Source organism: Nocardiopsis sp. FIRDI 009, from assembly GCF_003386285.1.
Lineage (GTDB): Bacteria > Actinomycetota > Actinomycetes > Streptosporangiales > Streptosporangiaceae > Nocardiopsis.
On sequence record NZ_QPNC01000019.1, the window covers coordinates 285,364 to 343,034 of the forward strand.

At 72.3% G+C, this 57,671-nt stretch carries 42 protein-coding genes (1 of these 42 running past the window's edge); 13 read left to right on the forward strand and 29 right to left on the reverse strand.

Translation table 11 applies throughout. From position 1 onward, the window contains the following. The first annotated feature begins 877 nt into the window (after positions 1–877). The 5 genes from DVR05_RS17475 to DVR05_RS17495 all read left to right on the forward strand — a co-directional run bounded on the left by DVR05_RS17475 (position 878) and on the right by DVR05_RS17495 (position 7,151). Positions 878–3,229, forward strand: coding sequence for a phosphoketolase (locus tag DVR05_RS17475; protein WP_116246949.1), 2,352 nt, complete (start codon positions 878–880; stop codon positions 3,227–3,229). Beyond that, positions 3,229–4,299, forward strand: coding sequence for an acetate/propionate family kinase (locus DVR05_RS17480; RefSeq protein ID WP_116247073.1), 1,071 nt, complete (start codon positions 3,229–3,231; stop codon positions 4,297–4,299). The genes DVR05_RS17475 and DVR05_RS17480 overlap by 1 nt, the downstream gene beginning before the upstream one ends. A 239-nt stretch (positions 4,300–4,538) precedes the next feature. Next, on the forward strand, positions 4,539–5,534 hold the full coding sequence (locus DVR05_RS17485) for a tyrosine-type recombinase/integrase (protein WP_116247075.1): 996 nt from the start codon (positions 4,539–4,541) through the stop codon (positions 5,532–5,534). After that, complete coding sequence (locus tag DVR05_RS17490; protein WP_232832192.1) at positions 5,515–6,375, forward strand: exodeoxyribonuclease III; 861 nt, start codon at positions 5,515–5,517, stop codon at positions 6,373–6,375. The genes DVR05_RS17485 and DVR05_RS17490 overlap by 20 nt, the downstream gene beginning before the upstream one ends. An 11-nt stretch (positions 6,376–6,386) precedes the next feature. Beyond that, positions 6,387–7,151 carry an alpha/beta fold hydrolase gene (locus DVR05_RS17495; protein ID WP_116246950.1) on the forward strand — a complete coding sequence of 255 codons (765 nt, stop codon included), beginning with the start codon at positions 6,387–6,389 and terminating at the stop codon, positions 7,149–7,151. Between the two features lie 93 nt (positions 7,152–7,244). Here DVR05_RS17495 and DVR05_RS17500 read toward each other — a convergent pair whose 3' ends face one another. Further along, positions 7,245–8,015: a class I SAM-dependent methyltransferase gene (locus DVR05_RS17500; RefSeq protein ID WP_116246951.1), complete on the reverse strand. Its 771-nt coding sequence runs from the start codon at positions 8,013–8,015 to the stop codon at positions 7,245–7,247. Between the two features lie 480 nt (positions 8,016–8,495). Here DVR05_RS17500 and DVR05_RS17505 point away from each other — a divergent pair, with 480 nt between their 5' ends. Beyond that, positions 8,496–9,947: an amino acid permease gene (locus DVR05_RS17505; protein ID WP_116246952.1), complete on the forward strand. Its 1,452-nt coding sequence runs from the start codon at positions 8,496–8,498 to the stop codon at positions 9,945–9,947. A gap of 66 nt (positions 9,948–10,013) precedes the next feature. Here DVR05_RS17505 and DVR05_RS17510 read toward each other — a convergent pair whose 3' ends face one another. Then, positions 10,014–10,415, reverse strand: coding sequence for an ankyrin repeat domain-containing protein (locus tag DVR05_RS17510; protein ID WP_116246953.1), 402 nt, complete (start codon positions 10,413–10,415; stop codon positions 10,014–10,016). 141 nt (positions 10,416–10,556) lie between these two features. Here DVR05_RS17510 and DVR05_RS17515 point away from each other — a divergent pair, with 141 nt between their 5' ends. Then, positions 10,557–11,102: a hypothetical protein gene (locus DVR05_RS17515; RefSeq protein WP_116246954.1), complete on the forward strand. Its 546-nt coding sequence runs from the start codon at positions 10,557–10,559 to the stop codon at positions 11,100–11,102. Between the two features lie 64 nt (positions 11,103–11,166). Here the strand turns inward: DVR05_RS17515 and DVR05_RS17520 are convergent, their stop codons facing one another. From DVR05_RS17520 to DVR05_RS27765, 13 genes are all read right to left on the reverse strand, one after another. Then, positions 11,167–12,645, reverse strand: coding sequence for a hypothetical protein (locus DVR05_RS17520; protein WP_116246955.1), 1,479 nt, complete (start codon positions 12,643–12,645; stop codon positions 11,167–11,169). Positions 12,646–12,792: 147 nt separating this feature from the next. Continuing rightward, positions 12,793–14,022 carry a tyrosine-type recombinase/integrase gene (locus tag DVR05_RS17525; protein WP_116246956.1) on the reverse strand — a complete coding sequence of 410 codons (1,230 nt, stop codon included), beginning with the start codon at positions 14,020–14,022 and terminating at the stop codon, positions 12,793–12,795. 66 nt (positions 14,023–14,088) lie between these two features. Next, a complete protein-coding gene (locus tag DVR05_RS17530) occupies positions 14,089–14,583 on the reverse strand; it encodes a hypothetical protein (protein WP_116246957.1) in 495 nt (164 codons plus the stop codon). A 158-nt stretch (positions 14,584–14,741) separates the two neighbouring features. Beyond that, positions 14,742–15,065: a hypothetical protein gene (locus tag DVR05_RS17535; RefSeq protein WP_116246958.1), complete on the reverse strand. Its 324-nt coding sequence runs from the start codon at positions 15,063–15,065 to the stop codon at positions 14,742–14,744. A gap of 160 nt (positions 15,066–15,225) precedes the next feature. Beyond that, entirely contained in the window at positions 15,226–18,813 is a 3,588-nt protein-coding gene (locus DVR05_RS17540) for a TM0106 family RecB-like putative nuclease (RefSeq protein WP_116246959.1), read from the reverse strand. Between the two features lie 359 nt (positions 18,814–19,172). Beyond that, on the reverse strand, positions 19,173–19,889 hold the full coding sequence (locus DVR05_RS17545; RefSeq protein ID WP_232832193.1) for a septal ring lytic transglycosylase RlpA family protein: 717 nt from the start codon (positions 19,887–19,889) through the stop codon (positions 19,173–19,175). 652 nt (positions 19,890–20,541) lie between these two features. Then, positions 20,542–21,234 carry a sirohydrochlorin chelatase gene (locus tag DVR05_RS17550; protein WP_116246960.1) on the reverse strand — a complete coding sequence of 231 codons (693 nt, stop codon included), beginning with the start codon at positions 21,232–21,234 and terminating at the stop codon, positions 20,542–20,544. Further along, positions 21,231–22,415, reverse strand: a complete 1,185-nt coding sequence (locus tag DVR05_RS17555) for a uroporphyrinogen-III synthase (RefSeq protein WP_116246961.1) — start codon at positions 22,413–22,415, stop codon at positions 21,231–21,233. The genes DVR05_RS17550 and DVR05_RS17555 overlap by 4 nt, the downstream gene beginning before the upstream one ends. Next, the gene (nirD, locus tag DVR05_RS17560; protein WP_116246962.1) at positions 22,412–22,789 is read right to left on the reverse strand and encodes a nitrite reductase small subunit NirD; all 378 of its coding nucleotides are present in this window, start codon (positions 22,787–22,789) and stop codon (positions 22,412–22,414) included. The genes DVR05_RS17555 and nirD overlap by 4 nt, the downstream gene beginning before the upstream one ends. Then, complete coding sequence (nirB, locus tag DVR05_RS17565; RefSeq protein WP_116246963.1) at positions 22,786–25,293, reverse strand: nitrite reductase large subunit NirB; 2,508 nt, start codon at positions 25,291–25,293, stop codon at positions 22,786–22,788. Before nirB ends, nirD begins: the two co-directional genes overlap by 4 nt. Positions 25,294–25,526: 233 nt before the next feature. Then, entirely contained in the window at positions 25,527–27,116 is a 1,590-nt protein-coding gene (locus DVR05_RS17570) for an OmpA family protein (protein WP_116247077.1), read from the reverse strand. Between the two features lie 148 nt (positions 27,117–27,264). Continuing rightward, complete coding sequence (locus DVR05_RS17575; protein WP_116246964.1) at positions 27,265–29,028, reverse strand: S8 family serine peptidase; 1,764 nt, start codon at positions 29,026–29,028, stop codon at positions 27,265–27,267. A 127-nt stretch (positions 29,029–29,155) separates the two neighbouring features. Beyond that, complete coding sequence (locus tag DVR05_RS27765) at positions 29,156–32,029, reverse strand: LuxR family transcriptional regulator (protein ID WP_116246965.1); 2,874 nt, start codon at positions 32,027–32,029, stop codon at positions 29,156–29,158. 196 nt (positions 32,030–32,225) lie between these two features. Between DVR05_RS27765 and DVR05_RS17585 the strand changes: the two genes are divergently transcribed. The 3 genes from DVR05_RS17585 (at position 32,226) to DVR05_RS17595 (ending at position 33,831) form a co-directional block, all read left to right on the forward strand. Then, positions 32,226–32,714 carry a DUF1772 domain-containing protein gene (locus DVR05_RS17585; RefSeq protein WP_116246966.1) on the forward strand — a complete coding sequence of 163 codons (489 nt, stop codon included), beginning with the start codon at positions 32,226–32,228 and terminating at the stop codon, positions 32,712–32,714. A gap of 92 nt (positions 32,715–32,806) precedes the next feature. Next, the gene (locus DVR05_RS17590; protein ID WP_232832194.1) at positions 32,807–33,361 is read left to right on the forward strand and encodes a DinB family protein; all 555 of its coding nucleotides are present in this window, start codon (positions 32,807–32,809) and stop codon (positions 33,359–33,361) included. Positions 33,362–33,603: 242 nt separating this feature from the next. Next, positions 33,604–33,831 (forward strand): hypothetical protein, encoded by a 228-nt coding sequence (locus DVR05_RS17595; protein ID WP_116246967.1) that lies wholly within the window; start codon positions 33,604–33,606, stop codon positions 33,829–33,831. Between the two features lie 48 nt (positions 33,832–33,879). On the opposite strand, the gene DVR05_RS17600 is transcribed toward DVR05_RS17595, so the two are convergent. From DVR05_RS17600 to DVR05_RS17655, 12 genes are all read right to left on the reverse strand, one after another. Further along, positions 33,880–35,337: an FAD-dependent oxidoreductase gene (locus DVR05_RS17600; protein ID WP_116246968.1), complete on the reverse strand. Its 1,458-nt coding sequence runs from the start codon at positions 35,335–35,337 to the stop codon at positions 33,880–33,882. Positions 35,338–35,402: 65 nt separating this feature from the next. Further along, entirely contained in the window at positions 35,403–37,496 is a 2,094-nt protein-coding gene (locus DVR05_RS17605) for a molybdopterin oxidoreductase family protein (protein WP_116246969.1), read from the reverse strand. After that, positions 37,493–38,890, reverse strand: a complete 1,398-nt coding sequence (locus DVR05_RS17610; protein WP_116246970.1) for an MFS transporter — start codon at positions 38,888–38,890, stop codon at positions 37,493–37,495. The genes DVR05_RS17605 and DVR05_RS17610 overlap by 4 nt, the downstream gene beginning before the upstream one ends. Before the next feature lie 341 nt (positions 38,891–39,231). Next, on the reverse strand, positions 39,232–40,035 hold the full coding sequence (locus DVR05_RS17615; protein ID WP_116246971.1) for an aminotransferase class IV: 804 nt from the start codon (positions 40,033–40,035) through the stop codon (positions 39,232–39,234). Positions 40,036–40,037: 2 nt separating this feature from the next. Then, positions 40,038–41,267, reverse strand: coding sequence for an NAD(P)/FAD-dependent oxidoreductase (locus tag DVR05_RS17620; RefSeq protein WP_116246972.1), 1,230 nt, complete (start codon positions 41,265–41,267; stop codon positions 40,038–40,040). Positions 41,268–41,342: 75 nt separating this feature from the next. Beyond that, positions 41,343–42,941, reverse strand: coding sequence for a class I adenylate-forming enzyme family protein (locus DVR05_RS17625; RefSeq protein ID WP_116246973.1), 1,599 nt, complete (start codon positions 42,939–42,941; stop codon positions 41,343–41,345). Between the two features lie 54 nt (positions 42,942–42,995). Next, the gene (locus DVR05_RS17630; RefSeq protein ID WP_116246974.1) at positions 42,996–44,465 is read right to left on the reverse strand and encodes an AMP-binding protein; all 1,470 of its coding nucleotides are present in this window, start codon (positions 44,463–44,465) and stop codon (positions 42,996–42,998) included. Positions 44,466–44,505: 40 nt separating this feature from the next. Beyond that, complete coding sequence (gene pabB / locus DVR05_RS17635; protein ID WP_116246975.1) at positions 44,506–46,608, reverse strand: aminodeoxychorismate synthase component I; 2,103 nt, start codon at positions 46,606–46,608, stop codon at positions 44,506–44,508. 66 nt (positions 46,609–46,674) lie between these two features. Beyond that, positions 46,675–48,078: a 3-deoxy-7-phosphoheptulonate synthase class II gene (locus DVR05_RS17640; protein WP_116246976.1), complete on the reverse strand. Its 1,404-nt coding sequence runs from the start codon at positions 48,076–48,078 to the stop codon at positions 46,675–46,677. A gap of 132 nt (positions 48,079–48,210) precedes the next feature. Further along, complete coding sequence (locus tag DVR05_RS17645; RefSeq protein ID WP_116246977.1) at positions 48,211–49,581, reverse strand: aldehyde dehydrogenase family protein; 1,371 nt, start codon at positions 49,579–49,581, stop codon at positions 48,211–48,213. Next, positions 49,581–50,678, reverse strand: a complete 1,098-nt coding sequence (locus DVR05_RS17650; RefSeq protein WP_232832195.1) for a phenazine biosynthesis protein — start codon at positions 50,676–50,678, stop codon at positions 49,581–49,583. The genes DVR05_RS17645 and DVR05_RS17650 overlap by 1 nt, the downstream gene beginning before the upstream one ends. Further along, complete coding sequence (locus DVR05_RS17655) at positions 50,675–52,081, reverse strand: FAD-binding oxidoreductase (RefSeq protein WP_116246979.1); 1,407 nt, start codon at positions 52,079–52,081, stop codon at positions 50,675–50,677. Before DVR05_RS17655 ends, DVR05_RS17650 begins: the two co-directional genes overlap by 4 nt. A gap of 1,359 nt (positions 52,082–53,440) precedes the next feature. Here DVR05_RS17655 and DVR05_RS17660 point away from each other — a divergent pair. The 3 genes from DVR05_RS17660 to DVR05_RS17670 are packed head-to-tail and all read left to right on the forward strand — an operon-like array spanning position 53,441 to position 56,396. After that, positions 53,441–54,721 carry a LuxR C-terminal-related transcriptional regulator gene (locus DVR05_RS17660; RefSeq protein WP_157982469.1) on the forward strand — a complete coding sequence of 427 codons (1,281 nt, stop codon included), beginning with the start codon at positions 53,441–53,443 and terminating at the stop codon, positions 54,719–54,721. Beyond that, complete coding sequence (locus DVR05_RS17665; protein ID WP_116246981.1) at positions 54,718–55,263, forward strand: hypothetical protein; 546 nt, start codon at positions 54,718–54,720, stop codon at positions 55,261–55,263. Before DVR05_RS17660 ends, DVR05_RS17665 begins: the two co-directional genes overlap by 4 nt. Next, positions 55,260–56,396, forward strand: a complete 1,137-nt coding sequence (locus DVR05_RS17670; RefSeq protein WP_116246982.1) for an FAD-dependent monooxygenase — start codon at positions 55,260–55,262, stop codon at positions 56,394–56,396. Before DVR05_RS17665 ends, DVR05_RS17670 begins: the two co-directional genes overlap by 4 nt. A gap of 59 nt (positions 56,397–56,455) precedes the next feature. Here the strand turns inward: DVR05_RS17670 and DVR05_RS17675 are convergent, their stop codons facing one another. Beyond that, a complete protein-coding gene (locus tag DVR05_RS17675) occupies positions 56,456–56,902 on the reverse strand; it encodes a carboxymuconolactone decarboxylase family protein (RefSeq protein ID WP_116246983.1) in 447 nt (148 codons plus the stop codon). Positions 56,903–57,117: 215 nt separating this feature from the next. Beyond that, positions 57,118–57,671: the 3' portion of a hypothetical protein gene (locus tag DVR05_RS17680; RefSeq protein ID WP_116246984.1), read on the reverse strand. It continues 7 nt past the right edge of the window; only the last 554 of its 561 coding nucleotides appear in the window; its start codon lies off the right edge, out of view; the stop codon is at positions 57,118–57,120.

A 57,671-nucleotide genomic window follows, 5' to 3' on the forward strand; every position in this document is an offset into this window, starting at 1 on the left:
CATTATCGGCGTTGTTGGGATCCCTTGTGGGGTAGGGGTTGTGGGGTGTGTCGTCGGTGGGTGCGGGGCGTTCGGGATGAGGGGCTGGAGGGTGGCGTGCTCGCGTGGGTGGGGTCACCGGCGAGGGCGGGGTGGTCTTCGGGTGTCGGCGTCGGTCTGGGGTTCGTCGGTACGTGCGTGTGCGGTGGAGGTTGGCGGTGTTGGTATGGGCTCGCCGAGGGTGTTGACGGTCTGACGGCGGTGTCCGCGGTGTGGGATGCGGTGTCCGTTCGGGGCCGGTGTCGCGACGGCCTTCGCGCGTCGGTGTCGGGGTGGCCGGTGGGTCGCTGGCGGGTGGTGTCCCCCGGTGGGGTCGGGTGCGGGGTGTTCCGCCTCCTGTCGCGGGGGCTCCCCTTCCGCTCCATGTTTGATGCATAAATGATGTTATGCAGCTTTTTGTGACTCTTTGTAGCTGTGTGCGTGTTTCGTGGTGGTTGGTTGTGTGGGGTTCGCCGCGGCCCCGGGGGTCTTCCGGGGGCGGCGGGGTCGTCCTGGCCCTGGCCGTCCGGGGCGCTGGGGGCGCCTCTCCCCCGCCCCGTGGTGATCGGCCCCCTCTCCCCCGGCGTGCCGGTCCGCCGGCCTCGACCGTGCGCGGTGGTTGGCCGCGCACCCCTCCCCCGTCGAAACGTCCTTTGCTTCGCCGTTCCTTGTCGTGAACGCGAATTGTCATTGAAAAGTCACTCGGGGTGTTTGTCTGGTCGGTCTCCCCCGCTCCGGCACGTCGTCTGGAGCGTGGGGCGGGGCTGCGGCTACGGTGGCCACGGACCCGACTCCCTCCCGCCACCCGGGCCGCCTCCCCCCGCCGAAGCGACGGACGACACCCGCGGGAGGACCGCGCATGGCCATCGATGACGACGAACTCGCCCGTGTGGACGCCTACTGGCGCGCCGCGAACTATCTGTCGGTCGGCCAGATCTACCTGCTCGACAACCCGCTCCTGCGCCAGGATCTGCGCCCCGAGCACGTCAAACCCCGTCTGTTGGGGCACTGGGGCACCACCCCCGGTCTCAACTTCTGCTACGCCCACCTGAACCGGGTGATCACCGCGCGCGACGTGAACATGATGTACGTGCTGGGTCCCGGGCACGGCGGACCGGCGGCGCTGGCCAACGCGTGGTTGGAAGGCACCTACAGCGAGGTGTACCGGCACGTGACCCGGGACGAGGAGGGGATGCGGCGGTTGTTCCGCCAGTTCTCCTTCCCCGGTGGTGTGCCCAGCCACGTGGCTCCCGAGACGCCGGGGTCGATCCACGAGGGTGGTGAGCTGGGATATTCGCTGGCGCACGCGCACGGCGCGGCCTTCGACAACCCCGACCTGGTGGTGGCGTGTGTGGTGGGCGACGGGGAGGCCGAGACCGGCCCGTTGGCGGCCGGTTGGCGCGCCACCTCGTTCCTGGACCCGGTGCGCGATGGCGCGGTGCTGCCGATCCTGCACCTGAACGGGTACAAGATCGCCAATCCGACGGTGTTGGCGCGGGTGTCCGAGGCGGAGCTGGTCGCCTTCCTGGAGGGGTTGGGTTACCGGCCGATGCTGGTGAGCGGTGAGGAGCCGGAGGAGATGCACCGGCGGATGGCCCGGGTGTTGGACGAGGCGATGGACGTGATCGCCGACATCCAGCGCACGGTGCGGTCCGGCGGCGGTGTGCCCGGGCGTCCGGTGTGGCCGGTGGTGGTGTTGCGCTCTCCCAAGGGGTGGACGGGGCCCCGGGAGGTCGACGGGGTTCCGGTGGAGGGGACATGGCGTTCCCATCAGGTGCCGTTGGCCCGGGTGCGTCAGGACGGTGAGCATCTGCGGTTGTTGGAGCGGTGGATGCGGTCGTATCGGCCCGAGGAGTTGTTCGACGACGCGGGGGCGCCGGTGGAGGCGGTGCGGTCGGTGGCGCCGTCGGGTGGGCGGCGGATGAGCGCCAATCCGCACGCCAACGGCGGGGTGTTGCTGCGGGACCTGGTGCTGCCGGATTTTCGTGACTACGCGGTCGACGCCGGTGGGCATGGTGTGCGGGTGAGCGAGGCCACTCGGGTGCTGGGTGGCTATCTGCGTGACGTGGTGCGGGCCAATCCGGACACGTTCCGGTTGATGGGGCCGGACGAGACCGTCTCGAACCGGTTGTCGGCGGTGTTCGAGGCGTCGGATCGGGTGTGGGAGGAGGAGGTGTTGGACACCGACGAGCATCTGGGTCGGCACGGGCGGGTGTTGGAGGTGCTCAGTGAGCATCTGTGCCAGGGGTGGTTGGAGGGGTATCTGCTGACCGGTCGGCACGGGTTGTTCAACTGCTACGAGGCGTTCGTGCACATCGTGGACTCGATGTTCAACCAGCACGCCAAGTGGTTGAAGGTGGCGCGGGAGTTGCCGTGGCGTCGGTCGATCGCGTCGCTGAACTATCTGTTGACGTCGCATGTGTGGCGGCAGGACCACAACGGGTTCACCCATCAGGATCCGGGGTTCTTGGACGTGGTGTTGAACAAGCCGGCGCCGTTGGTGCGGGTGTACCTGCCGCCGGACGCCAACACGCTGTTGTGGGTGGTCGACCGCTGTCTGCGGTCGCGGGACCGGGTGAACGTGGTGGTGGCGGGTAAGCAGCCCGAGCCGGTGTACCTGTCGATGGAGGAGGCGGTCGCGCACTGCGCGCGGGGTGTGGGGATCTGGGAGTGGGCCAGTACCGAGGGGGGTGCGGACCCGGATGTGGTGTTGGCGTGTGCGGGGGACGTGCCGACGTTGGAGACGCTGGCGGCGGTGGATCTGTTGCGGGAGTCGTTTCCCGATCTGCGGGTGCGGGTGGTGAACGTGGTGGATCTGATGCGGTTGATGCCTGAGTACGTGTATTCGCATGGGTTGTCGGACGCTGAGTACGAGGCGTTGTTCACCACCGACCGGCCGGTGATCTTCGCGTTCCACGGCTATCCGTGGCTGGTGCACCGGTTGACCTACCGCAGGCGGGGTCACGAGAACCTGCATGTGCGCGGGTACCGGGAGGAGGGCACCACGACCACGCCGTTCGACATGGTGATGCTCAACGACCTGGACCGGTACCACCTGGTGATCGACGTGATCGACCGGGTTCCGGGGTTGGCGGGGCGCGCGGCGCACGTGCGGCAGCGGATGGTGGACGCGCGGTCGCGGGATCGGGCCCACACGCGCGAGTTCGGGGAGGATCCGGCGCGGATCCGGGATTGGACGTGGCCGTACTGATGCGGGTGTTGGCGGTCAACGCGGGGTCGAGCAGTCTGAAGCTGAGTGTGGTGGAGGGTGCGGCGCCGGTGGCGGAGGTGTCGGTTCCGGCTGATCGTGGTGTGTGGGAGCGGGCCGCGGTGGAGGAGGCGTTGGCCGGGCTGCCCGAGGTCGGGGCGGTGGGGCACCGGGTGGTGCACGGGGGGCGGGAGTTCGTGGCGCCGGTGCGGTTGGAGGCCGGTGTGGTGGAGCGGTTGCGGGCCTTGGCGGGGTTGGCGCCGTTGCACCAGCCCGCGTCGTTGGCGGGGATCGAGGTGGTGGGTCGGGCGCTGCCCGGGGTCGCGGCGGTGGCGTGTTTCGACACGGCCTTCCACGCGGATCTGCCCGAGGAGGCGGCGCGGTACGCGGTGCCGGAGCGGTGGTGGCGGGAGTGGGGGGTGCGCCGGTACGGGTTCCACGGGTTGTCGCACGCCTATGCGTCGCGGCGGGCGGTGGAGTGGACCGGTGGTGAGCGGGTGGTGGTGGCGCATCTGGGGTCGGGGGCGTCGTTGTCGGCGGTGCTGCGGGGGCGGTGTGTGGACACCACGATGGGGTTCACGCCGTTGGAGGGGCTGGTGATGGCGACGCGGTCGGGGACGGTGGATCCGGGGTTGGTGGTGTGGTTGCAGGAGTGGGCGGGGTTGTCGGCGGGGCAGGTGCGTGAGGCGTTGGAGGAGCGGTCGGGGTTGGTGGGGTTGGCTGGGACGGCGGATATGCGTGAGGTGGTGGAGCGGCGGGACGCGGCGGCGGTGTTGGCGTTGGGGGTGTACGTGCATCGGTTGCGCGCGGGGGTGGCGGCGATGGCGGCGGCGATGGGTGGGGTGGACACGCTGGTGTTCACCGGTGGTGTGGGTGAGAACGCGGCGGTGGTGCGTGGGGAGGCCGCGCGGGGGTTGGGTTTTTTGGGGGTGGAGGTGGATCCGGTGGTGAACGCGGGTGTGCGGGGTGAGGGTGAGGTGGGTGTGCCGGGGGCGTCGGTGCGGTCGTTGGTGGTGCGTGCTCGGGAGGATGTGGAGATCGCGCGGGGTGTGCGTGGGGTGCTCGGTGGTTGAGGGGTGGTCTGACCCGTCGTCGGTTCGGGGTGTGGGTGGGGTGTCGGCGGGGCCGTAGGCGGGTGCTCGGGCGTGGGTCGTGGGGAGCCTCGTGCGGTGTTCGGGGGTCGGTGTGGCGGGGCGGTGGCCGGTGGGCCGCCGCCCCGCGGTGTGTGGGTGGCTCCCCTCCCCCGGTGTGGGTGGTGGGTTCGGGTGGGTTGGGGTGTGGGGGTGGGGCGGAGTCGGGGATGCTGTTGTGCATGAGCGGTGAACTGGCGGGTCTGGGGGCCCTGGAGGCGGTGGAGCGGTACCTGGTGGCGCGGGGGGCGGCCAAGCCGTCTCCGCACACGGTGGCGGCCTACCGGCGTGATCTGCGCGGGGTGCTGGGGTGTGTGGCGCGTACGTGTGGGTGTGATGTGGGTGAGGTGGCGTTGGCGGGGTTGGAGGCGGGGGTGTTGCGGGCGGGGTTCGCGGAGTTCGCGGCGGAGCGGGCGGCCTCCAGTGTGGTGCGGGCGTGGTCGACGTGGAACGGGTTCTTCGATTTCTGGGTGGCGGAGGGGGTGGTGGCGGGCAATCCGATGTCGGCGGTGCCGCGGCCGCGGGTGCGGCCCTCGGGGCCCAAGCCGTTGATGGGTGAGGACACCCCGGAGCGGTTGTTGGAGGCGTTGGCGCGGGGGGCGCGTCGGGCGCGGGATCCGTGGCCGGAGCGGGATCTGGCGGTGTTGGCGTTGGCGTTGCTGACGGGGATGCGGTCGGCGGAGATGTTGGCGCTTCGGGTGGAGTCGGTGGGTGGTCGTGCGGGTGAGCGGCGGATCCGGGTGGTGGGCAAGGGGGGTGGTGAGCGGGTGCTGCCGATCGAGGCGCCGTTGGAGGCGTTGTTGGAGGCGTATCTGGCGTCGCGGCGGGAGCGGTTCGGTGCGGTGCGGGGGGCGGATCCGTTGTTGGTGGACAACCGGGGGCGGGGACTGCGTCGGGGTGGGTTGCAGTACCTGGTGCGGCAGTGTTACCGGCACGCGGGGGTGCATGACCGGGTGGCGCGGGGGACGTTGGTGCACGCGCTCAGGCACACGTTCGCGACGCGGTTGGCCGAGGACGGGGCGTCGGTGAGCGAGATCATGCATCTGTTGGGACATGCGTCGGTGGCGTCGTCGCAGGCCTACATCGAGGTGACGGCGCGGGCGCAGCGGGAGGCGGCGGGATCGAACCGGACCTATGGGGTGGTGCGCAGGTTGGTGGGTGAGCGCGGGCAGGGGTGAGTGCGGGGGTGGTTACTCTGTGCCTGTGAAGAACGGTTTCGAGGTGTCCACGGTCAATGTCAACGGTCTGCGTGCCGCGGCGAGGAAGGATCCGGGGTTCCTGGGGTGGTTGTCGGCCACCGGTGCGGACGTGGTGTGTCTTCAGGAGACGCGGGCGGAGAGGGATCAGTTGGCGGCGGAGGTGGTCGCGCCCCCGGGGTGGCATGTGGTGTTGGCTCCGGCGGCGGCGAAGGGCCGTGCGGGGGTGGCGGTGTATTCGCGGGTGGAGCCGGAGGGGACCCGGGTGGGTTTCGGTGCGGCGGAGTTCGAGGACTCGGGTCGGTATGTGGAGGTGGATCTGGGTCCGGTGACGGTGGCGAGTCTGTACCTGCCGTCGGGGGATGTGGGCACGCCTCGGCAGGAGGAGAAGGAGCGGTTCATGGAGGCGTTCCTGCCCTATCTGGTCAAGCGGCGGGAGGAGGTGGAGTCCCGGGGGCGTGAGCTGCTGGTGTGCGGTGACTGGAACATCGCGCATCGGGAGGCGGACCTGAGGAACTGGCGGGCCAACCGGAGGAGTTCGGGGTTCCTGCCGCATGAGCGGGCGTGGATGTCGCGGGTGTTCGACGAGGCGGGGTATGTGGACGTCATGCGGTCGTTGATGCCGGATCGGGAGGGGCCGTACTCGTGGTGGACGTATCGGGGGCGGGCCTTCGACAACGACGCGGGGTGGCGGATCGACTATCAGGTGGCGACGCCGGGGTTGGCGGCGCGGGCGGAGTGGGCGCGTGTGGAGCGGGCGGCTGAGCACGCGCAGCGGTGGTCGGACCACGCGCCGGTGACGGTGCGGTACCGGACGCGATAGGAGGAGGGGTTATGGGTGCGCCGATCGTGCTGGTGCATGGGTTGCGGTTGTCGGGGAGTATGTGGCGTCCGCAGGTGGAGTGGTTGCGTGAGCGTGGGCGGACGGTGGTGGCGCCTGATCTGCCGGGGCACGGGTCGCGGCGGGGTGAGGTGTTCTCGTTGGGGTCGGCTGTGGACACGGTGTTGTCCGCGGTCGACGGGGTGGGTGGTCGTGCCCTGTTGGTGGGGTTGAGTCTGGGGGGGTTCGTGTCGATCGCGGCGGCGGGGGCGGCGCCGGGTCGGGTGGCGGGGTTGGTGGCGGCCAGTTGTACGGCCAAGCCCGCTCAGTCGTTGGCGCAGGTGTATCGGATTCCGGCGTTGTTGATGGATCGGTTGCCGGATCGGGGTGCGGCGGTCAATGAGCGGTTCCACCGGTTGACGTTGCGTGATGGTGCGGCGGATGCGGCGTTGGACGGTGGTCTGGCGGTGGAGGCGGCCACGGCGGTGATCGATGAGATCTCGGAGATGGACGCGTTGGCGGCGTTGGGGGCGTATCCGGGGCCGGTGTGGTTGATCAACGGGTCGCGTGATCATTTCCGGATCCATGAGAAGAAGTTCTTCGATGTGTGTGTGGATGGCCGGTTGGTGAATGTGCCGCGTGCGGGGCACATGGTGAGTTTGGATCAGCCGGAGAATTTTTCACGGATCGTGGCTGATGCGGCCGATGTGGTGTGGGTGCGTGAGCGTGGTCTGTCGGATGGGGGGTCGTCGGGCCAGGTGGAGGCGGGTGGGTCCTAGCGGGTCGGGGCGGGTCCCAGGACGGGTTGCCGGGGTGGTGCGGGTGCGCGCCGCCCCGGTTTTGGTCGTGGTGGGTGGTCGTGGGGGCTCTGTCTAGGGTCGGGTCCGGTGCGGCTGTTGTGTGGTGTGGTCGTCGTGCGGGGGTGTGGTGGGTCGGGGTTGGGCGGGGCGGCGGAAGTAGATCATCGGGTTGCGGTGGCCGGTGCGCACGGGTGTGTGCAGGCCGAGTTCCTTCTTCAGGTCCTGGATGGCCTGGTGGGTGTGGGGTGCGCGGGCGGCGGAGGCGGTGAAGAAGGGGGTGGTGTTGTTGGTGAGCCATTTGAGGACGACGGCGCCTTCGGTGAAGGGCAGGGCGTGGCGTTGGTGGAAGACGTCGTGGACGCTGACGGGGGTGTGGGGGGCGAGGGTGGGCAGGAGGTGGTCGGTGTACCAGCGGGCGAAGCGGCCGTTGTGGGCGGCGTCGATGAACAGGTAGTCGATGTGTGGGGGCAGGTGGTCGGTGCGGGTGCGTACGTCGCCCTTGGTGAAGGTCCATCGGCCGTTGGCCAGGTGGTCGGGGACGTGGCGGGGCGCGTGGTCGACGATGTCGAAGGAGTGCAGGTGTCCGGTGCCGTTGTCGCGCAGGGCGGACAGGATCCAGGTGGTGGACCAGCCGTAGTAGGTGCCGATCTCCACGACGTGGTCGGGGGTGGTCTGGCGTAGGAGGAGGTAGGTGATCTCGGCTTCGATGTCGTCGAGTTGGGGGGTGATGGTGGCCTCGGTGAGGTGGTCGCGTTGTTGGTCGCGTACGCGTGCCAGGTCGTCGCGGTGGGTGCGGTAGAGGTCGCTGATGTGGTCGAGGTCGATGGCGGGCGCGGTCGGCATGGGGCGGTCCCGTGGTCGTGTGTGGGCGGTTGGTGGCTGCCGACCGTAACAGTGTGGTGGGGCGCCGTCACGGGGTTTGTTGGTTTGCGGTGGTGTGGGTGTGTCGTTGTGGCTGAGGGGTTTTGTCGGGTGTGGTGATGGCGGTGCGGGTGGGGTCGTGGGTGCCGGGTCCGGTCGGGGGTCGGTGCGGGTGGGGCGTCTGTCCGTGGTGGTGAGTGGGGTGTTTCTCAGTGGTGGTGGGGATGGGGTGGGGGTGGTGGTGTGTTGCAGGTGTGGTGCCGTTCCGGGGCTGGGGCGGCGAGTCGTCACCGGTGCATGACTCACGTCACATTGTGCGGGTTCGGTGGTGTTTACCGGGTCCGGTGGAAAATGTGATGAACCTTTCGTCCTATGGTGGGGCAAGTGACACGTAGTTCGACGCCGCCACAAGCGGCACACACGACCAAGTCGGGGCTGGCACACTCGCTGCGCCGACGGCACATGGCACTGATCGCGATCGGCGGTTCCGTGGGCGCGGGACTGTTCATCGGGTCGGGGGCGGTCATCCACACCGCCGGTCCGGCCGCGGTGTTCTCCTACGCCCTGGCCGGGGCGCTGGTCTTCCTCACCCTGCGGGCGTTGGGCGAGATGGTGGTGTCCGTCCCCGCGGGCGGATCCTTCTCCGACTACGCCCGGTTGGCCTTCGGGCCGCGCGCCGGGTTCACCATCGGTTGGATCTACTGGTGGCTGTACGCGGTGCTGGTGGCCGCCGAGTCGGTGGCCGGGGCCTCGATCCTGGGCCAGTGGGTGGAGTTGCCCCAGTGGCTGCTGGCTCTGCTGGTGTTGCTGTCGATGACGGCGGCCAACCTGATCTCGGTGCGGGTCTTCGCTGAGACCGAGTCGTTCTTCTCCCTGGTCAAGGTCGGCACGATCGTGGCGTTCCTGCTGATCGGCGGATTGTGGGCGCTGGGGCTGTGGAGCGGCTCGCAGGGCTCGCACGTGGCCAACCTGTGGGAGCACGGCGGGTTCGCCCCCCATGGGTGGATCGCGGTGCTGGCCGCGACCGTGGTGGTGCTCTTCGCCTTCGGTGGCGTGGAGATCATCACCATCGCCGCCGGTGAGAGCGACGAGCCCGAGCGGGGGGTGGCCTCGGCCATCACCAACGTGCTCTGGCGCATCGGCCTGTTCTACCTGGCCTCCATCCTGGTGGTGGTGATGGTGGTGCCCTGGAACACCACCGACCTGGAGCGCAGCCCCTTCGTGGTGGTGATGGAGACCGTGGGGGTGCCCGGCGCCGCCCTGATCATGGAGATCGTGGTGCTGGTGGCGGTGCTGAGCGTGCTCAACGCCGCGATGTACACCACCTCGCGGATGCTGTTCGCGCTCTCGCGCCAGGGTGACGCCCCCCGGGTGCTGAGCCGGACCACCAGGCGGGGGGTGCCCGCGCGCGCGATCGTGCTGGGCACCGTGGTGGGGTACGCGGCCGTGGTGGCCGAGTTCTGGCTGCCGGGCCGGGTGTTCGGGTTCCTGGTCGCCTCGATCGGCGCGATCCTGCTGGTGTTGTTCGTGACCATCTGCGCCTCGCAGCTGGTCGTGGGCTCGCGTGTGCGGCGGCGCGCCCCCCAGCGGTTGACGTTGCGCATGTGGGGGTTCCCGTACCTGACGTGGGTGGTGTTGGCCGGGTTGGTCGCGATCGGGGTGGCGATGGCGGCCTTGCCCGACCAGCGTCAGGCGTTGCTCGCCAGCCTGGGGTCGGTGGCGGTGGCCGCGGTGGTCTTCGAGATCCGCAAGCGGTGGGGGTCGGTCCCGGTCAGCGAGACGGTGCTCGGTGTGGAGGGTCGCACCAGCCCCGAGGAGTTGGCGCGGGTGGCCGGCTCGGCCCGCGTGGCCGAGCGTGCGGCCGCCACCGGTGAGGTGGGGGGAGCCGACGAGCGCGAGCCCGACCCCGTCTGACCCCTGTCCTGTCGCTGTGTTCGTCGTGGCGTCGTCCCCTCGCCCGGGGGCGGCGCCGCCGGTGTGTCAGGGGGTGTCGAACAGGGCGATCAGGTCGTGCTGGTCGAACATCCGGGCGGTCTGGCGGGCGGTGGGGGTGCCGGTGTCGGGGTCGGCGCCGCGGGCGGCCAGCAGGCGGACCACGTCGGTCTCGCCCCTGAACACGGCTCCGGCCAGGGGGGACTGGCCGCGGTCGTTGAGGCGGTCGGGGTCGGCGCCCCGGTCCAGCAGCAGGGTGACGGTGTCGGTGTGGCCGTGGTAGGCGGCCAGCATGAGCAGGGTGTCGCCCTTGTCGTTGGTGAGGTTGACGGGGATTCCGGCGTCCAGGAAGGTGGTCAGCTCCCGGGTGTCGCCCCGGCGGGCGTGGTCGAAGACGCGGCTGGCCAGCGCGACGATCTCGGGGTCGGGTGGGTGGTGTGCGTGGTTCATCTCTGTCCAGCCTAGTCGTCGTGGGTCGTCGGGGCCGGGTGGGCGCACCCGTGGTGTCGGGGTGAGGGCGGTGGGTGGTGTGCGTGCTGTTGTGGGGTTTTGTCGCTAGTGTGCTCCCACACCCCCGAGAGGAGCATTCCCGTGCGACATCTTGTCGGCTTCCTGTCCGGTCTGGTTCTGGGCCCGGTGTTGGTCCTGTCGTGCGGGTGGGTGTGGTCCCACCTGCGCGGCCTGCACTCCTCGGGGGCGGACGTGCTGTCCGGTTCGGGGCCGGTGGCGTTGGCGGTCCTGGTGGCCGTGGGGCTGGTGGTGGCGATGATCGCCGTGTCGCCGCGGTTGACGCCTGTGCTGCCGTTGGGGGTGGCGGTGGTGTTGGGCTCTCTGAGCGCCGTGGCGCTGGTGCGTGAGCGGTGGCTGGAGCGGGTGCCGGATCTGCCCGGGCTCGACGGTGCGCTGGTGCTGTTGCCGCTGGGCGTGTTCGTTCCCCTGGTGGTGGTGTTGACCGGGCCGGTGCTGGTGGGCGGGCGGTGGCGGGGCGTGGACGATGACGCCGTCACGCCCGAGGAGTACTTCGAGGGCCTCTACGACGACGATGACGATGAGGGCGAGGAGGGGGCCGGGCGCGCGAACACCGGTGTGTTCTCCTCCCCCACCGGTCGGCACGCGATGAGCCGTCGGGGTGGTTGAGGGGCGGTGGGCGCCGTCGCCGGGGTTGTCCGGGCAGCCGATCTCGGTTGTGTCGGCCGGGTGCCTAGCGCCAGCTCGGTCCCCAGGAGGAGCTGCGTGAGACCCCCGGCGGCAGCGGGGGCAGCATCGCCGCTCCGGGGGGTCGGCCCGGGTCGGTGGCGTCCTCGGCGCGGGTGTCCTGGTCCGTGTCGGGGGTGATGATCGGGATCAGGGTGGTCTGGGCGACGGCGTCCTCGGGTTCCGCGGTCTCCTCGCGGTCCGGGGACTGCGGGGCGGGGTCGGCGGCCGGGGTTTGTGTCGGCTCCGGGTCCTGCGCGGTGGTGGGTTCGGGTTCGGCGGCCTGGAGCGGCTCCGGTGCCGTGGCGGGGGCCTGGTCGGCGTCCTGGGCCCGGGGTGTGAGGCCGGGGGCGGGCTCGGAGGCGAACTCGTCCTCGGCGGCGGTGAGCACCACGGGTTCGGGGATGGGGGTGGGGTCCTCGTCGTGGGTGGGCAGGGCGGGTTCGGCCGGGGCGATGCGCTTCCACCAGTCGCGGGCTTCCGCGGCGGTCAGTTCGGACTCCACCTCCAGCCAGCCGCGGACGTGGGGGTGGCGGCGTCCGGCGTTCCAGGAACGCGGGTAGGGCTGTTCGTCCAGGACCAGGACGCGTTCGCCGTCCAGGGTGGGGATCTCGGCGGGTACGCCCTCGTTCCACACCCAGGTGCCGTCGTGGGCGACCAGGTTCCACCAGCCGCGGACGGTCTGGGCCTGGGGGTCGGCCTGGCCGCCGAGGTAGGGGGTGACCCAGCGCGGGTCGGGGCGTTCCCCGGCCAGGCCGTGGTGGTCGGGGCCGATGAGGGCGTCGGCGAGCAGGGTGTGGAGTTGGAAGTTGTCGCCGATGCCGTCGAACAGGACGCGGAAGCCACGGCCGGAGTGGCGGTCCATGACCAGGGCGGAGGTGGCCTCGGCCATGCGCAGGAGGGCGTGGATGTCGTCGAACTCGACCAGGTGGGCGCTGAGCTGGTTGGCGATGGCGACGAGTTCGGCGTGCAGGGCGGCGTCGCCGCGGACGTGGGCGCGCACGCTGGTGTGTCCGAGCATGGTGCGGGCGGCCAGGCCGTGGCGGCGGATGGTCCACCAGCACATGGTGGCGCCGGGGGCGTCGGTGCCCAGTTCGGCGGCGACGCGGGTCTCGTCGGCGGCGGTGACGGCTTCGGGGTCGGGGGGTGTGTCCTGGCCGGTGCGTGCCCAGGCGCGGGTGAAGACGATGGCGCCGCGGCCCATGATGCGCATGCGGTGCAGGACCTCGACGCCGGTGGGGCCGGGGTCGGTGCCCATCTCGACGAGGGCTCCGGCGACCACGGCCAGGTCGGCGATGATGCCGGGGGCGGCGTGGCCGCCCGACAGCAGGGGCGCCAGGGCTTCCAGGGCGAGTTCGCGTTCGGCGACGGGTACCTGGGAGGCCAGCACGTACACCTTGTGGACGGCTGGTGGGAAGTGTTGGGCGTCGGTGGCGACGGAGGCGTCGATCAGTTCCTGGAATGCGGCGCGAAACTCGTCGACCATGAGACCGTCCCCTTTCTCACGCAACCAACCTAATGTCTGGTCAGTGATGGATCGAACGTCAACGGGTGCTTTCGGGCGGTATTTAAAGGTTTGTTGACGATTTGAGATGTGGTGGCACCCGGGGTGCCCGTGCGGTGACGGGGCCGGTCACAGTCCCAGGCTGGTCACGGCGTTGTCCTCCAGGGGGTTGGCCGTGCGGATGTAGTCGTGCACGGTGCGCGGGTTGGTCCAGCGGCCCTGGCGCATGATCTCGCGGTCGGTGGCCCCGCCGAGCGCGGCCTGGGTGGCGAACCCGGCGCGCAGGGAGTGCCCGCCGAAGTCGTCGGGGTCGAGCCCGGCACGCTGGGCGTAGCGTTTGACGAGCTCGCCCACGGCGCGCCCGGACATGGCCCGCTCCCCCACCCGCCCGTAACGGGTGACGGTGGGCAGCAGGGGCCGTCCGGTGCCGTCGGCCAGGGGGTTGTGGGTCAGGCCCTGGCAGCGGTGGACGGTGGGCGCCACGGGGGTGGAGACCGTCTCCAGGTGGGCGCGTACGGCCCCGTCGCCGCCCTGGTGGTGGACCTCGAGCAGGTCGCACCAGTCGGCGAAGGCGCACACCGGGCAGGTGGTGCGGTGGCGTCCGCGCGGCAGGGCCACGGTCTGGCCGTGGCGGCCCTCCTGGTCGGTCTTGGTGGCGGCCAGGGTGATGACCAGGGCGGCGGCGCCGCTGGCGGCGTCGGTGCGCACGGCCACGTCGTCCAGGGTCAGGGCGGCCAGTTCGGCGCGGCGCAGCGCCCCGGCGAACCCGGTGAGCAGCAGGACGGCGTCGCGTCTGCGGGCGACGCCGCCGGGGTGGCCGTCGGCGGGGCGCACCGCCAGCAGGGCGTCCAGGGTGGACAGGACGATGGGGTCCTTGCGGCGGGGGCGGGCCCGGCGGGTGCGGCGGATGCCGCGCAGGGTCATGCGCACGACGTCGGCGCGGGTGGGTGAGTCCAGGCCGTGGGCGCCGTGGACGGCGGCGATGGCGGCGGCGCGCCGTTCCAGGGTGGAGGGGGCCAGCGCCCAGGCGGTGCCGTCGGAGGTGCGGGCCTGGGCGCAGGCGGCCAGGTAGACGGCCACGTCGACGGGGTCGGCGGGCAGGGACTGGCGTTCCTCGGCCAGGCACCAGGCGGTGAAGGCGGTCCAGTCGGAGCGGTAGGCGCGCAGGGTGTTGGGGGATTGGGCGTGGGCCAGGTAGCGGCCCAGGGCCTGGGCCTGTTCGGCGTCGAAGCGGGTGCGGACGCGTTCCAGGGCGCGGGTGTCGACCAGGACGCTGTGGGTGGTGCGCTGGAGGCGGTCGCGTACGGGCGCGGGCAGGGCGCCGGGGTCGTCGTGGGAGGCGGGGTCGGGTGTGTTCACGGTGTTCCATGATGGCCCACGGGTGGGTGTGGGCGCGGTAGCCGTCGTGGTGGGTCGCGGGGGCGGTCAGCTGGTGAAGTGGGTGACCAGGGCCCGCCACAGGTCGGCCGGGGGCATGATCACCAGGAGGGGGACGGCGGAGACGACCAGTGCGGCGGTGAAGCCGATCGCGGCGATCCTGCGGCGCAGGAACAACGCGGCCACGGCGGAGGCGGCCGGGACGACCAGTGCCATGACCAGGACCCACACCAGGCCGTTGCCGACGTCGGTGACCACCTGGGCCGGTGGTCCGCCGGTGGTGGGGTCGGGGCCCGCCAGGGCGGCCTCCTGGGCGTCCGTGACGACGAGGACGAGGTTGAGCAGGGCCAGCGGGGTGCCCAGGAGCCAGAGCAGGGTGAGCACGACCCACAGTGCGGTGACGCGGCGGTCGGGTGGGTCGTCCATGACCAGGGGGGTGCGGCTGACGGTGCGTTCGCGCGGGGTGGGGCCCGGGGCGGTGGCGGACGTGCTCCGGGGTGCGGCGCGGTGGGGTTTGCGGCGTCTGCGCTTCTTGGATGACACGGGTGGGTCCTCGGTCGGTGGCGGGCGTCGCCTCTGTCCGGGCGGGGTGACGGGTCGGGGTGCTGTCGTGCGGTCCGGCTCACCTGGAGGGGCCGTCGCCGGGGCGCCGGGGAGGCGTCCTCCCCGAGGGCTGCGGCGCGGGGCCCGGACCGCACGCTCTACCCGTCCCAACCGGCCAGGTGGATGGCGGTGACGAACACCAGGGGCCAGGCCAGCAGGGCCAGTGACCACAGGGCGGCGCGGCGGTCTCCGGCGACGGTGGCCACGGCGGCGGCGAGGAAGGGCAGGCCGACGGCGGCGCCGAAGGCGAGGGTGAACCATTCGGCGGCCGAGCCGTCGTGGGCGAAGGCGCGCACTCCCATGAGGTATCCGGCGGGGCCGAGTATCAGGCTGGCCAGGGCCAGGACGGCCAGGACGACGCGGATGCCGGTGGGGTGGCGGGTGTTGCGGCCACCGGTGGGGGCGGAAGGTCGGTCAGACACGGGGGCCGTGGTGCCTTTCGAAAGCGTGTGGCGGGCCAGGGCGGTGTTGGGGGCGCACCGGGTCGGTGGGTGAGGCGCCGGGGACCGGTGTGCTGTGTAAAACGTACTCCACGTGCGGGGTGTGTGGAACCGTGCGCGGTGGGGCCGGGGGTGGTGCGGGTCAGGGGCGGGGCCAGGGGCGGGCGCCCTCGGTCAGGCGGGTGAAGGAGGCCAGCAGGCGCAGTTCGGCGATGGTGCGCGGTGTGGTGGTGAGCAGGTCGGGTGAGTGGACGACGGCGGCCAGGAGTTGGGCGCGCGACAGGGCCACGTTGAGGCGGTTGCGGTCCAGGACGAAGGCGGGGCCGCGGGTGGTGTCGGCGGCGTCGGAGGTGGTCATGGAGCAGATGACGGCGGCGGCCTCCTGGCCCTGGAACCGGTCGACGGTGCCCACGCGGATGCCGTCGAGGGCGGGGGTGTGGCGGGCGGCGTCGGCCAGGGCGCGGCGCAGGGCGCGCACCTGGAGGTTGTAGGGGGCCACGACGAGGATGTCGGCGCCGGTCAGGGGGCGTGGGGGTCGGCCCGGTCCGGGGGTGAGGTGGTGGCCGACCAGGGTGGTGGCGATGGCCAGGACGGCGTCGACCTCCTCGGGGCTGTGGGTGGTGCGGCCGGTGTGGGTGACCGGGTGGGTGTACACGCCGGGTTCGAGTCCGGTGAGGGTGCGCTGGGTGGTGGTGGGGTGGGCGTGCAGGCGGCCTTGGTAGGACAGTTCGGAGACGGTGCGGCACACGGCCGGGTGCATGCGGCGGGTCTGGTCGAGGAAGTAGCCGCGTTTGGGGTCGATGACGGGGTCGGTGCCCATGAGGTGTTGCAGGGCCGAGGCGTCGGCGCCTTCGCCGTGGGTGCCCTGGACGACCTGGGGCAGTTGTTGGGGGTCGCCGAGCAGGACGAGGTTGTGGGCGGCGGCGGAGACGGCCAGGGTGTCGGCCAGGGCGAACTGTCCGGCCTCGTCGATGATGAGGACGTCCAGGGGGTCGGCGACCAGGGCGGCGTTGGTCATGGCCCAGGCGGTGCCGCCGATGAGGACGGGGTGGCCCTGGTCGGTGTGCTGGGTGCGCCAGCGGGCCAGGGCTTGGGGGGTGGTGGGCTGTTCCCAGGGCAGGTCGGGGTCGGTGGTGTCCTTGCCGCGGCCTTTGGCGCGTTTGGCGGCCGGCAGGTCGAGGCCGGCGGCCTCGGCGGCGGCCAGGGCCGCGCTCATGACGTTCTCGACGGCTTTGTGGCTGGTGGAGCACACGCCGATGGTGCGGCCGCCGCGGGCCAGGTGGGTGATGAGTTGGGCGGCCAGGTAGGTCTTTCCGGCGCCGGGTGGGCCCTGGACGGCCAGGTAGGAGTGGTCGAGGGCGTCCACGGCGGCGATGGTGGCGGCGATCGGGTCGCCGCCGGTGGCGTGGGGGTCGGGCAGGGGGCCGCCGTGGGTGAGGCGGGGTGGGCGGCGGCGCAGCACGTCCAGGCCGGGGTGGTGGGGCCAGTCGGGGAGGTCGTCGACCGCGGTGCGGGCGACGAGTTCCAGGGCGCCGTCCTTGGGTTGGGGGTTGACGGGGGCGCCGGGCAGGACGGCCACGGGGGCGCGTGTGTGGGTGGCGTCGGGGTCGCAGGTCTCGGTGAGGGTGAGCCGGTCGGGTTCGGCGTGGGTGATGGTGGCCGTGGTGGTGGTCGCCGCCTGGCCGGGGGCGCCGGGGTAGAGCAGGTGGGCGTCCTGTCCGGTGGTGAAGGGGTGGGGGTGGGCGGTGTCCAGGCGCAGGGTGAGTTCGCGGCGGGACTTGCGCTGTCGGCCGGTGGGTTCGATCCACTCCCCCGCCTGGACGCGCCAGGGCACGGCGCAGTCGGTGTCGGTCTCCAGGTCGGTCAGGGGCGCGTTGGTGCGGCGGTAGTGCTCGCGCCAGGGCGGGAGGGCCTCGCGCTGGTAGTAGCCGACCAGGGCGGCCAGGGTGGCGCGGGCGTGGTGGTGGTCGTCGCGGTCTGGGGGCGCGGTGGGGACGGTGTCGAGCAGGGGTGTGGTCAGGGCGGCCTGGCGGGCCTGTTTCTCGGCGCGTTTGCGGGCGCGTTCGGCGTCGGTGGCGGACAGTTCGGTCTGGATGAGGGGGCGAGCGGTGATGCCTTGGGCGGCGCGGTGTTCTTCGAGCCAGTCGCGTAGGCGTGCGGTGGAGCGGCAGTCGTCGCGGTTGTAGGCGGCGATGTCGGCGAGGATGCGTTCGGCCTGGTCGGTGCGGCCGGCCTCGCGGGCGGCCAGGTGGGCGGCGTAGGCGTCGATGCTGGAGGTGGCGGTGGTGACGTCGCCGGTGCGGGCGGCGGGCAGGTAGAGGGGTTCGAGGTACTTGATGGAGTAGGAGCGCTGGGACACGCGCAGGCTCTTGCGGACCACGGTGTACAGGTCGACCAGGCGGTTCTCGCGGAGGAGGCGGTTGACCTCCTCCTCGCGGGTGGCGTACTCGCTGGACAGGTGTTTGAGGCGGTCGACCTCGTAGGAGGCGTAGTGGTAGATGTGCGCGGCCTCGTCGGCGTCGATGCGGGCGGTGACGAAGTCGACGAAGTCCTCCAGGGCCTTCTTCTCCTGGGCGCGGTCGTGGGCCCAGAAGGCGTGGAAGGTTTCGGTGCCCTGGTCCTCGGTGGTGGCGCCGAAGAGGTATTCCAGGCCGCGGCCGCCGTCGTCGGAGTGGTAGGGGTAGCCCTCCATGTCGAAGAAGACGTCGCCGGGGCTGGGGGCGGGCAGGCTGGCCAGGCCGTCGGGGGCGTAGACCTGGGCGGTGACGGTGCCCTGGGGGTTGTGGGGGGTGCGGGTGGTGTCCTGGGTGACCTGGAGGGCGGCTTGGGCGCGCAGGTGTTCGAAGGTGCGGCGGGGCAGGGTCTGGGGGCGTTGGTCGTCGTCGGCGCTGGCCAGGGCGTCGATGGTGGTGATGCCGGCGTCGGTGAGTTTGGTGGCCTGGTCGGTGCGCAGACCGGCGACGAGGGTGAGGTGGCGGGCGGCGGTGCGGCCGGTCGAGCACCAGGTCTGGTAGCCGCACCCCTCGCAGGCGGGGCGAGGTTCGCCCCAGGTGGGGGTGGGCAGTGTGGGGGGTTGGGTCAGGCGGTCCAGGAGGCGGGCGGTGGTGGTGGTCAGGATGGGGGTGAAGTCGGCGGTGGCCAGGGTGTGGGTGGTGCCGTCGCCGGTGAGCAGGTGCATGTGCTGGGGGGTGGTGCCGGTGGCGGTGCCGACGGCGTGGGCGTAGGCGGTGAGTTGGAGGACGGCGCCGGGGCCGGGGCGGCGGGCGAGTTTGGTGTCCCAGGGTTCGTAGGTGGGGGTGGTGGGTGCGGGGACGCGGGGGTCTCCGGTGGTGGGGTCCAGGTCGGAGCGGATGAGGAAGTCGGCGCGGCCGTGGAAGGCGACGGGGTGGGGGGTGGTGGCCAGGGTGTGGTGGAAGCAGGCCTGGTAGATGACGGGGGCGCCGTCGGTCATGGCCTGGTGGGTGTCGTGGGCGGCGCGGGCCAGGGAGGCGTCGTCGGGTTCGGGTGCCTGGATGTGGGGGATGGGGCCGAACAGGGTGGTGAGGCGGTCGAGTTCGGCCTGTTCGTGGTCGTGGCCGTGGCGGGCGACGAGGGGGTCGATGTCCTGGGGTGCGGGGGCGCCGGGCAGGTGGGCGGCCAGGGCGGTTTTCAGGGCGCTGCGGTGGTCGCACTCCAGGGTGTCGACGAGGTCGGTGGGTGAGACGACCCAGCCGGTGGTGGTGCGGAACAACGCGATGCTCCCTGTGGGTGGTGGTGTCGGTGGGTGGGATTGTGCCACGTGTCGGGCTGTCGCGGGCCCCGAAGGGTCGGGCTCGCCGGTTCGTCGTCGGTCTCACCGGGGGTGCGGTGCGTCCGGGCCGGGTGTGCTGGCCGGTGTGGCCGTGTCGTCACGCACGGCCGGGGTCGGGGTCTGGGCTGTTTCGCCGGTCCGTGGGGGGTGGAGGTGCGCGAGCGCCCCTCCCCCGGGTGGGGGCGGGGCGCTCGGGTGGGGTGGGTGGCACCGGTGCGGTGGCTCCTTCGCCGGGTTCCTTTCCCGGTGCGGTGCGCCTGTGGGGCGTGGCCGTGTGGGGAAGGGCCCGAGACGACGGGTCAGGCCACGACCTCCCACCTGACGTTGGCCACGCCCGCGCTGGTGTTGGCGATCTGTTCGAAGGCCGCGGTGGACAGGTCCAGGCAGCGTCCGTCGATGTAGGGGCCGCGGTCGTTGATGCGCACGGTGACCGAGGAGCCGTTGGCGGTGTTGGTGACCCGGACCATGGTGTTGAAGGGCAGGGTCTTGTGCGCGGCGGTCAGGGCGCTGGGGTCGAAGGTCTCGCCGTTGGCGGTGGCGCTTCCGGCGAGGTCGGCGCCGTAGAAGGAGGCCTGGCAGGTGCCGCCCTGGCCGGTGGGTTGGGCGTCGGAGCCGCTGGAGTCGTCGGCGGAGGTGTCCTCGGGTTCGGTGGTCCGCTCGGGCTCTTCGATGATGTCGGAGCCGGTGGCGGTGGCGCTCTGGCGTGCGCGGGAGGTGGCCTGTTCGGCGCGTTCGGCGGCCGAGGGGTCGGCTGAGGGCGCGGTGTCGTCGGCCACGAGCGGGTCGGGGTCGGCCTCGGGGATCCCGGCGGCGTTGGTGGCCACGGTGGTGTCACCGCCGCTGGTGACCACGACGGCCGCGGTGGCGGTGCCCGCCACGGCCACGGCCAGGACGCAGGAGGCTCCGATGAGCAGGGTGCGTCTTTTGCGGTTGCGGGCCGCCGTGACCCGGGGGCCCACGGTGGTGGGGGTGTCCTGGGGTGCGGCGGGAGTGTTCTGGGGCTGGTGTTGGCCCACGGTGCTGTCCTTTGAACGTCGCGGGTAGGAAGTGGCGGCCGCCTCCTGGCGCGTGTTGCGGGTGCCCCGTTGGGCGTGTGCGTCGGATGTGTGGCGTCCCGGTGGCGGGGGGTGGGGCGCGCACGGGCGGAGCCGGGACCGCCGGCGTATGGCGTCGCACGGGGTCTGGGCGCTGAGCCTAGGGGTAACGCGGGGGTAACGGTACCGGAAAGTGGTGATTTGTGGAACTTATCACGCGTTGACCTGGGGTTTTGGGTGTTCCGTGGCCCGTGACGCCCACCGGCTTCGGGGGTTGTCGTCGGCGTGTGACCAGGGGCCCGGAAGACGGGGCCGCTCCACCTTCCGGGGTCTGTCCGAGTCCGCGCCGATGAGCCCCGGTCCTGGTCGCGGTCTCTGTCCGATGGTTCGAACGGCCCATCCGGTGCGGTGGCCGCGGCCGATGGTGCGGCCATGACCTGACGGTCACCACCGCGGGGGTGCACGCGACGGTGGGGGCCGGGGCGGTGTGCAGGAGCCCCGTCGGGCGGGAGCGCGGTGGTCGGAGCGGGCGGCGCGTCCCAGGTGGCCGGGGGCGGGGCCGGTGGGCCCCGCCACGGCGGTGATGGGGGTGGGTTCTCGCGGTGGTGGCGGGGTCGCCGTGGGTGTGGTGGAGCTAGACCGGTTGCGGGATGGCGGCCTGGCGGTAGCGCTCGGCGACGGCGTGGGCGATGGCGGGGTCCGGGCACAGGGGCGGGGCGACCATGTCGGCGCCGGCGTCGGCCAGGCGGTCGTGGAACAGCCCCGGGGCCAGCAGCCAGGTGGCCACGGCCACGCGCCGGTGTCCCCGGTCGCGCAGGCGGGTGACCTGTTCGGCGACGGTGGGGCCGCCGGTGGCGATGTGGCCCAGGCACACGGGGGCCCGCAGGCGTCGGGCCAGGGCGCGGGCGCTGGCGCGCAGTTCGGCGTGGGCGCGTTCGTCGGAGGTTCCGGCGCAGGCCAGGACGACGGCGTCGCCGGTGCGGTAACCGGTGGTCAGCAGGCGCCGGTGGGCGGTGGCCACGACGGCGGGGTGGGCGCCCAGCGCGGGGGTCAGGACGGCGTCGGCGCGGCCCGCCTTGGCGAGTTGGTGCGGGATGTCGGTGCGGACGTGGTAGCCGCTGGCCAGGAAGGCGGGGACGACCACGAGGGGGCCGGGAACGCGGGCGGCCACGTCGCCGACGGTGGGGGTGAGTACGTCGGCGAAGGCCAGGTGGGTGGGTTGGCGGGTGATCTCGCCCACGCGCAGGGCCAGGGAGTGGGCCACGGCGGTGCCGTGGGGGTCGCGGGTGCCGTGGACGGCGAGGATGAGGGCGGGCTGGCGGTTCATGGCGCGGGGGTGCAGTCGGGGGTGTCCAGGGCCAGGCGGTAGCCGCGTTTGACGACCGTCTGGATGATGCGGGGGTCGCCCAGGGCGGTGCGGAGGCGGGCCACGGCGGTTTCCACGGCGTGGGCGTCGGCGTCCTCGCCCAGGCAGGTGAGCAGGTGGGCGCGGTCGCGGACCTGGCCGGGGCGGCGGGCGAGTTCGCGCATCAGGCGCATGAGGGTGGGTGAGAGGGTGTGGACGGTGCCGTCGACCAGGACGGCGTGGCCGCGCAGGCGCAGGCGGTGTCCGGCCACGTCCAGGGTGGGGAACCGGTTGGGTAGTTCCTCGGTGAGTTTGCGGACCTGGGCGCCGATGCGGGCGCGGTGGGGCCACACGGTGGGGATGTCCTGGGCCATGAGGGGGCGGGCGGTGACGGGGCCCACGCACATGGCCAGGACGTCGCCGCGCAGGGCCGAGACGAGGGCGTCGGCGTGGCCGCTCGCGCGGGCGCGGGCCAGGAGTCCGGCGGCGGCGGGGGCGCTGGTGAAGGTGACGGCGTCCACTCCCCCGGTGGTGACGGCTTCGATGAGTCGGTCCAGGGGGGCGGTGTCCTCGGGCTGGGTCCACCGGTAGACGGGGACCTCGACGACGTCGGCTCCGGCCAGGCGCAGGGCGGCGGTGAAGTCGGGCAGGGGTTCGCCGTGGAGTTGGATGGCCACGCGGAGCCCCTGGACGCCGGTGGACAGCAGGTAGTCCAGGACCTCGGCGGAGGATTCGGAGGGGGGTGACCACTCCTCGGTGAGCCCGGCGGCGCGGATGGCGCCCTTGGCCTTGGGGCCGCGGGCGAGCAGGCGTGAGGCGCGCATGGAGGCCAGGAGGGGTTCGGCCATGCCCCAGGTCTCGCATGCCTCGACCCAGCCGCGGAAGCCGATGCCGGTGGTGGCCACGACGACGTCGGCGGGGCGGCGGGTGAGTTCGCTGGACACGGCGGCCAGGCGTTGGTCGTCGCTGAGGGGGACGATGCGCAGGGCGGGGGCGGCCACGACCTCGGCGCCCTTGCGGCGCAGCATGGCGGCGAGTTCGTCGGCGCGGCGGGCGGCGGTGACGGCGACGGTGAACCCGGCCAGGGGTGCGGTGGTGGCCGGTGTGGGTGGTGTGTGTTCGGACGGCGGTGGGGCCGTCTGTGCCCGGTTCGGGGTGGTCATGGTGTCCCCTCGGTCGCGCTGGTGTGGATCTGGACGGTGGTGCCGTCGACGCGGACGGGCCAGGTGGTCAGGCGGATGTCGGGGTCGTCCAGGCTGTGTCCGGTGCTCAGGGAGAAGACGTGCTTGAGCATGGGTGAGGCGACGGTGGGCTGGCCGTCGCGGTCGCCGACGATGCCGCGGGAGATGACGGCGGCCTGGGTGTAGGGGTCGATGTTGTCCACGGCGTACAGGTGGTCGTCGTGGGTGCGGAACAGGGCGGCCTGGCGTCCGTCGGGGAGCAGGACGGCGACGCCGTCCTCGGGGTAGAGGCGGTGGAGGGGGCAGGCGTTGATCCAGGTGCCGGTGCGGGTGGCGGTGTGGGTGGCGGTGCTCATCTGGTGGCCTCCTGCGGTCGGGGGGTGGGCATTCCGAGGTTGAGGGGGGTGCCGGGGACGGGTTGGTCGCGGGTGGTGGTGAAGCTGATGGTCGGGTCGGGGGTGTCGGGGGCGTTGGCGAAGGACACGAACCGGGCGAGCTTGTCGGGGTCGGCCAGGACGTCGGCCCACTCGTCGGAGTAGGTGGCCACGTGGCGTTGCATGGCCTCCTCCAGTTCGGCGGCGATGCCCAGGGAGTCGTGGACGACGACGTCGCGCAGGTGGTCCAGGCCGCCGTCCATGGCCTCAATCCAGGCGGCGGTGCGCTGGAGGCGGTCGGCGGTGCGGATGTAGAACATCAGGAACCGGTCGATGTAGCGGATGAGGGTGTCCTCATCCAGGTCGGATGCGAGCAGTTCGGCGTGGCGGGGGGTGAAGCCGCCGTTGCCGCCCACGTACAGGTTCCAGCCGTTGTCGGTGGCGATGACGCCGAAGTCCTTGCCGCGGGCTTCTGCGCACTCGCGGGCGCATCCGGAGACGGCGGACTTGAGTTTGTGGGGTGAGCGCAGGCCCCGGTAGCGCTCCTCCAGGCGGATGGCCAGGCCGACCGAGTCCTGGACGCCGTAGCGGCACCAGGTGGTGCCCACGCAGGACTTGACGGTGCGCAGGGCCTTGCCGTAGGCGTGCCCGGACTCGAATCCGGCCTGGACCAGGCGGGACCAGATGGCGGGCAGCTGTTCGAGGCGGGCGCCGAACAGGTCGATGCGTTGGCCGCCGGTGATCTTGGTGTAGAGGTTGAAGTCGCGGGCGACCTCGCCGATCACGATGAGCTTGTCGGGGGTGATCTCACCGCCGGGGATGCGGGGGACGACCGAGTAGGTGCCGTTGCGCTGCATGTTGGCCAGGTACCGGTCGTTGGTGTCCTGGAGGGTGGCCTGTTCGCCCTGGAGGATGTGGCCGCCTCCCAGGGAGGCGAGGATGGAGGCGACGGCGGGCTTGCAGATGTCGCAGCCGCGTCCGGTGCCGTGCCGTTCGATGAGGGCGGAGAACGTGGTGATGCCGGTGGCCTGGACGATCTCGACCAGTTCGGCGCGCGACTGGGTGAAGTGTTCGCACAGGGCGTTGGACTGTTCGATCCCGGCCTGGTCCAGGAGCTGCTTGAGCATGGGCACGCACGAGCCGCAGCTGGTTCCGGCGCGGGTGCAGGACTTCAGGGCGGGCACGTCGGTGGAGCCGGCGTCGATGGCCTCGCAGATGGTGCCCTTGGTGACGGCGTTGCAGGAGCAGATCTGGGCGTCGGCGGGCAGGGCGTCGGCGCCCACGGAGGCGCCGCCGTCGGGGGTGATCAGGGCGAGTGGGTCGCCGGGCAGCGGGGAGCCGACCAGGGGGCGCAGGGTGGCGTAGGCGGAGGCGTCGCCGACCAGGACGCCGCCGAGCAGGGTGGTGGCGTCGTCGGAGACCACGAGCTTGGCGTAGCGGCCGCTGGCGGCGTCGTTGACGACGACGTCGAGGGCGCCGGGGGCGCGGCCGTGGGCGTCGCCGAAGCTGGCCACGTCCACGCCCAGGAGCTTGAGTTTGGTGGAGGTGTCGGCGCCGGTGAAGGTGGCGTCGCCGCCCACGAGCCGGTCGGCGACGACCTCGGCCATGGCGTTGCCGGGGGCGATGAGTCCGTAGACGGTGCCTCGGTGGTTGGCGGCCTCGCCGATGGCCATGATGTGGGGGTCGCTGGTGGTGCAGGTGTCGTCGATGGCGATGCCGCCGCGTTCGCCCAGGTCCAGGCCGCAGGCGCGGGCCAGGTCGTCGCGGGGGCGGATGCCGACGGAGAAGACGACCAGGTCGGTGTCCAGGTGGCCGCCGCCGTCCAGGGTCAGGCGGGCGGCGCGGCCGTCGTCTCCGGGTTCGATGCCGGTGGTGGCGGTGCCGGTGTGCACCTGTACGCCCAGGTCGGTGACGAGGTTCTTGAGCAGGGCTCCGGCGCCCTCGTCGATCTGGGCGGGCATCAGGTGGGGGGCGAGTTCGATCACGTGGGCTTGGAGGCCGAGCAGGCGCAGGGCGTTGGCGGCCTCCAGGCCGAGCAGGCCGCCGCCGATGACGACGCCGGTGCGGGCGTTCTTGGCGGAGCCGGTGATGGCGTCCAGGTCCTCGATGGTGCGGTAGACGTGGCAGCCGGGCAGGTCGTGGCCGGGGATGGGGGGGACGAAGGGGGTGGATCCGGTGGCCAGGACGAGGCGGTCGTAGGGCAGGGTGCGGCCTGAGGCGGTGGTGACGGTGCGGGCGGCGCGGTCGATGCCGGTGGCGCGTTCGCCCACGTGGACGTCGGTGGCCGGGCCGGTGGGGTCGCCCAGGGAGAGGTCTTCGGCGGTGGCGCCGTCGAAGTAGGAGGACAGGGCGACACGGTCGTAGGCGGTGCGGGGTTCCTCTCCGATGACGGTGGTGTGCCAGCGGTGGTCACCGTCGCGGTCGCGCAGGGCCTCGATGAGTCTGTGGCCGACCATGCCGTTGCCGATGACGACGAGTTCTTCCATGGGTGTTCGGCTCCTCCAGGCTGCGGGGCGGTCGTGTTTTCAGGCAACCCGGAGGGTGTTTCCCGAGCGTCAGGTGGTTGTGACGCCGATGTTTCGATGTGCTGTCATCGCAGGTGAGAAATGCGTGATCGGTCACGTTCGGACGGTGTCGCGCCGTGGGAGGGGCGGGTTCACCCCGGCGGAGGGGCCGCCCGGCGGCCCCGCTCCCCTGCCGGGGGCGGGGCCCGCGGGCGTCAGCGGATGGGCACCTCGACCTGACCGAACGCTCCGGCGTGCAGGGTCATCTCGGTGACGTCCAGCGCCGGTGCGGGGAAGACCGCCAGGGCCAGGTACTGCTCTCCGGTGGCCAGCTCGTTGATCCGGTCGGCGAAGTCCTCGTAGGTGTCGTCGCCGGTGCGGATGCGGATGACGTACCGGACCAGGCCGGTGTCGGGGTTGTGGAGGCGGAAGCCGCCCAGGGTGCCCTCGGCGTGCTGGGCGGGGCTGCCGGGGATGACCGACGCGTCGGTGTCCAGGTCCGCCTGCAGGGGGGAGAGCGTGGAGTTTTGGAAGCCCACCATCTGGAACAGGTAGGCGCCGTCGCGCACCATCGGGTAGACGTGCAGGTCCACGTCGTTGTGGATGAGGGTGGTAACGGGTTGCGGGTCGTCGAAGAAGTGGGCGGGGTCGGCGACGTGGCGGCGGGCCGAGGCCAGGCCGTTCTGGGTGTCGGCGTCGGGGGGCACCTGGTAGGTGAACTCCACGCGGCGGTTGCGCGCGCGGGCCTGCTCGTCGTCGGGTCCGCCCTCGGCGGCCAGCGGTTCGGTGCTGCCGCGTCCCTGGGTGGTGAAGGTGAACTCCGTGCCCAGTTCCTCCTCCAGCAGGGCGCGCGCGGCCCGGGCGCGCTCGTGGGACAGGGTCTGGTTGTAGGCGGCCGAGCCGCGGCCGTCGGTGTGGCCGACGACGGTGATCTCCTCGACGTGGGGGCCGACGTTGGCGCGCAGGGTCTGGGCGCAGGCGCGGATGGTTCGTGCGGCCTCGGCGGTGGGTTCGGAGGAGTCGAAGGCGAACATCTCGTCGGTGTGCAGGGCGATGGTCTCCTGGTCGCCGGAGCGGGTGGTGGAGGCGGTGGGGCCGTCCACGAAGCTCTCCATGGTGTGGCGGTCGCCGGAGGTGTCCAGGCCCGGGGGCGGCGGGTTGTCGGGGTACCAGATCCGGTCGGGGAGTTCGGGTTCCTGGGCGAAGGTCTGGGGGTCGATGTAGTCGTGGGCGTTGGGTTCGGGGGCGGGGGTGAACTCGTCGACGTGGGTGAGGGGGATGCCGGGGATGAGGCCGATCCCGGCGCCGGTCAGGGTGAGGTACTCCGCGTCCCGGGTGGGGGCGGGCAGGTAGCGGCGCAGGGTGGTGGGCAGCCCCTCGTGGGTGGGCATGTGGGGGTCGCCGGGCACGAAGTGGGTGCCGTAGGGCTCGTCGTTGTTGGCGGCGTCGCGCAGGAATCGCAGGACCTCCCCGGTGAGGGGGTCGACCAGGCGCACGGGCGGGTTGCGTCCGGTGACGGTGCCAGGCAGGTCCTCCAGGTAGTCGTGGGTCACCTCCAGCATGAGGTATTCGCCGTTGTGCTCCAGTTTGGTGATGGTGAGTTCGAAGGTGACGTCGTTGCCGCCCTCGATCGACATGCGTCCTTGGCGGACGAAGGGGAGCCGGGGGCGTTGTTCCTGGTCGACGCCGGTGCGGGGGGAGGGTTGTGCGGTGGGGGCGGTGTCGGTGCCGGGCGGGTCGTCGACCAGGCCGCAGGAGGTGAGCAGCAGGGCCAGGGCCGCGGCGGCGATGGCTCGCGTGGTCATGGTCTGGGGGTCGTCCTCACGGTGGGCGCGGGTGGGACCGCGGTCGCCGGGTGTTGCGTGTGCTCTGACGCGGGCGCGCCCGGTGGGGTTCACGCGGGGGCGGCCCCTCCCCCGGTGTGGGGAAGGGGCCGCCTGTGGGTGTGGGGGGTCAGGACAGAGTGACCGTCTTGCTGGTCGAGCCGGTGGCGCCGGTCTCGTCGGTGACGGTCAGGGTGATGGTGTAGGTGCCCGGGCCGTCGTAGAAGTGCCAGGTGGTCTGGCCGGTGCCGGTGGTGCCGTCGCCGAAGTCCCAGCTGTAGGAGACGATCGGGGCGTCACCGGCGCTGGAGCCGGACCCGTCCAGGCTGCAGTAGTACCACCAGGTGTAGCAGGACCCGGTGAAGTCGGCGGTGGGCGCGGTGTGGTCGGGGGCGCCCACCGTCACCTCGACGGTGTCGGTGTTGGTGGCGCCGGTGTCGTCGGTGACGGTCAGCTCCACCGTGTAGGTGCCCTCGGTGGCGTAGGTGTGGGAGGCGGTGGCGCCGCTGCCGGTGGCGCCGTCGCCGAAGTCCCAGGCGTAGTCGGTGATCTGGCCGGCGGACCCGGACCCGTCGAAGGAGCAGGTCAGGGTGGCGTCGTCGCAGGAGTGGGAGATGTCGGCCACGGGGCCGTCGGGCGGGGTGGTGTCACCGCCGGGGAAGGTGTTGGGGTCGCCCACGTCCAGCAGCGGCTCCTGGACGCCGTCGCCGGAGGTGTCGTTCCAGTCGTAGTTGCCGGCCTCGGTCAGGGTCTGGTACAGGGCCATGACCCCGGCGCGGTCGGTGGGCTTGGCGTTTCCGGTGGCCAGCAGGGCCAGGCCGCCCGCGGCGTGCGGGGAGGCCATCGAGGTGCCGCTGATGGTGTTGTAGCCGCCGCCGGGCCAGGTGGAGGTGATGCAGGAGCCGGGGGCGGCGATGTCGATGACCTCACCGTAGTTGGAGAAGGTCGACAAGGTGTCGTCGGAGTCGTTACGGCAGCTCAGGGTGCCGCCGTTGCCTCCGGGCTGGCCGTCGGAGTCGGCCATGGAGGAGACGGTGAGCACGTCGGGGTGGTTGGCGGGGAAGAAGTTGCGGCCGTCGACCCCGTCGTTGCCCGCGGCCACGGCCCAGGCCACGCCCGCGTCGACGGCGTTGGTGATGGCCTGGCTCAGGGCCTGGTCGGTGCAGCCGTTGCAGCCCAGGCTCATGTTGGCCACGGCGATCTGGTCGGCGTTGGCGGTGACGTAGTCCACGCCCGCGGTGATGCCGGCCAGGGTGCCGCTGCCGCCGGAGGTCAGCACCTGGACGTTCCAGATGTCGGCGCCGGGGGCCATGCCGACGACGCCCTCGTTGTTGTCGATGGCGGCGGCGCTGCCGGCGACGTGCGTGCCGTGTCCGTTGCCGTCGCTGGCGGTGTTGGACACGCAGGAGCCGCTGGTGCAGTCCACCGAGTCGACGACGTTGAGGTCGGGGTGGGACCCGTCGACGCCGGTGTCCAAAACGGCGATGGCCACGTCGGGGACGTAGTCGGGCTGTCCGTTGATGTCCAGGTTGGGGTTGTCGGGGGCGAAGGTGCGGGAGATGCCGGTGGGGGTCTCCTGCTCGAAGAGTTCGACGACCTGGTCCTCTTGGACGTAGGCGACGTCGGGGTCCGAGAGCAGGTCGGCGGCGTCGGCCGCGGTCATCTCGGCGGCGTAGCCGGTCAGGGCGTGCTCGTAGACGCCCTGGGGGGTGTCGCCGTTGCGGTCGGCGACCTCCTCGGGGTTGGCGCTGTCGTCCAGGACGACGATGTAGGTGCGTTCGGTGGGATCGGACAGATCCAGGAACTCGGGGGTTTGGGGGTCGGCTGCGGCCGGTGACGCCGCCAGGAACGGCAGCATCACGGCGGCCGCGACCGCGGCACCGATCTTGCGCATGTGGGGGAACCCTTCGTGGAGGGATGCAGGGATGCGTGGGTCGGGTGGCCACCCATGTGTCATGGTGTGTGGCTCGGCGTGGTCGAACAATACGTAGTTGCTACGTAGTTCCGTGTGTGGGAGGCGACTACGTAGGGGCCGATGCCGGGGGGTCGGACAGGTCGCGTCGCGAGCGCAGCCCGAGTTTGGCCAGCGCGTTGGCCACGTGGGTCTCCACGGTGCGCGGGGACAGGTGCAGCAGCGCCGCGATCTCCCGGTTGGTGCGCCCCTGGGCGGCCAGTGCCGCGATCTCGCTCTCGCGCGGCGACAGGCGCTGGTCCCCGCGGCCGCGCCCGGTGGCGGGCGCGGTGACCACACCGTGGGCGCGCAGGGCGCGGCGCACCCGGGAGGCGTCCCAGGACGCGCCCAGTTCGGTGTACTCGGCCAGGGCCGAGCGCAGGCCCTCCACCCCGGGGGAGGACTCACCGTGGTGGTCGGCCCGGCCCAGGCGGGTGTGGGCGGCGGCCTCGCGGGCCTGGGCGGCGTCGTAGGGCCGCCCCATGCTCCGGTAGGCGTCCTCGGCGGCGCCGTACAGGCGCAGGGCCCGGTCGTGGTGGCCGCGGTGGTGGGCGATGGCGGCCTCGAACCGGGTCAGCGCGGCCTGGGCCGCGGGGGCGTGGGCGCCGCGCAGTCCGGAGCGGAAGCGGGCGCACAGGTCCCGGGCGACGGCGGTGCGGCCGGTGTCCAGCAGGGCCTCCATGCCGGGTACCAGTTCGGCGGCCCACACCCAGATGCCCTTGCTGGCCACCAGGCCGACCAGTGCCTCGACGTGTTCCCAGGCGGCGGCGTGGTCGCCCTGGGCGGTAGCCAGGCGGGCCAGGAGCCCGGCGGCCAGGGAGCGCACGGGCACGGTGTAGTCGGGGGACGGGTGCGTGGTGGTGTCGGGGTCGGGTTGGACGCGGGCCAGGTGGGTCTGGGCGGTGGCGGGGTCGCCCTGGGCCAGGGCCAGGCCGGCGCGGATGACGGTCAGTTCGGCGGTGACGGCGTGCAGGTGGGCCAGGCGTGGGGAGCCCAGGTTGCGTTCGGTCTCCTCGGCCAGGCCCTGCCATCGGCCGCGTACCCAGTCCAGCAGCAGGCGCAGGGTGTGGGCGCTCTCGTGCACGTAGGGGGCGTCGGCGGCCATGGACCAGCTGGTGGCGTCGTCCAGGTGGCGGTCGGCGCGGTCGTAGTGGCCGAGCATCACGGCGGCGTCGGCGAGGTTGAGGGAGCCGCGGGCGAACTCGCGGCGGCGCGCCAGGATGTCGGGGGTGGGTTGGGCGTGGGCGGGGCCGGGGTCGGGCAGGGCGATGGTCCAGGCGTCGGGGTCGCCGATCTGGGCCAGGAGGGTGGCGTGGTTGACCGCGACGATCTGGGTGACGGCGGGGTCGCGGCTGCGGTCGGCGGCGGCCACGGCCTGTTCCATCCACCGGCGGTGGGCGTCGACCGAGTCGGAGGTGTCGCGGGGCACGGCGAGCGCGCACATGGCGCGGGCGGCCAGGTCGGGGCGGGTGGACAGTTCGGCGGTGGCGCGCACGAGTTCGCCTCGGGCGGTGCGGCCCTGGGCGGCCTGGTTGAGCAGGAGCAGCCCCAGTTCCATCCGGAGTTCGCCGCGTTCGGTGGCGCTGAGGCCGGGGGTGGTGAGCACCTCGCGCAGCAGGGTGATGGTGTGTTCGGCGCTGATGCCGGTCAGGGCGGCGCGGCCGAGTTTGAGGGTGAGTTCGCAGCGGCGGCGCGGGGGCAGGCTCCGGCGGGTCAGGGCGTCGCGCAGCAGGGTGACGGCGGTGGTGTCCTCCCCCTGGGCCAGGGCGAGGTCGGCGGCGTGTTCGGCGTGGTCGGTCCAGGCGTCCAGGAGTCCGGCCTCGCGGGCGTGGTGGGCCAGGCGGGCGTGGTCGGGGTCGGGGGTCTCGCAGAGTACGGCCAGCGCTGCGCGGTGCAGGCGGCGGCGTTTGTCGCGGGGTAGGGCGGTGTAGCAGACCTGGCGCAGCAGGGGGGTGGTGATGGTCAGGGTCGCCGGGTCGGTGGTGTGCAGCAGGCCGCGGCGGCAGGCGCGGGCCAGGGCCTTCTCGGCGCGGTGCGGGGGCAGGTCGGCCACGCGCGTCAGGTGGGTCTCGCTGGAGGGGGTGTCCAGGACGGCCGCGGCGCGCAGGAGTCGGCGGGTGTCGCGGTCCAGGGCGCGCAGGCGGTGCAGCCACCAGTCGCGCAGGGCGGCGGGGACGGGGGGGTGGGCGGGGATGGCGGGTTCGTCGGGGGCGGGGGCGGTCAGGTGGCGCAGGGTTTCGACGGCGGCCAGGGGTTGGCCGCCGGTCCAGGCGTGCAGGCGGTGGGCGTCCTGGGGGGTGGCCGAGGAGGTGGCGGGGAAGCCGTGGGCCAGGGTGAGCAGGTCCTGGGGGGTCAGTGGGGGGAGGGTGATTTCGTCGTGGGTGGTGGTGGCGGGCGCCAGGGCGGCCAGGGCGGCCACGGGGAAGGAGCGGGGCAGTTCCTCGGGCCGGTAGGTCAGGACCAGGGAGAGGGTGGGCGGCAGGCGGGGGGTGAGGTAGTGCAGCAGGTCCCGGGTGGTCTGGTCGATCCACTGCACGTCCTCCACGACCAGGACGGCCGGTCCCAGGGCGCCGAGGAGTTCGGTGAAGGCGCGGTAGGTGCGGTGTTGGTCGTCGGCGGCGCTGGCCGCGGGCGGGAGGGGGTCGGGCAGGCGGTCGCCGTGTTCGGGCATCAGGGCGTGCAGGGCGCCGCACAACGGGCTGAGCCCGTCGGGGATGGGGGCGCCGCGCAGGGCTTCGATGAGGGGGGCCAGGGGGAACGGTTCGGCCCGGGGCGGGCAGTGGCCGGTCAGCACCGTCGTGTCCGTGGCCTCGTGGAGTTCCTGGACCAGTCGGGTCTTTCCCGAACCGGCGGACCCGGCCACGAGGACAAGGTGTCCTGGGTCTGCCGCGGTGCGCAGCTGCCGTCGTTCCCGGGCGCGTCCGACGAGCGGGGGGGAGCACACCTACCGAACGGTATAGCGACACGCCGCTGAGGAAAAGGGGGTGGTGCCATACGGATCCGGTGCGCTGGGCGGCGGGAGTGGACAGTCTGCCAACCCGTGTGGGGCGCCGACCTGGGCTGGGGGCGGTGTGCGGCGGGCGGGGTCGGTAGTCTGCGCTCGGGACGCGGGTGGCCGGTCGACGATGGTGGGGTGATGGATGGTGCAGTCGGTGTTCGTGGTCGTGCCGGTGCTGTCGGTGGTGCTGACCGGGTTGTTCGCCGGGCTGTTCTTCGCGTTCTCGGTGGCGGTGATGCCGGGGTTGCGGGGTGCGGGCGACCGGACGGTGATCGAGGCCATGCAGGGGGTCAACGTCGCGATCCTCAACCCGCTGTTCGCCCTGGTCTTCCTTGGTGCTCCGGTGGCGGCGCTGGCCACGGCCACGCGGGACGCCGCCGTGGGCGCGGGGATGACGACGGTGTGGTCCTCGGTGTCCCTGGCGGCCCTGCTGGCCGTCGTCCTGGTCACGTTCGCCTTCAACGTCCCCAGGAACAACGCGTTGGAGGCGGCGGGGCCGGTGGCGGGCGTGGACGACCCGGCGGCGGTGCGCGGCGCCTTCGAGACGGCGTGGGTGCGGTGGAACCACGTGCGCACGCTGCTGTCGGTGCTGGCCCTGGTGTGTTCGGCGGTGGCGCTGGCGGTGCGCTAGCGGCGCGGACCCGAGGGCGCGCGGAGGCGGACGCCGCCCCGGGCGGGTGGGGGGCTGTCCGCGGCGGGGGCGGATGGGCGAGAATCGCGGTCATGGGCAGACTGAGCAAACGCGCGGACATGTTCCTGGACCCCCGAAACGATCCGCGGATGGACGGGCCGCGGCTGGGCGACGAGCGCACCACCCTGATGCGGTTCCTTCGGGACCAACGGCTGACGCTGCAGATCAAGTGCGAGGGGCTGGACGCCGAGCAGTTGGCGTGCCGGGCGGTGGAGCCCTCCACCATGTCGCTGCTGGGACTGGTGCGTCACATGGCCGAGGTGGAGCGGGCCTGGTTCCGGCTCCGGTTGTCGGGATCGGACCTGCCGCGGCTGTTCTGCACGCCCGAGGAGCCCGACGCCGAGTTCGACGGGGCGGTCGCCGACCCGGCGGTGGTGGAGGAGGCCTGGCGGCTCTGGCGTGAGGAGGTCGCCTTCACCGACGACTTCGTGGCCCGCACGGCGTCGCTGGGCGAGACGTTCGAGATCGACCGGCACGGGCCCATGTCGCTGCGTGAGGTGCTGATGCACATGGTGGAGGAGTACGCGCGCCACAACGGGCACGCCGACCTGCTGCGTGAGCGCATCGACGGCCGGGTCGGCGAGTAGGGGTGTCCGGCTGTGGGCGGGTGCGGTGCGCCCGGCGCTTGGTTGGGGTGCACGACCATGACCTCTGCCTCCCAACACTCCCCCGCGCCCTCGGCGTCCCCTCCCCCTCACCCCGGCCCGGGTGGAGGGCGCGCCGGACGGATCGTCAGGCGGGTTCTTCTGGGTCTGTTGAGCTTTCCCGTCGTGCCCGCCGCCCTGCTCGCGGGCCTGATGCTCGTCGTGGACGCCAGCGAACCGGAGGTGTGCGGGGGTACGTCCCGGGTCCGGGCGGGTGGGCGACCGGGGCGTGTGAGGAGCAGCGGGAGACCTTCGTCGCTCCGGTCCCGGTGCGGCAGATGTTCGGTCTCGCGCTGGCGCCGCTGCCCGCCCTCGTGGCGGGGTGGATCTGGCGGGACCGCTGGTGGGTGGTGGCGCTGGCGGCCGTCGTCGTGCTGGGGGCGGTTCCGCTGTTGGTGTGGTGGGTGGAATGAGCCGCTCCGCTCGCCGCCATGGCCTCGCGGCGAGCGGAGCGGCCCCGGTCAGCCGACGCCCGCGGTGTCGGTGTCGGCGAGCCCGGACAGCAGGGCGTTGACGTCGCGTACGCAACCGCCGCATCCGGTGGTGGCGCGGGTGGTGTCGGCGATGGCCTCGCGGGTGCGGGCCCCGTCCAGCCAGGCCTGTTCGATGGTCTCGCGGGTGACGGCGTTGCACCGGCACACCAGGGCCCGCTGGCCGTTCTCGGAGCCGGTCTCGGGGGCGGCCGTGGGCAGGCCCTGGACCAGGGCGAGTCGGTCTGCGGGTACGGGGGCGCCGGTGTCGAAGAGTTGGGACACGGTGGCGGCGGCCTCGGGGAAGCCCAGCAGGACGGCGCCGACCACGCGTTCGTCGCTGACCACGAGTTTGGCGTAGCGTCCGCCGTGCGGGTCGCTGACGGTCACCGTCTCCAGTCCCTCGGCGTCCTCGTCGTCGTGGACGCGGCCGAAGGCGGTCAGTTCGATGCCGTCGGCCTTCAGGCGGGTCAGCGGGCTGGAGCCGGTGTAGGTGGCCTGGGGCGCGGTCCCGGTGAGCCGCTGGGCGAGCACGGACGCCTGTTCCCATCCGGGTTGGACCAGCCCGGCTCCGCCGCCGGGGTGCTGGGCGCAGTCGCCGATGGCGTGTACGCGCGCCTCGGAGGTGGTCAGGGTGTCGTCGACCAGGATGCCGTGTTCGACCTCGATTCCCGCGTCCTTGGCCAGTTCGATGTTGCCTCGCACCCCGGCGGTGACCACCAGGGCGTCGCCGGACAGGACGCGTCCGTCGTCCAGTTCCAGGCCGGTGCCGGGCACCCAGCGGGAGGCGACCCGCCAGGAGTGTACGGTGACGCCGAGGGCGGCGTACTGGGCGGCCAGGATGCGGGCGGCGGGTTGGTCGATCTGGCGGCGCATGATCCAGGGCGAGGACTCCACGACCGACACGCGCATGCCGCGGCCGACCAGCCCGCGGGCGGCCTCCAGGCCCAGCACGCCGCCGCCCAGGACGACCACGGGAGCTCCGGGGCGGGCCAGGGACAGCAGGCGTTGGCAGTCGGCCAGGTCGCGCAGGGCGGTGACGCCCTCGCCGGGGCGGCCGTCGGGGGCGGCCACCCCGGTGATGGGGGGGAAGGCGGCGCGGGCGCCGGTGGCCAGGACGAGTTCGTCATAGGGCAGGTGGGTGCCGTCGGCCAGGGTCAGGCGGCGCCGTTCGGTGTCCAGGGCGGTGGCGGCCACGCCGGTGCGCACGGTGACGCCCGGGGTGTCGGGGACGGGCAGGCGGATCTGGTCGGTGGTGTAGGAGCCCGCGACCACGCCGGAGAGCAGGACGCGGTTATAGGCGGCCTCGTCCTCGGCGCCGACCACGGTGACGTGGACGCGTTCGCCGGCCGGGTCCAGGCGGGCGACCTCCTCGGCGAAGCGGGCGCCGACCATCCCGTTGCCGACGACCACGATCTGACGCGGGGGCGGTCCCTGCGTGGTGCTCATCTGCGGCCTCCTGGTGGTGGTGTGGGTTCCCGGGCGGCGTGGGCCGGGGTGTGCGGGTGGGGTGGTCACGGGGTGGGTTCGGGGTCCAGGCGCACGGCGCTGACCTTGAACTCGGGCATGCGGCTGGTGGGGTCCAGCGCGGGGTTGGTGATGTTGTTGGCGGCCTGGTCGGCGGCGAAGTGGAAGGGCACGAACACGGTGTCCAGGCGTGCGGTGGGGGTGAGGCGCACGCGGGCGCGGGTGTGGCCGCGGCGGGAGGTCAGGCGGGCCCAGTCGCCGTGGGCGAGGCCGACGCGGGCGGCGGTGTCGGGGTGGACCTCGACGTAGGCCTCGGGTTCGGCGTCGGTGAGTTCGGGGACGCGGCGGGTCTGGGCGCCGGACTGGTAGTGGCCCATGAGCCGTCCGGTGGTGGCGATGAGCGGGTAGTCGGCGTCGGTGGTCTCCGCGGGCGGGCGGTGGGCGACGGGGATCAGGCGGGCGCGGCCGTCGGGGTGGGCGAAGGAGTCCAGGAACAGGCGGGGGGTGGGCGCGCTGTCGGGGCGCACGGGCCAGTGGAGGGCCTCGCCGGCGGCCAGGCGGTCGGGGGTGGCGCCGGAGTAGTCGGCCGCTCCCCCGGCGGAGGCGCGGCCGAGTTCGGCCAGGACGGTGTCGGGGTCGGTGGGGAAGCGTTCGGCGGGCTGGCCCAGGCGGGTGGCCAGGTCGGCCAGGACCTGCAGGTCGGTGCGTACGCCCTGGGGGGGTTCGGTGGCCTTGGCGCGGCGCAGGATACGGCCTTCGAGGTTGGTCATGGTGCCCGACTCCTCGGCCCACTGGGCGACGGGCAGGACGACGTCGGCCATGGCGGCGGTCTCGGACAGGACGAAGTCGGCGGCCACGAGCAGGTCGAGGGAGGCCAGGCGGTCGCGGACGCGGTCGGCGTCGGGGGCGGAGACGACGGGGTTGGAGCCGAACAGGAGCATGGCGCGCGGTCCGCTGTCGGTGCCCAGGGCGTCGAGGAGTTCGAAGGCGCTGCGGCCGGGGCCGGGCAGGGTGGCGGGGTCCACGCCCCACACGGAGGCGACGTGGTCGCGGGCGGCGGGGTCGTCGATTCTGCGGTAGCCGGGGAGTTGGTCGGCCTTTTGGCCGTGTTCGCGGCCGCCCTGGCCGTTGCCCTGGCCGGTGATGCATCCGTATCCGGAGCCGCGGCGGCCGGGCAGGCCCAGGGCGAGGGAGAGGTTGATCCAGGCCGAGACGGTGTCGGTGCCCTTGGCGTGTTGTTCGGTGCCGCGGCCGGTCAGGACGTAGGCGGACCGGTTGCGGGCGGCCCGGCCGAGCAGGTCGGCGGCCCGGCGCAGTTGGGTGGCCGACACGCCGGTGACCTGTTCGGTGCGTTCGGGCCACCAGGCGGCGGCGTGCCGCCAGGCGTCGTCGAAGCCGTGGGTGCGGGCGTGGAGGTAGTCGGTGTCGGTCCAGCCCTGGACGTGGACGGCGTGCAGCAGTCCCAGGGCCAGGGCCAGGTCGGTGCCGGGTCGGGGGGCCAGGTGCATGCCCCCGTTGTCGAGGGCGGCCTGGGCGGTGCCCGACTGGCGTGGGTCGATCACGATGAGCGTGGGCGCGGACAGGTGCCCCATCATCGGTGGCATGGTCTCGGCGGGGTTGGCGCCCGCCAGGAGGACGACCTCGGCCTCGGCCACGTCGGTGAGGGGGAAGGGCATGCCCCGGTCCAGGCCGAAGGCCCTGTTGCCCGCGGCCGCGGCCGCGGACATGCAGAACCGGCCGTTGTAGTCGATCTGTGAGGTGCCCAGCGCCAGTCGGGCGAACTTGCCCAGGGTGTAGGACTTCTCGTTGGTCAGGCCACCGCTGCCGAACACCGCGACCGCGTCGGGGCCGGACTCGGCGCGCAGCGCGTTCAGGCGTGCGGCGACGTGGTCCAGCGCCGTGTCCCAGTCCACCTCGGTGAGTGGGGCGTCCCGGTCCTTGCGCATCAGGGGCCGGGTGAGGCGGTCGGGGACGGTGAGGACCTCGGTGGAGGTCCAGCCCTTGCGGCACAGCCCGCCCCGGTTGGTGGGGAAGGGCGCCGGGCGGGCGGTCAGGTGTCCGTCCGGTCCGGTGTCCAGGTGCATGGCGCACTGGAGCGCGCAGTAGGGGCAGTGGGTCGTGGTGCTCTGGCCTGGGGTCATCGTGCGATGGTCTCCGTGGTGCCGGTGGCCTGGGTCGGGGCGGGGGTCGCGGTGGTGGGTGTGCGCATGTAGACGGTGTAGGTGACCACGGCGCACACGGCGTAGAAGACCAGGAAGGCGACGAGGCCGGGGGCCGCCGACTCGGTGGCGCGGAAGGACTCGCGGAAGACGAGGTTGATGGCGACGCCGCCGAAGGCGCCCATGGCGCCGATGAGGCCGAGCATCGAGCTGGCGATGCGCTTGTTGTAGGAGTGGGCCTCCTCGGCCGGGGTGCCCGCGGAGATGGCGCTTTGGGCCTTGGCCGCGTAGATGGAGGGGATCATCTTGTACACCGAGCCGTTGCCGATGCCGGTCAGGACGAACACGACCGCGAAGACGCCGATGAACAGGATCAGGTTGTCGGTCTGGATGGAGGCGACGGCCAGGCCGGTGGTGATCACCATCGCGATGAAGTTCCACAGGGTGACGCGGGCGCCGCCGAGGCGGTCGGCCATCTTTCCGCCGACGGGGCGGATGAGGGAGCCGATGGCCGGGCCGAGGAAGGTGACCGAGGCCGCCTGGAGGGGGGACAGCCCGAACTGGTTCTGCAGCAGCAGGCCGAAGGCGAACCCGAAGCCGATGAAGGAGCCGAACGTGCCGATGTAGAGGAAGGACATGATCCAGAAGTGCCGGTCGCGGGTGGCGGCGATCTGGGCGGACACGTCGGTGCGGGCGCTGGTGAGGTTGTTCATGCTCCGGATGGCGACCCAGATGGCCAGCAGGATGAACGGGGCGTAGAACAGCGGGATCAGGTGTCCGGAGGTGGCGGTGAACAGGGCGATGACGGCCAGGCCGACGAGTTGGACGGTGGCCACGCCGATGTTGCCGCCGCCCGCGTTCAGGCCGAGCGCCCAGCCCTTCTCCTTCTCGGGGAAGTAGAAGTTGATGTTGGCCATGGAGGAGGAGAAGTTTCCGCCGCCGACGCCCGCGGTGGCGCCCAGGACCAGGAACAGCCAGTAGGGGGTGTCGGGGTTCTGGATGAGGTAGAAGGCCAACGCGGTGGGGATGAGCAGCAGGGACGCGGAGATGATCGTCCAGTTGCGTCCGCCGAAGATCGGCACGGCCAGGGTGTAGGGCACACGCAGGATCGCGCCGACCAGGGCGACGAGCGAGACGAGCAGGAACTTCTGTTCGGGTGCCCAGTCGAAGCCGGCGGCGGGGGTCATGAACAGGGCGAGCACGGACCAGATGCTCCAGATGGAGAATCCGATGTGCTCGGACAGGATCGACGCCCACAGGTTGCGCTTGGCGATGGGTCGGCCGGTCTCCTGCCAGAAGGTGGGGTCCTCGGGTTCCCAGTGGGTGATCCAGGACCGTCCGGTGCGCTGGCTTGGTGAGCTGGTCTCGGGGGCCACGACCAGGCCTTCCTACTCGACGGGTACTGACGAAACCGAAGGTAGGAAGCGCGCGTTGCCTGGAGGTGTCGCGTCGTAACACGCGGGAAACAGTCGGCTCACCCGAGGGGTCTGACCTCGGTGAGAAGCGCGTTCTCCCAGGTGGTTCTGGGTGTGTGTCGCGCTTGTGTGGTGTCGGACACTTTTCGTGGTGGGGGTGGTCCCCGGCCCCTGGCGGGCCGACCGGTCGCGTGGACCGGCACCCGTGATCGCGACGGCGGGGCGTGCGCTGATCATCGCGTCCGTCTGGTTCACCGTGGACCTCCAAATCGATGTGTGCGTGGCGAACGTGCGCGAAGGTGTCACCGGGGGGTGTGGGGATCAGGCCGGCCGGTCAGGGGGAGCCGGAGGGATTCGAGGTGGGCGCGCCAGGCCGGGGCGCGTTCGGCGGCGCCGGGCCGGACGCGGGAGCCGGTCCACTCCGTGACGGCGCGGATGCCGTGCAGGGCGTTGACCAGCCAGGTTTCGCGCCCGTCGAGGGCCTGGAGGCGGGCGTGCCGCTGGCGGACCCGGATGCCCAGTTCGCGTGCCCGTTCCACCAGGAGCGCGGCGGTGACGCTGGGCAGGACCCGCAGCCGTTGGGAGGGCAGGCACAGGGTGTCGCCCTCCCACCACAGCAGGGCGCTGGTGGTCGACTCCATGAGCAGGTCGGAGTCGGTGCACAGCAGGGCCTCGTCGGCTCCGGCGCGCACCGCCCGCTGTCGGACGCCGGCCAGCCGCTCCAGGTCCGGTCCCTTGACCCGGGGCCGGGTTCGCGGGTCGGGTCCGGACCAGACCAGGACGCGCAGGCTGGTGCCGCGTGGCGGGGCGGCCCGCAGCAGGAAGGCGAGCCGCCCGTCGGTGTGCAGTTCGGCGCGGGGGAACCAGTCGCCGTGTGGGGGGATCGCGGCCAGGGCGTCCTGCCAGAAGCACTCGGTGGTCAGCCGGGACACGCCCGCGGCGGCGCAGGCGCGCGCGAAGCGGTCCCGGTGGCGTTCCACGGCCCGGGCCGTTCCGTCGGTCACCAGCCAGGAGTCGGCGGCCAGGAGCCCGGTCCGGGGGGTGTCCCCCGGACGCAGCCCGACGTCGGGGTCCCAGTACAGGCGGGTGGAGGTGGCCTGTGCCATGGTCAGTACCGCCCGCTGGTGTTGGTGAGCGCGCCGGTGCGGGGCCCGTAGGGGGAGTTCTCCAGCCAGGCCCCGCATGCCGGGACGAAGGGGGACAGCCGTGCGGCGGCCGCCTGCCGCAGTCGGACGATCGGGCTGCTCGGACGCAGGTGCGCCAGGGCGGTTCCGGCTGCCCGGCTGTTGAACAGCGCCGCCTCGCGGCGCAGCCGGGCGAAGCGGTCCACGGCCCGTTCGTGGGCGGCCGGGTCGTCCAGCGCGTGGGCGATGGCCGAGGCCGCCTCGACCGCGTCGGCGATCCCGCTGTTGAGGCCGCGTGCCCCGAACGGCGGGAACAGGTGGCAGGACTCGCCGACCAGGAGTACTCGGCGCCGCGGGTCGGTGAAGGTCTCGGCGACCACCTGGAGGAACCGGTAGCGCGAGACCCACAGCAACCGGTCGGCGTAGCGTTCGGGGACGACCCGCGCCGTCCAGCGGCGGGCGGCCTCCTCGGTGGCGTAGTCGTCGGGGTCGTCGCCGTCCTTGCACTGCAGGTCCAGCTGGAATCCTCCGGCGAAGGGGACCCGCATCAGGCTGCGCCCGCCCAGGGCGGGGTGTTCGTAGTGGAAGACCCGTTCCAGGGGGAGGGCGTCGTCCCCGTCGTCGCGGACGTCCACCACCACGTGGAAGGCCTCGGAGCGCTCCCCCTCCAGGCGGATGCCCAGGGCCTTGCGCACCCCCGACCGGGCCCCGTCGGCGGCGATCACGTACCGCGCGGTCCACTCGTGCCCGGAGGTGGTGCGCAGCCGCACCCGCTCGCCGGTGACGTCGACCTCGCTGACCTCGGACTCCCAGGCGAAGTCGACCCCCGCCCGGACGCACTCGCGCATCAGGTGTCGTTCCGTCTCCACCTGCCGGAGGCTGGTGAAGGGGTGCGCTCCTCGCCCGGTGGTCGGCGGGTAGGAGCGGCGGAAGACCTCGCGCCCCCGGTACAGGGTGCGTTTGGTGGTCCAGACGATTCCGTGGCTGGTGAGGGTGTCCCGCAGCCCCGGGCGGATGTTCTCCAACAGCTCCAGGGACTCCCGGTGCAGGAACAACGCCCTGCTTCCGGGGCGCACCCGGTCGGCGGCCTGGGCCTCCAACACGGTGACCGGCAGTCCGGCGCCGCGCAGGGCCAGGGCCGCCGTCAGGCCGACGGGACCGGCTCCGACGACCAGGACCGGGCGGTGGTCGTCCCTGTCTGGCCTACTACTCATCTGTGCCCTTCCTCAGCAACTGGTCGCGGCGGACGAAAGGGACCGCGAGCGGGTTCCGCTCCGGCCCGGGGCGGGTCATCGGGCGGCGGTCCGGGAGTCCACGGTGCGCAGCGAGCCCTCCTCGAGCATGCGGGTGAGCTGGACGCGCTGGACCTTCCACGTCGAGGTGCGGGGCAGGTCGGTGAAGGGGACGTGCAGCGGGTCGGCCATGGGCGGCATGTCCTGGACCGCCTTCCGCCAGCGGTCCTGGTCCAGGGGTGCGTCCTTGCGGGTGCAGACGATGGGGACGGGGGTGTTGTCGGGGCCCTTGACGATCACCACCTCCAGGAGTTCGTCGAGGCTCGACATCAGCACGTCCTCCAGTTCGAGGTTGCTGTCGATGCTGTCGATCTGGTCGATGTCGCGGTCGATGAGGAAGAGCATCCCCCACCGGTTGAGGTAGCCCATGTCCCCCAGGCGCCACCACGATCCGTTCAGTTGGGAGCGGTAGCGTCCGTCCTCGCCCAGGTAGGTCAGGACCCGGCCGCGGCTGCGCACCTCCAGGTGCCCGGCCTCGCCCCGGCGTACCGGTTTGCCGTCCTCGCCCACGGCCCTGACCTTGATGAAGCCCGGCAGGGGGAAGCCCACGCACCGTCCGTCGGTCTCCTGCGCGCTGCGCGGCGTGTACCACCAGCCCGAGATCGGTCCGGTCTCGCTCTGCCCGTACAGCTGCACCATCAGCGGGTTGCGGCGTCGGGAGGCTCCCAGCAGCCGCTGGATGGTCCGCGGGTGGATGGCGTCGAAGGTCGTGCTGTAGTAGCGGACGCTGGCCAGCGGGGCGCCCGGGGCGTCGACCAGGTCCTCCCACTGGATGAAGTTGTTGGGGTGGGTCTCCACCAGCCCGGGGCGGGTGCGGGTGAAGATGGGGCCGATGACGTCGGGGTCGGGGTCGACCAGGATGTCCAGCGGGTTGCCGTAGTTGAGGAACACCCCCAGGGAGTGGAAGAAGCGCGAGTGCACGAAGGACATGCACAGCGCGACCCGTTCGCGCCGCCGGACGGGCCAGGCGATGATCTGCTGGGGCAGCAGGCGGTGGAAGATGGTCTGCGCGGTGTGGACCATCAGCTTGGACACGCCCGTGGTGCCGGAGGTGTGGGTGATCAGCGCGGGCTGGCTCGGGTGCATGCGCACCGGGTCCCGGCGGGGAGCGTCGTCCAGGCCCGCCAGCAGCAGACCGGTGGGGTGCTCGCGGGTCCCGGCCACCAGGACCCGGCGGGTCAGCTTCTCCAGGTTCAGGTCGGCCAGGTCTCCGTCGATCTTGTCGGCGTCGGTGACCAGCCAGGGCTGGTCCAGCCGCCGCAGGAGTTCGTCGATGATCTGGCCGCTGAGCGCGGGTGAGAGGGTGACGGGCACGGCGCCGATCCTGGCGGCGGCGCAGGCGATCAGCGCGATGTCGAAGTTCGCGCTCTTGTGGACGGCGATCCGCTCGGCCGGGCGCACCCCGGCCTCCCACAGTCGGGCGGCGAGGTCGTCGACGACGTCGGCCAGGGCCGCGTAGGTCAGGTCGCGTCCGCGCTCGGGGAAGGTGGCCAGCGGCTGGTCGAGGGTGACCGGGGTGGAGCCGAACTTGGCCGCGGCGTTCTCGAACAGCTGGCCGAGGTAGAAGGCGCGTTCGGGCAGGAGTCGGTTGAGCATGTCCGTCCTTGTGGGGTGTTGGGGGTGGATGGGGGCGTCACCGTCGGGGGCGGGTCACCAGGTGCCCTGGCGGACCCGGAAGCGCTGGATCTTTCCGGTGGCGGTGCGTGGGAGCACGTCGACCAGTTCGACGGTGCGCGGCACCTTGAAGGGGGCCAGGCGGGAGCCGGCCAGGGAGAGCAGCTCGGTGGTGAGGGTCTGGGGTTCGGGCGCGGTGGGGGAGGCGACGACGAAGGCGCGCAGTCGGCTGGCGCCGCGCTCGTCGGGGATGGAGGCGACCGCCACGTCGCGCACGCCGGGGTGTTCGCCCAGGACCTGCTCGACCTCCAGCGGGGACATGGTGATCCCGCCGACCATCTCCAGGTCGTCGGTGCGCCCCAGGTGCGTGTAGGTGCCGTCCGGGTTGCGCACGGCCCGGTCGCGGGTGGCCAGCCAGCCCTCGACCAGGGTTCGTCCGGTCTCCTCGGGCAGGCCGAGGTACCCGGGCATCACGCTGGGTCCGCGGGCCCACAGCTCGCCCTCCTCGCCGACGGCGACCTCGGCGCCGTGCTTGTCGCGCACCTGCAGGGTGAACCCCGGCACCGGGGTGCCGATGGTGCCCGCGACGTTGTCGTCGACGCCGTTGGCGCACATGGCGTGTCCGGCCTCGGTGGAGCCGAGCTGGTCCAGGACGGGGACGCCGAGGAAGTCGGTGAAGCGTTCCCCGAAGGCGGGGGACAGCTTCTCCCCCGCCGAGACGGCCACCCGCAGGCTGGCGAAGTCGGCCGGGTCGGTGTCGCCGACCAGTCGGGCGTAGGAGGAGGGGACGCCGTAGAGGGCGGTGACGCCGTGGCGGCGCACCAGCTCGGCCACCCGGCCGGGGCTGGGGCGCTCGGGGGTGAGCACCGCCGATCCGCCGGAGAACAGGGGGAAGGCCAGCGCGTTGCCGAACCCGTAGGCGAAGAAGAGCTTGGACACCGACAGGGTCACGTCCTGGGGTCCCAGACGCAGCCGGGCGCGCCCGAACGCGGCGTGGTAGAAGGACGGGTCGGTGTGGCGGTGCACCACACCCTTGGGCCGTCCGGTGGTGCCGGAGGTGTACTGGATGTACAGCGGGGTGTCGGCGCCCACCGGGTGGGCCCACCCGGCCGGGGCGCGCCGGGCCGCCGCGACCAGTTCGACGTCGCGCAGGGTCTCCAGGCCCGCGAACCGGTCGGCGGTCTCCTCCCCCGCCACGACGTGGGAGACGCCGGCGTCGGCGACGATGAAGTCGTGGTCGGCGACGGGCAGCGCGGGGTTGGTCAGCACCGCGGTGGCGCCCAGCCGGGCGGTGGCCAGGAACGCCGTCACCCAGGCGATCCCGTCCGGGACCGCGACCAGGACCCGGGCGCCGGGGCGCACACCCCGGTCGGCCAGGACGGTGGCGGCGCGGGCCGCCAGGTCGTGCACCTGGGCGTGGGTCCAGGTCTGGTCCCCCTCGTGGAAGGCCGGGCGGTGCGGCCAGCGCGCCTGGGCGAGTTCCTGCAGTTCGGTGGCGATGTTCACCGGTCCCCTCCCTTCGGGGCGGTGGAGTGGGGTCCGCGCATCACCGCACCACCTCGACGGCCCGGTAGGCGCGCAGCGGAGCGGACGCCTTGAGCAGCATCTCGTCGTACTCGTCGGCGGGGTCGGAGTCCAGGACGATGGCCCCGCCCGCGCCGACCCGCCACCGGTCGCCGATCCGCACGGCGGTGCGGATGACGATGTTGAGGTCGGCGGCTCCGTTGCAGGAGAGGAACCCCACCGAGCCCGAGTAGACGCCGCGGGCCTCGGTCTCCAGTTCGTCGATGATCTCCATGGTCCGCAGCTTGGGTGCGCCGGTCATCGACCCGCCGGGGAAGCAGGCGCGGACGCAGTCGATGGCGTCGGCGCCCGGGCGCAGCCGTCCGCGGATGGTGGACACCAGCTGGTGGACCGTGGCGTAGGACTCGGTGGCCATGAGCCGTGGAACGTGGACGCTGCCCACCTCGCACACCCGGCCCAGGTCGTTGCGGAGCAGGTCGACGATCATGAGGTTCTCGGCGCGGGTCTTGGCGCTGGCGGCCAGTGAGTCGCGCAGTCGCGCGTCCTCTGCGGGGGTGGCGCCGCGGGGGACGGTGCCCTTGATCGGTTTGCTCTCCACCTCGCCGTCGCGGGAGACGGTCAAGAAGCGCTCCGGTGAGGAGCCCGCCATCTCCATGTCCTGGCCCATGCGCAGGTAGGCGCCGTAGGGGGCCGGGTTGGCCGCGCGCAGCCGGGTGTAGAACCGGTAGCCGTCCTCGACCGCGGGCAGCCAGGCCGAGGTGGTCAGGCAGATCTCGTAGCTCTCGCCCTCGTGGAGTTTGCGCTGGCAGGCCGCGACGGCGGCCTCGTAGTCGGCTCGGCCGACGGTCAGGTGGGACTCGATCTCCGCCGGGGACGGGGCGGCCGCGTGGTCGGTGTCGGTGTCGGCGGGTTCGGGTGCGGCGCCGACCAGTGTCTGGATCTCGGCCGCGGTGGCGTCCAGCCACGCCGTGGCCTGGCCGATGAGCTCGGCGGAGCCGTCGCTCATCGCCACCAGGTAGGTCGCGTCCCGCAGGTGGTCGACCGCCACGAAACGGTCGGCGAAGACCCACCAGGAGTCCGGGGTGGGCGCCCGGTGCCGGTTGACCGCCCCGCAGTCGGCCTTGAGTTCGTAGCCGAAGTAGCCGACGTAGCCGCAGGTGAAGTCGAAGGGCAGGTCGTGGCTGTCGACGCGGCGTCGGGCCAGTTCGTTCTTGAGGTAGTCGAAGACGCTGCCGGGCACGCGTCGGGCGGGGGCGCCGGGGCGCTCGACCTCGACCGCCTGCTCCTCGACCCGGTACCGCACCGTCTCCGAGAGCGGTCCGCTGGCGTCCCCGAGGAAGGAGAAGCGCGACAGTCCCGGTTCCACGTGCGCGCTGTCGAGCCAGAAGGCGGGCACGTCGGAGTCGGCGAAGAGGCGGGAGAAGACGGCCTGGGTGTCCACCGCCGACTCGACCACCCGCAGGTGCAGGAGGTGGCGTCGGCTCTCCCTCCGCGCGGTGGCGTCCTCGGCGGGGGCGGGGCGGCGGCCGTGGCGCCGGCCCTCGTGGTGGGTGGCCGTCAGGTCGCGGAAGTTCCTCAGCAGCAGGTGTCCGTGGCTGGTCTCGATCGACTCGGGGTGGAACTGGACACCCCACAGCGGGCGCTGCCGGTGGCGCAGCGCCATCAGCGTGCCGTCCTCGGCCCAGGCGATCGGTTCGAGGGTCGGCGGCAGCGGTTCGGGTACGGCCAGCGAGTGGTAGCGGACCGCCGTGAAGCCCTGGGGGATTCCCGCGAACAGGTCGTCGCCGGTGTGGGTGACCGCGGTCAGGAAGCCGTGGCGGGGCTGTGGGGCGGGTGCCACCTGGGCGCCCTCGCCGACGGCGATGCCCTGGTGGCCCAGGCAGACGCCGAGCACGGGCACGGACGCGTTGGCCAGGATCCGCGCCGAGGCGCCGAAGTCCCGGGGGCGGCCGGGGTGTCCCGGTCCGGGGGAGATGACGATGTTGTCGAAGTCGTCGGTGTCCAGGCGGTCGGCCTCGGGTGAGTCGTTGGTGACGACGACCGGTTCCTCGCCGTTGACCTCGGCGATGAGCTGGAAGAGGTTGTAGGTGTAGGAGTCGTGGTTGTCGATCAGGAGGGTTCGCATCCCAAGCTCTCTAGTCCTGGGCCGCGCGCCGCTCGCGGCGGTGCGACGGGCCGTGGGGTGGGGCGGTCATCCTTGGGCGACCAGCCGGCTGACCGTCTCTGTCACGCGCAGTGCCTGTTTCTCGTTCAGCCGCGGGTCGCACAGGGTCCGGTATCCGTCGTCGGATGTGACTCCGTCGTCGGGCCCGTCGGTGTCGAGGCATTCGGTGACGTCGTCGTCGGTCGCTTCCAGGTGCACGCCGCCCGGCCACTCGCCCGCCTCGCGCAGCACCGCGAAGAAGGACTCGATCTCGTGGAGGACCCGCTCGACCCGGCGGGTCTTGCGTCCGGTCGCGAGTTTTTCGGTGTTGCCGTGCATGGGGTCGCAGACCCACACCAGGTGGTGGCCCGCGTCGCGGACGGCCCGGACCAGCGCGGGCAGGCGGTCACGGACCCGGTCGGCTCCCATCCGGCAGATCAGGGTGAGCCGTCCGGGGCGCCGGTTGGGGTCCAGCGCGGCGCACAGCGCGACGATCTCCTCCGGTGTGGTGTTCGGTCCGATCTTGCAGCCGACCGGGTTGGCGATACCGGCGTGGAACTCCACGTGCGCCCCGTCGACGGCGCGGGTGCGCTCCCCGATCCAGGGCATGTGCGTGGACAGCAGGAACCACTCGCCGGTGCGGGGGTCGCGCCGCACCAGCGGCTCCTCGTAGTCCAGGACCAGGGACTCGTGGCTGGTCCACAGTCCGGTGTGGGCCCACCCGCCGCGGCTGGTGCGCAGGGTCTCGCCGTAGCCGGCGATGACCGACCGCAGCGATCCGTCCCAGGGCCGGTCGACCGGGTGGAGTCCTCGTCCCGGTTCCCGGGGGTCCTGGGCCAGGGGGTGGGGCCAGGTGTCGGCCAGTTCGTGTGTGGCCCGCTCGTGGGCGAGGATGTGCAGTTCGTTGAGCACGGCGCGGGAGACCCGGTAGGCGGCCAGCAGCCGTTGGGGGTCGGGGGTGCGCGACCGTTCGTCGGGGCGCGGATCGTTGATCAGCTGGCCGCGGAAGGCGGGCAGTTCCCGGTCGTCGACGATCTCGGTGGGTTTGGAGCGGGGTTTGGCGAACTGTCCGCCGATCCGGCCGACCGCCACGGTCGGCAGGTCGGCGCGGTCGCTGACCGTCTCGGCCATCCCTCCGATGAGCCGGTGCTTGCCCCGCACCGCCGCCACCCCGGTGGCGTCCATCGGTTCGGCGCAGTCTCCGGCCTGGATGAGGAACGCCTGTCCGGCGGCCACCCGGGCCAGGGACGCCTCCAGGCGGCGGACGTCGTCGACCGCCGTCAGGGCGGGCAGGGTGGCGAGCTGTCCCAGGACGGCGCGCAGTTGCGCCGGGTCCGGCCACGAGGGCTGCTGGTGGATGGGCAGTGCGCGCCAGCGGTCGCGGCGCCAGACCGGGGGGCCGCCGCGCCGCCTGGCGGGCGCTTCGTCGAGTGCTGGTGATGCCGTGTGCATGAGTCGGTGCTCCTCGTGGAAGGGGGGTCCCGCCGCCTCCCGGCGCCCTGTGGGAGGGGCGCCGGGGGTGGGGGTGCGCGGTCGGGCGAAGAGGGTCGGCTCACGGGCCGCGGCCGAGGACGTCGGGTGGCGTCAGCTCGGGGGCAGGGCTCGCACGAGCGCCTTGGGTTCGGTCAGGAAGCCCGCCAGGCTCCCGTCGTGGGGCTGTTCGGGCCGTGAGGTCCAGGGGCGGACGTGGCCCACGACGACCTTGCGGACGGTCGGCTCGCCGAGGAGCCGGCCGATCAGGTCCTCGCGGTCGCTGAGCACGCTCACCACCAGGGAGTCCCGCAGTGGCGCGGTGTCGTCCTTGTCCTCCCAGGGGGCGACCACCACGAACGGGAAGGGCAGCTCCGTGCCGACGAGGTCGCCGTGGGTGTCGGTGGTCGAGACGACCAGGGGGCGCATCAGGGTGTGCCCGTCCTCGGTGCGGGTGACCGGGCCGTCGGGGTAGCGGTGGCTGGAGTGGTCGACGGCGCCGTCGGTCACCCGCTCCAGGTACTCGCGCATGGGTTCGGCGGTGTCCTCGCCGATGGCCGGGAGCGCGGCGTCGGGGTGGGTGGGTGCCAGCGTCGGCAGTTCGGCCAGGCGCTCGGCCAGGCGGTCGGCCAGTGCGACGTGGTCGCCGTGGACCAGGACCGCCGAGATGTTGTTGCAGCGTACGCCTCCGTCGTCGGCGATCCAGTCCACCAGTCGCTCGACGAGCGCGTCCGTGAGGGGGACGTCGACCAGCGCCTTGCTGTTGCCGGGTCCGCGGACCAGGACGTCGTCGCGGCTGCCCCAGCGGGCCACCGCGTCGGGGCCGCCGTAGACCAGTCCCAGGTCGGCCTGGGTGATGAGGTGTTCGCCGATCTCGTGGCCGCCCGGTAGCAGGCTGATCTTGTCGCCGGGCAGTCCGGCGGCCAGGAGCGCGGCGACCAGGCGTCGGGGGGTGAACGGGTCGCGGCTGCCGGGCCGGACCAGGACGCCGTAGCCGAGGGAGAGCGCCCGCACCCAGGACACGTTGGGTTCGGGGTGGTTGTTGGGGACGACCGCGGCCAGCAGGGCGCCGCGCGGCACCCAGCGGGTCTCGAACCCGGGGACGGCGAAGGGGGCGGGCAGTTCGGATCGGTTGAGCAGGTCGACCCGGCCGAGGTTCTCCTCGATGCCCCGGCTCGCCCGTTCGATGGCTCCGATCGGGGCTCCGGTGGCGGCGCTGACCCGCTGTCGGTACTCCTGGGGGCTCTCCCCCTCCAGGTCGGCGTGGGCGAAGAGGCGGCCCGCCTCGGCGAAGACGTCGGGGTCGGGCGCGGTGCGGTCGGCGGCCGAGCGCATCCGGTTGACGGCGGCCTGGGCGAGCAGGCGGGGGGCCAGTCCGACCTGCGCCAGTGTGGTTCCGTCCAGGGCCCGCAGCTGGGTGCGGTCCCGGCTGGGGGTGGGGTCTCCGCAGATGACGGGGTCGATCCGGGTGGGGGCGGTGTCCATCAGTACACTCCCTCGATGACCTTGGCGCCGGTTCCGTCCTGGAAGGGGGCGATGTCGGCGAGGCCGTCCGCGGTGTCGCCGGGCGCCGGGGCGATGCGGATCGCGGTGTCGCGTTCCAGGACGTTGGGCAGGAACATGTCCCGGGCCAGCAGGTGCATCAGGACCCGGCCGCGCTCGCCGTAGGCCACGGGAGCGCCCTCGGCGTCGATGACCTCGACCACGGACTGGGGGAAGAAGGGGACGAACACGCAGGGTTGGGTGTCGTCGTCCAGGCGGGGGCGCTGTGGGGCGATCCCCATGATCGTGTTCCCGTAGATCGCCGCCACCGAGGCGTTGGGGAAGAAGGTGTTCTCGATCTGCCACAGGGTCTCGGGGCTGACACTGGTGCCCGCCCACATCAGCCCCTCCAGGCGTTCGGCGACCCGCTCGTACAGGGAGGCGCGGGAGCACAGGGACTCCAGTACCGGCGGGGTGATGAACAGGACGCGGATGTCCTGGGAGTCGACGATCAGCTCGACCTGGTCGAGCAGGTACTCGCGGTACTCGGCGGCCAGCTCGGTCCGGCCCTGGGCCAGGAGCTTCTTGACCCAACGCGGATCGAAGTCGACGGTGAAGCACAGGCCGCCGCGGGACGCGGCCAGGTGTTTGATGGTGCGGCCGACCACGTGCGGGCCGGTGGGGCCCACGTGCAGCCAGTTGCCCTCCTCGGGGAAGCCGTGTTGGCTCAGCACCCGGCCGACCCAGTCCACGTTGCGTCCCCGGGACAGGCTGTCGACCACCCGTTTGGGGGCGCCGGTGGTGCCGCCCGACTCGAACACCTCGAAGGGGGACCCGTGGGCTCCCGTGGGGACGAGGTCCTCGGCGCGGACCGTGCGCAGGTCGTCGCTCAGGTCGGGGAAGCGGCGCAGGTCGCCCAGTTCCTTGACGTCGGCGATCGGGTCGAAGCCCAGGTGTGGGGCCCGCTCCAGCCAGAAGGGCGACCCCGTGGCCGGGGAGAAGTGCCATTCCAGGATCGCGCGCAGGTAGGCGTCGGGGTCGGCCGCGGCCTGGGAGGCCGTCCAGCCGTCCAGCAGCTCGTGCATGCGTGCCTCCGTCATGAGATCGCCTGGTCGAACCGGAAGAAGCCGTAGGGGTCGTAGTCGCGTTTGACCCGGGACAGGCGCGCGTAGTTGGTCCCGTAGTAGGCGTCGCGCCAGTCGTCGAGGTAGGGGTCCACGAAGTTCTGCAGCGTGTGGCCGTTGGAGTACGGGTCGAACGTGGCGAACCCGTCGTGCAGGGACGCCAGGACGGTGTCCTTCTCCTCCTGGGTGGCCTCGACGTCGTTGACGCCGAAGGTGAAGGAGATGTTGAGGAAGGCTCCCCGGTGCACGAACGCGGTGTCGGCGGGGGCCACCTCGTTGGTCCGGCCGCCCATGATGCGCATGGACAGGATCCGGATCTGACCGGCCTGGCGGTCGGCCTCGAAGGCGCCCAGGACGTCCTCGACGCCCGACCGGGGGATGGGGTCCTCCAGCAGACGGGAGCGGGACAGACGGAAGGCGTCGCGGGGCAGCATGCCCTCGGGGTTGAAGCCGACGCGGTGGCACTGGGCGACCGACTTGTCGGAACAGCCCCACACGCTCATCATGGTCTGGCGGTAGGTCCGGTCCAGTACGTTGCGCTCGGTGGGCTCCCGGCTGACCAGGCCGACCAGCCGGTCGATCTCGGTGGCCAGGGTGTCGGGGTCGGTCAGGGCGGTGCCCACGATCTGGAGCAGGACGGGCTGCCCGGGCGCGCCGTCGGGCATGATCGCCAGCAGGTCCCCCGCGATCTCCCTGGGCAGGTCGGCGACCCACTCCTGCAACCCGGTGATCACCTCGGCCGCGTCGTCCCACGGCCACACGACCCGGAACTGGCCCATCCGCTCGACCGGCACGTGGTCGAGGGTGTATTCGGTGATCACGCCGAAGTTGCCGCCCCCGCCGCCGCTGATGGCCCACAGGAGTTCGGGGTGGCGGTCGGCGTCGCAGGTGACGACGCGTCCGTCCGCCAGGACGACGCGCGCGGCCCGCAGGTTGTCGGGGGCGACCCCGTGCTTGCGGGTGAAGGGGCCGGTGCCTCCGCCCGTGACGAACCCGCCGGCGGCGACGGTGGCGCAGGTGCCGTTGGGGACGGCGACGCCGTGGGGGGTCAGGGCGTCCAGGGCGTCCACGGCCTGGATACCCGCCCCGATCCGGGTGGTGTGGGCGCCGACCGAGACCGCGTTCATCCGGGAGACGTCCAGGACCAGCCCCTCGGTGGTGGAGTAGCCGGCGTTGTTGTGGCCTCCGCTGCGGGGTACGGCCGCGATCCCGTGGTACTGGGCGAAGAGCACTCCGGCCTGCACGTCGCGGTTGCTTTGGCAGTACAGGACGGCCTGGGGCCGGATCTTGTCGTACTCGGCGACCTGGAGTTGGATCGCCCGCTCGTAGTCGTCGTCTCCGGGTAGGACGACGTCCCCGTCCACGAAGCGTTCCAGCATGCTCCACGAGCGCCGTGGGGCGCCCGCGGCGTACAGGGGTCCGGCGGACAGTACGCCGGCACCTCCGGCGACGGTGGCCGCGGCGGCGGTCGCACCTATCCGCAGAAGACTTCTTCTTCCGATGTTATTCACTACTGGTCCTTTTTCGAGGAGGTCACCAGCGACAACAGATGGTCGCCCCGGGGCCGGTGAGGTCCTGATGTTCGTCCTGCCAGTAAACAGGGTCTGCGCGGATGGTTAATTGTTTCCATTCCGGTGGGTTCCATGGTGCTCATCGCATGGCGATTCCACCGTCCGGGGAAGTGTCTTCCGACTCTTCGCTTGTCACTCCCCACGCATGGAGCCAGGGGTCCGCATGCGGAGACGCTTCGGGACGGCGGAGGAGCCTCCCCCTGAGAGGGGGCGGCTCCAAAACGTGAAACTCACAGTCGAGAACGTTAGCCGCAACGGCGTCGGATGAATATGACAAAGGCATGGCTGATGATTGTCATGGCCGAGCGTCCCTCGCGGGCGTCGGGTGTGACAGGTCTTTGTCATCCCCGTCGCGTCGCGTCGGCTCCGGGGCGTGGGACCGGATGGGGCCGTTTTTGCGGACTCAGCGGATCGGACCAATCCTGAACTGCGGTTTTCCTGCGCACGTGCGTGGTTGTGGTCGCCGCCCCGGTGCGGGCCACCCATCCCCGCGGCCGAGGAAAGGGCGGGAGGGGCTCGTCGCCGGACCGGTCGCGCGGTGAGCGGGAGCACACCCCCCGGGGGGCGGCATCTGTTCGTATCTCGCACGCATGTGGCCGTCGCGAACACCGCCTTCGAACGGATCCGCCGCGCCCGCTCCCCCACCGCGACTCGCGCGCCACGACCGCAAGGCCGGTGGGGCGCCCACCCTGACCAGCCGAGTCGAAACCTCTCTGGAGAACAAACCTCTGTGGCCGATGTCGGCCACCTTGAAAAAGGACAAACGGGTACATTCATGCACATATGTTAATATTAACAACATATTAACAAAAACACTCATATTGGACATTGGCTGGTCAATCATGATTTCCGCGAACTCTTCGACTCCCCCGCCTGGGGGTTTCGAATGGCGCAGTCGGCCGGCGATCCGGCGTGATCTTGGTCCAGCCCATGTACAATTTCGCCGGGGTGACGGGTATGCCCCACTTGTGTAGATGCGCTAGGCGATTGAGGCTGCCTTCTTATGTCTGAGAACCACTCAGGTCCTGGCTTCTTATGGCTGAGGGCCACTCGGGTACGAAAGATTTCCTTGAAATTAACCAGAAGCGCCTGATGGAACCCACCTACGCGATACCGCGATCCCGGATGTCAGACCCCCATCTGAACGACGTACTCACCAAACCCCGCATGGTGGGTAGGCACGCAGAGACCGTGGACATATCACGGCTGCTCAGCACGGGCATCCGTCTCCTGGTCGTCACCGGACCGGCCGGGGTCGGCAAAAGCCGCCTGGCGCTCGAAGTGGCCTGCTCGATGAGAGAACTCTTCGAGGGCGGGGTGGAAATATTCGACCGTGCCCAGGAGAACGGTTCCGAGGAGGCGGCGGAGAAACTGGCCCGACTCACCGAGCGGGTTCGCTCCACACCGGCACCGGACGCCGTCCGGCCCCGCTGGCTCCTCGTCGTCGACAACCACGTACCCGGCGACGAGCCGCTCAGAGAACAGTTGCGCAGGAGCCTGGCCCACGATCCGTCCCTGAGCATCCTGTTGACGAGTCGCGAGGCGATCGGGTGGTACGGGGAGAAGCTCTACGAACTCCATCCCCTGCCCCTGCCCTCACCCGCCGCCGAGGCCGAGCGGTTCCTCACCTCACCCTCGGTCCAACTCCTGATGGGAAGGTCCGACGGCTACCTCGGCGACCTGGGGCGCAACGGTCCTGCGCGGTTGGCGGTCCTGGACCTGATCACCGCGCTGGACGGCCTGCCCCTCGCCATCGAACTGGCCGCGCCCTGGCTCAAGGCGCTGTCCCCCCAGGCGCTGCGCGAACGGCTCCGGTTCAGCCTGGAGATGCTCAGCGCCCGCTCCGCGGGGGTCGTCTCGCTCCGGCACAGCAGCATGTCCGAGGCTCTGGCGGAGAGCTACTACACGCTCCCGCCCGAAGCACGCAGCGCCCTGGTCCAGCTGAGCCACCACGACGAGTTCACCTTCGAGGACGCGCACCGGATCATCGGGGGCGACCCGAGCGCCAACGACCGCACCCTGCGCCTGCTGGTGGAGAACCACCTCGTCCGGGTCCACCAGGGCGGCCTCGGGCACCCCCGGCTCTCCCTGCTGAACACCACGCGGATCTTCGCCCAGGAGACCGAGCGCGCCGACCGCTCGGCCGTTCCACGCCGGGAACAGACCTCGGTGGACGAGCGGGTGTACCCGCTCACCCCCCGACAGAGACAGGTGGCCGGCCTCATCGCCGACGGCCTGACCAACCGGGAGATCTCCAAGACCCTGAACATCGCCGAGTGGACGGTGATCAACCACGTCCGCGAGGTGATGCGCCGGCTGGGCTGCTCCTCCCGCGTCCAGGTCGCCAGCTGGTTCGCCGTCCACGGGCGATCCCACGAACCGCTCCCCGCGAGAACGGCCCCCACCACCTGGCGATCCGCAGCCGCGACAAGGAGCTCCACCCCATGACCGGCCAAGCACGGGTCCTCAGGGGGCCGCACCGGGCCCCCTCGGCGCGGGAACGCCACCACGGGAGGCAGAGCGCCCGGCACCTGATCAGCCACCCCGGCTCCACCACCCTGCTGCTGGAGCGGCTCCTGGGCCTGCCCCTGACGGTGCGCGTGCTCGGGCAGGACGTCCGTCCCGCGGAACGGCTGCGTGCCGACCTGCGGGAGTTGCTCGGGCTGACACCGTCCGCCCGGGTGATCGTTCGCCACTCGGAACTCCACACCCCCGACGGCGCCCCGGTCTCCCGCAACACCGTCGTCTCCGACGCCCGGACCCCGGGCGAGGTCGCCCGGGTGCTGACCGATCCGACCACACCGCTGGGGCGCAGCCGACTCCTGCGCGACGGCGACCAGGAACGCCGCCCGGTCTCGTTCGGACGCTCGCCCTGGGACGCCGGGGGTCGACGCCAGGCGATGTGGCGCAGCTACCTCATCCGGCTCCGCGCCGCCCCGGCGATCTACGTCGAGGAGCGTTTCAACCCCGACCTGGTCCCCGACTCATGAGGCGCCTCGTCATCGTCGGGGCCGGCCCCGTGGGACTGACCGCCGCGCTGGCCGCCCACCACCGTGGCCTCGACGTCAGCGTCGTCGAAGCCGATCCGCGCGCCCGCGTCCGCCCCGGGAGCCGGGCGATCTTCGTCCACCGGGAGTCGCTGCGCCTCCTCGACCGGATCAGCCCCGGGCTGGGCCTCGAACTGGCCGATCTGGGGTTGGTCTGGGGGGCCAAACGGACCCTGTGGGCGGGCCGCGAAGTCTACGAGCGGGTCTACGGCCCCACCCGGGGCCCCTTCCCCCCGTTCAGCAGCCTGCCCCAGTCGCTGCTGGAGGAACGGCTGCGCCGGGCCTGCGACCGGGCCGGGGTGCGTGTCCATTGGGGGGTTCGGGTGACCGGGGCCGTCTCCGGGCCCGACGGGGCCGCCGTGCGGACCGGGGACGGTCGGATCGAGGGAACCCACGTGATCGCGGCCGACGGGGCCCGCTCCGTGGTCCGGGACTCGGTGGGGATCGCGTTGGCGGGCTCCTCGTCGGGGACGGACTTCGTCGTGGTCGACGTGCACGACGCACAGCGCCCGCTGAAGGCCGAGCGCGTCCTGCACTACCGCCACCCCGCGGTGGACGGGCGCAACGTGTTGCTCGTGCCCTTCCGCGGCGGCTGGCGGATCGATCTGCAGTGCGCGGGGGAACGGGAGTCGGCGGCCTTCGCGGCCGACCCCGACGCCTGGGTCGCGGACGTGCTCCCCGGGCACCGGGTCGCCTGGGTGTCCCGCTACCGCTTCCACCAACGCGTCGCCGAACGGTTCGCGGACGGGCACGGCCGTGTGCTCCTGGCCGGCGACGCGGCCCACCTGTTCCCGCCCTTCGGCGCCCGCGGGATGAACTCCGGTGTCGCGGACGCGGTGGCCGCCGTCGACGCCGTGGTCGAGGGAGGGGTCCAGGAGTACGCCACGCGGCGGCGGGCCGCCGCGGTGGCCAACTGCGCGGCGGCGGGACGGGCCTGCGCGCACCTGCTGGCGCGCAGGTGGCCGGAACGGGTCCGCCAGCGCGCGGCGGCGCTGGTGGCGCCGGTGTGGGAGCCCGCCGGGCGGTGGTTGGACACCGCCGCCTTCGGCCCCCGCGTACACCGGGTCCGGTACTGACACCCGTGGGGGGTGTGGGCGAGGTACCTCGCCCACACCCCCCACGGTGATGGCCGTGTTCAGCGCTTGGGCGGGGTCATCCCCGTGCTGACGCCCAACCGGTTGTAGAAGTTGATCAGGCCGATGGCCATGATCAGCGCCGCGACCTCCTTCTCGGAGAAGTGCTTGGCCACGTTCTCGTACACCTCGTCGGTGACCCCGTGTTCGCCGAGCTTGGTCGCCTCGTCGACCAGGGCCAGGACGGCGCGCTCGGCCTCGGTGAACAGGCTCCCCGCCTCGCGCCAGGCGCCGACGAGGAAGAGGCGCTGCTGCGACTCCCCCGCCTTGAGGGCGTCGTTGGAGTGCAGGTCCACGCAGAAGGCGCATCCGTTCAGGTAGGAGGCGCGCAGCTTGACCAGCTCGTGGATGTCTCTGTCGATGACGGTCTCCACGAGCTCGCCGATCTCGACGAGCTTGGTGTAGACCTCGGGGAGCTCCTTGCCCGCCTTCACCCGCGTGGTGCTCATGGGTGTGATCCTCTCGGTGTCGCCTCCGCGGGAGTCTCGATCCCTCCGAGAACTCCGTTGCCGATCGGAGAAGTTACCATCCGTGATCGAAGGGTCGCCATGACAGTTTTTTGCCATACGGGCGGACGTGCGTCCGCCGTGGTTCGGTGGTCCCGACGGCGCGGTTCGCGTCCGGTGGCGGTTCGGCACACAGCCGGTCGCCCGCCCGCGTTCCTCTAGGCGCGCCGTTCGGCCAGGGCGACCAGGGCGTCGACGGAGGCCGCCCGGGCGCACTCGTCCTCGGTGAGCCGGTTGAGGAGGTGGCGCAGACGCTGGGCCCGGTCGGTGGTGGGCAGCTCCCCCGCGTACACGTCGGGGAGCCACAGCTCGAACCCGCACACGGCCCGCGCCGAGTGGCGGTGCGGGGCCCGGCTGACCGCCCAGGCCACGCGGACGGCGTGCTCGTTGCCGGGCGGCACGCCCGGCCGGTCCGGCTCCTGGGCGGCGTAGCGGAAGCCGTCGGCCAGGTCGCAGGGCCCGCAGCCGCGCACGCCCGACCCCAGGGGGCGGGCGCACTCCGGGCACGTCTGGCGGTCCAGGGCGGCGTCGACCACGCGCCAGGGGAACCGGTGCGGTTCCTCGGAGACCATGCGGGCGAGGTCACGCTCCTCGGGGGTGTCCGGCGCCACGTCCCACGCCCGGCACAGGTCGGTCCACGCCGCCTCGACCTCGGCGCCGATCGCGTTCATGGTGCGGGCCAGGTCCTCGTCGCGCCAGCGGGGCCGGTCGG

Bases quoted from the DNA above. Each gene is read 5' to 3' on its own strand.
- nirB (WP_116246963.1), bottom strand. From the start codon at position 25,293: ATGGAAGAACTCGTCGTCATCGGCAACGGCATGGTCGGCCACAGACTC.
- DVR05_RS17510 (WP_116246953.1), bottom strand. From the start codon at position 10,415: ATGAACCACGCACACCACCCACCCGACCCCGAGATCGTCGCGCTGGCC.
- DVR05_RS17660 (WP_157982469.1), top strand. From the start codon at position 53,441: ATGGTGGGTAGGCACGCAGAGACCGTGGACATATCACGGCTGCTCAGC.
- DVR05_RS17495 (WP_116246950.1), top strand. From the start codon at position 6,387: ATGGGTGCGCCGATCGTGCTGGTGCATGGGTTGCGGTTGTCGGGGAGT.
- DVR05_RS17575 (WP_116246964.1), bottom strand. From the start codon at position 29,028: ATGCGCAAGATCGGTGCCGCGGTCGCGGCCGCCGTGATGCTGCCGTTC.
- DVR05_RS17480 (WP_116247073.1), top strand. From the start codon at position 3,229: ATGCGGGTGTTGGCGGTCAACGCGGGGTCGAGCAGTCTGAAGCTGAGT.
- DVR05_RS17555 (WP_116246961.1), bottom strand. From the start codon at position 22,415: ATGACCACCCCGAACCGGGCACAGACGGCCCCACCGCCGTCCGAACAC.
- pabB (WP_116246975.1), bottom strand. From the start codon at position 46,608: ATGCGAACCCTCCTGATCGACAACCACGACTCCTACACCTACAACCTC.
- DVR05_RS17645 (WP_116246977.1), bottom strand. From the start codon at position 49,581: ATGGACACCGCCCCCACCCGGATCGACCCCGTCATCTGCGGAGACCCC.
- DVR05_RS17585 (WP_116246966.1), top strand. From the start codon at position 32,226: ATGGTGCAGTCGGTGTTCGTGGTCGTGCCGGTGCTGTCGGTGGTGCTG.
- DVR05_RS17625 (WP_116246973.1), bottom strand. From the start codon at position 42,941: ATGCTCAACCGACTCCTGCCCGAACGCGCCTTCTACCTCGGCCAGCTG.
- DVR05_RS17620 (WP_116246972.1), bottom strand. From the start codon at position 41,267: ATGAGTAGTAGGCCAGACAGGGACGACCACCGCCCGGTCCTGGTCGTC.
- DVR05_RS17670 (WP_116246982.1), top strand. From the start codon at position 55,260: ATGAGGCGCCTCGTCATCGTCGGGGCCGGCCCCGTGGGACTGACCGCC.
- DVR05_RS17500 (WP_116246951.1), bottom strand. From the start codon at position 8,015: ATGCCGACCGCGCCCGCCATCGACCTCGACCACATCAGCGACCTCTAC.
- DVR05_RS17675 (WP_116246983.1), bottom strand. From the start codon at position 56,902: ATGAGCACCACGCGGGTGAAGGCGGGCAAGGAGCTCCCCGAGGTCTAC.
- DVR05_RS17665 (WP_116246981.1), top strand. From the start codon at position 54,718: ATGACCGGCCAAGCACGGGTCCTCAGGGGGCCGCACCGGGCCCCCTCG.
- DVR05_RS17505 (WP_116246952.1), top strand. From the start codon at position 8,496: ATGGCACTGATCGCGATCGGCGGTTCCGTGGGCGCGGGACTGTTCATC.
- DVR05_RS17520 (WP_116246955.1), bottom strand. From the start codon at position 12,645: ATGGTCGACGAGTTTCGCGCCGCATTCCAGGAACTGATCGACGCCTCC.
- DVR05_RS17615 (WP_116246971.1), bottom strand. From the start codon at position 40,035: ATGGCACAGGCCACCTCCACCCGCCTGTACTGGGACCCCGACGTCGGG.
- DVR05_RS17550 (WP_116246960.1), bottom strand. From the start codon at position 21,234: ATGAACCGCCAGCCCGCCCTCATCCTCGCCGTCCACGGCACCCGCGAC.
- DVR05_RS17590 (WP_232832194.1), top strand. From the start codon at position 32,807: ATGGGCAGACTGAGCAAACGCGCGGACATGTTCCTGGACCCCCGAAAC.
- DVR05_RS17640 (WP_116246976.1), bottom strand. From the start codon at position 48,078: ATGCACACGGCATCACCAGCACTCGACGAAGCGCCCGCCAGGCGGCGC.
- DVR05_RS17650 (WP_232832195.1), bottom strand. From the start codon at position 50,678: ATGACGGAGGCACGCATGCACGAGCTGCTGGACGGCTGGACGGCCTCC.
- DVR05_RS17600 (WP_116246968.1), bottom strand. From the start codon at position 35,337: ATGAGCACCACGCAGGGACCGCCCCCGCGTCAGATCGTGGTCGTCGGC.
- DVR05_RS17655 (WP_116246979.1), bottom strand. From the start codon at position 52,081: ATGCTGGAACGCTTCGTGGACGGGGACGTCGTCCTACCCGGAGACGAC.
- DVR05_RS17570 (WP_116247077.1), bottom strand. From the start codon at position 27,116: ATGACCACGCGAGCCATCGCCGCCGCGGCCCTGGCCCTGCTGCTCACC.
- DVR05_RS17475 (WP_116246949.1), top strand. From the start codon at position 878: ATGGCCATCGATGACGACGAACTCGCCCGTGTGGACGCCTACTGGCGC.
- DVR05_RS17605 (WP_116246969.1), bottom strand. From the start codon at position 37,496: ATGACCCCAGGCCAGAGCACCACGACCCACTGCCCCTACTGCGCGCTC.
- DVR05_RS17485 (WP_116247075.1), top strand. From the start codon at position 4,539: ATGAGCGGTGAACTGGCGGGTCTGGGGGCCCTGGAGGCGGTGGAGCGG.
- nirD (WP_116246962.1), bottom strand. From the start codon at position 22,789: ATGAGCACCGCCACCCACACCGCCACCCGCACCGGCACCTGGATCAAC.